This is a genomic window from Cohnella yongneupensis (assembly GCF_042655785.1).
Taxonomy (GTDB): Bacteria; Bacillota; Bacilli; order Paenibacillales; family Paenibacillaceae; genus Cohnella; species Cohnella yongneupensis.
In genome coordinates, this window is sequence record NZ_JBHSNC010000055.1 from 57,672 (window position 1) to 114,945 (window position 57,274).

Consider the following 57,274-nt stretch of genomic DNA (forward strand, 5'->3'; position numbering starts at 1 on the left):
TCTCTTCCGCGGGATAAAGTGATTTCAAATAAGTAACGACTTCCTTCGCTTGTGCTCCGCCCATTAGCGCGTGTTGCAGAAGCGGAATGCCATGAGGGCCTTTCGCATGCAGCAACGACGGATATCGAGAGAGCGCCGAACGGACGATTCCAAGCTCGCCTAACATGGCCGCGGCGAATAGATCAAGCCTAGCGCCCTGGCTCAGCAGCCACTCCGCGATATCGCGCCGCCCGACGTGAGCGGCCGCGCCTAGCGCCGTCTCCCAATCCCCGCCGTTCCAATTCATAGTCGCATGAAGCAACTCGGGCTCTTGCGCCAACATAGTCTGAACTTTGTCCAAGTCCGCATGGGCTGCCCCGACGAACGCTCTTACTAACTCTTGCGGAAGTGCCGCCATAGCCTATTCCTCCCCTGATTGAGACGGTAATGCCGATACGCCGCAAGGCAGGCACACCGGTATGCCATCGTCTACATATACTTTCGCTTCGATGCCGAACACTTCGCGGAAGAAGTCCGCTTTGAATAATTCGGCCGGTTGGCCTTGCCGGACGATTTTGCCTTGCTTCATCGCGACGATCCGGTCGCAATAACGCGCGGCTTGATTCAGGTCGTGAAGCACCATAATAACCGTAATCCCTTGTTGCCGATTCAAAGTACGGACGAGCTCCATCAATTCCAATTGGTGCGCGATATCCAAATACGTCGTAGGCTCGTCGAGCAATAACGTACTGGGAGTTTGGGCCATACACATCGCGAGCCAAGCGCGCTGGCGTTCGCCGCCGGACAACGCCAGCAACGATCGTTCCTGTAGCTTGGTCATGCTCGTCACCTGCAACGCCCAATCGACGATAGTCTCGTGTTCGCCTCGGCATTCTTCGTACCAGCGCAAGTGCGGGTTGCGTCCACGGCGGACAAGATCGCGCACCGTGATGTCGAGCCCCGGCTCTTGGATCTGCATAAGCATCGTCAATTGCCGGGCGATCGCTTTGCGGCTCATATCGGCCATGTCGCGATCGTTCATGGTAACGGTGCCTTGCTGCGGCTTCGCCAGCTTGGCAAGCAAGCGTAGCACGGTCGACTTGCCGGAGCCGTTCGGTCCGACGATCCCGAGCCATTCGCCCGCGTTAACCTTGAGGTCGAATCCGTTCACGATCGGTTCGGTCGGCCGGTAGCCGTACTTCAGTCCTGTAGCGACAATCGCGGAGCTCAACGGGCTAACCCCCTTCGCAGCAAGTAGAGGAAGAACGGCGCGCCGATTAACGCGAGCAAGATGCCTACCGGGAATTCGATCGGATCGAACCAACTGCGGGCTGCCGTATCCGCCGCGATGACGAGCGTAGCTCCTCCGATCGCGGACAAAGGCAATAGGATGCGATAATCGCTCCCGGAAACCATCCGGATGATGTGCGGCATGACTAAGCCGACGAATCCGACCATCCCGACGATGCTGATCGCGGCGCCCGCCAAGAAGGCGGATACCGCGACGATAAGCAACCTACCGATCTCCACGCGGCTGCCGAGGAGCTTAGCCGCATCGTCGCCGAACACGAGCAGATTGGCTTGCTTGATCAGCAGGAGTGAAGCGATGCCGCCGACGATCGCGTAAGGAAGCAACGTCTCGAAGTGCGGCCAGCTTCGGCCGTTCAGGCTACCGGAAATCCAGGGCAACACGGATTGCACTTTCTCGCTGTTAACAATCATCAAGGCGGTCATTGCCGCCCCGAGCAAAGAGTTAACCGCGACGCCGGCGAGCACGAGTCGAAGCGGAGAAGCGCCGCCTCGCCACGCTAATAGATAGACGACCGCCGACGCGACGATCGCTCCTCCGAATGCGGAGATCGGCAGAAAAGCGATCTGCGCGGGATACAAGATCATGATGACGACCGCCGCCAGCCCTCCGCCGGCCGAGACGCCGATAATGCCCGGATCGGCTAGCGGATTGCGGAATATGCCTTGCAGGAACGCGCCGGAGATCGCAAGACAACCGCCGGCGAGCATTCCCGTCAATATGCGGGGAAGCCGCAAATTCCATACGATTTGTCTAGCTTCCGAATCGTCCGCATGGAAGAGCGCGGTCCATACGTCATGCGCAGGTATCGAGATCGCGCCTGTCATGAGCGAGAGGAGCGCAACGAGCAACAGTAAGGCGACGGCCGCGATTAACAGCGAAGTGTTACGGGCGAGCTTCGACGAACGCGTCTTTCGTTGCGCGGGCGACCGAGAAGCAACTGTGGTAGTGGCTTCCATTCGTTATTTCGCCTGAAGCAGCAGCTTATTCATCGCCTCGATCGCTTGAGGGGCTCTGATGCCGGGATTCACGGTGAACAGCTCCGACGGCAAAACTTCGAAATTGTCGTTTTTCACGGCGGTTAAGTTTTTCCATGCATCATTGGTTTCGAATTCCTTTTTGAAGCTGCTTTTAACTTCAGCGGCATCGCCGTGAGCGATGAACAGAATAATATCCGGGTTTGCCGCGACGATGCGCTCAAGGCTGAGCTCCGCGTATTGCGGCATCGTATCCATCTTAGGGAAGTTGGAGGCAACGTTCGTGCCGCCGGCCAGTTCCAAGAAGTTGCCTGGGTAGCTGGTCGGCAGCGCGACGACAAAGCTGCCCGGCGCGCCATAGACGATTAAAGCTTTCGGAGCGACTTTCGGTTTGACGAGCGAAGCAACGGACGCGTCCATGAACTTGATCAATTGCGCGGCTTTCGCTTCTTGGCCGAGCACGCGGCCGTAGAGTTGGATGGACGCTTGAATTTCCGTGAACGTATTGTGCGAATTGAACAACACTTGCGCTCCGAGCTTCTCGATCGTCGCTTTTTGCGTGGCAAGCGCCGGGCTTGCAATGACGAGCTCCGGTTTCGTCGCGGCGAGATTTTCGAACAGGATGCCGTGCGTGCTGCCGATTTCCGGCACGTTTGCCGCCTCGGCAGGCAGGACCGGTCCGAGCGCAGTCGGGCGTCCGACGACCGTGCCGCCGAGCGCATAGATGATTTCCGTGTCGGAGGAGGACAACGTCGCAATCCGCTTAGGTTTAGCTTTCAAAGTGAAAGGACCGGTGCTCGTATTGACGGTTAGCGTGCTGGTGATCGCGACAGTCGAGCTAGATTGAGTATATGAGACCCATTTGCCGAACGATTCCGATAGGAGGCGAAGCGGGACGTACGCTTTGTTGTCGACGAGCAGGGGAGCGGCGTTCAGCGTCGTGCTCGCTCCGTTTATGTATGCGGTTTTCGATCCGATCGTCACCTTGACGGTCGTGTCGCCGCGAACCGCGGTAACCGTCTTTGTTTTGCTATCCCATGAAGCCGTACCGCCAAGCGCTTTCACGATTCCTGCATAAGGGACGAGAGTTGTGCCTTTGACGATGCGAGGCGCGTTGTCCAGCGATACTGCTTTGCCGTCCAACGTCACTTTTATTTCGGGGCTTGCGGCTTTTGCGGGTTGGCTAGTGCCGATCGCAAGCGGAGCTATTAGAGCTGCAGCGAGTAATAGACGGATGATTCCTTTGTGAAACACGATACCACTCTCCTAAATAATAATGAAAATCAATCTCAATTACACAAACCGATTATATTGAGAATGATTTTCATTGTCAATAATAATTTTGGAGAAAGATGGGTTTGAGAACGCCGCGCCAATGCGCTACACTGAGACAAGATTATTTTTCAACGATACTTCGCACGGAAGGGAACGAACGATCAGATGAACGGAAACTTATCGCTCTTGGACGCTTTTTACAACACGAAATATCAAGTTTCCGGGAATAGCAGACGGAATATACAAGTATTGAAAGACGCTATTATGGACGTAGACGGTAACATGGAAAGCGATATTTATGGCGGGGGCAAGCTGATCGAAGATTTCGAAGCCAAAATCGCGAGGCTTCTTGGCAAACCATCGGCGGTGTTTTTCCCGAGCGGGACGATGGCGCAGCAAATCGCATTAAGAATATGGTGCGACCGGCAAGGTATTCATAAGGTGGCATACCATCCGCTCAGCCACTTGGAAATCCACGAACAGGGCGGTCTCAAAGAGCTTCACCGCATCGAATCCGTGCTGATCGCGGACAAAGACAGGACGATCCGGTTGGAAGACGTATTGCGGATGAAAGACGATGTCGCTTGCTTGCTGCTCGAACTGCCGCAACGCGAAATCGGAGGCCAGCTGCCGCCCTACGAGGAGCTTGAAGCCATCTCCGCGCATTGCCGAAGCAAAGGGATTAAGTTGCATCTGGACGGCGCCCGGTTGTTCGAAGTTTTACCGTATTACGGCAAGTCGGCATCCGAAATATGCAGTTTGTTCGACAGCGTCTACGTTTCTTTCTACAAAGGCTTAGGCGGAATCGCCGGGGCGATTTTGGCCGGCGAACAAGATTTCACGACGCTATCGAAAGTGTGGAAAAGAAGGCACGGCGGAGATCTGATCAGCTTGTACCCGTATATCTTGAGCGCGGATCAAGCCTTCGATCTGCGACTGGCGAGGATGGAGCAATATTACCGAGACGCGGTCGAACTGGCCGAACTGTTCAACGCCTGCCATTCTATTGCGACTAAACCGCTCGTTCCGGTATCCAATATGTTTCACGTGCATGCGGAGGCGCCGAAAGAAAAGCTCGAAGCAGCTCTAAGCGCCTTATGCGAGGAGACGGGAATCGGATTGACCGCCTGGGTGTCGGCCGTAGGCGATACGGCAAGCTACTTCGAAGTGAGTATCGGGGATCGATATGCGGCCATTCCGAAAGAAGAGCTTAAACGAGCGTTTCTGGCATTGGATGCGAAAATGAAAAGCATTAGCTAAACTAGCGAAAACAGCCATGCACCCTGCCCAAATCGGCGAGGGTGTTTTTTTAGAGCTACTAACCTATTTTCTTTGATTATTTCGCGTATTATGTCGAATAAAAGTGCTATATTTGTATCAAGAGTTATTGAAATTATCTTCGATGTCAGGCTGAAGAGGCGAGGCATTCATGCAGCACATACATGGTACCTATAATTATTCGCTCGTTCTTGTATCCTATTTGATCGCGGTGGTAGCTTCGTATGCCGCGTTGGACTTCGCGGGAAGGGTCAGCGCGGCGAAAGCGGGCGTAAGCCGCTTTTTTTGGCATGTCGGCGGGGCGACCTTCATGGGCATCGGAATTTGGTCGATGCACTTCGTCGGCATGCTGGCGTTCACCTTGTCCGAACCGGTATCGTACGACATCGCTTGGGTCGTCATTTCCGTCGCCGTCGCGATACTGGCTTCCATCGTCGCGTTGGAAGTCGTCGGGACGAAAAATCTCTCGGTAAGACGGCTTTTGATCGGCGGGTTACTGATGGCCGCGGGCATCGTTGCGATGCATTATTCCGGGATGGCCGCGATGAACGTACATATTCATTACGACGCGGGTTGGTTCGCCTTGTCCGTCGTTATAGCCATTATCGCGTCGATCGCGGCGCTGGCACTGGCTTTCAGATTTCGCAGCGCGCATTCGTGGAAGGCGGTTCTCTATAAAATAGGCAGCGGATTGATCATGGGCGCCGCGATCACGGGCATGCATTATACCGGCATGGCTGCCGCTCATTTCCAGAGGGAAAGCGGAGGTGTACCTTCCGCCGTCGCCGCTATGAATCAAGAAGTGCTGGCGTACGTCACTGCCACGGGGACGTTCTTGGCGTTGGCAATCGCGATACTCGGGGTATTTCTCGATAAACGGCTATCCAGCAAGGACGATGCGCTATACGAGCACGGCAAATGGTATAAATCGTTATACGAGAACCATACGGACAGTATCGTCACGATCGATATCCAAGGCATCATCATCGACGTAAACCCCGCGTTCCAATCGATTACTGGACAACTCCCGGGACAGTTCTTGGGCCATCCGATCATGGACTTAGCGGATGTATTCGCGGAAGAGAAGCGCGAGAAAGCCCGCTTATGGCTCATTCAGGCGATGCGCGATACGCAAGTGAAAAGGCTGGATACGGTCGTAAGTCATCTGTCCGGCCAGCAAGTGCATCTGAACGCGATGAGCGTTCCCGTTACGATCGACGACGAAGTAAAAGGCACTTATTTGATCTTTAGGGATGTTACCGAGGAGAAACGCTCCAAGGAACAAATCAAGCATCTGGCTTATCACGACGAGCTAACGCGCTTGCCGAACAGGCGGATGGTCAATCTTACGCTCGAAAAAACGATCAAGCACAGCGAGGCGTCGGCTTCGCGCTTCGCCGTCATGGTCATCGATATCGACAGGTTTAAGCTGATTAACGATTTGCTTGGCCATGCTTACGGGGATCTCTTCCTCCAGCAAGTGACCGACCGGCTCCATCATGCGGCTTCCGGGATGAATTTGATGATCGGACGGATGGGCGGAGACGAGTTCACGGTCATTTGCCACGGCGATCCTATCGAGTCCGTTGCCGTTCGGGCCGCCGAGCGGATCATCGACGTCATTCAAATTCCGTACCGGCTTAAGGATAACGACTTTTACGTGTCGGCAAGCGTCGGCATCGCGCTCTATCCGGCGCACGGCGCTAACGTGCAGGATCTGCTAAAAAAGGCGGACGCCGCGATGTACGACGTAAAGCGCAAAGGGAAGAACGGTTACCGCTTCTACTCCGAGCAGCTTGACGAGCACCACCTAAGCAAGATAGAGCTGGAGAGCGATCTGCGCAAAGCGATCGAGCGCAACGAGCTCGTCCTCCATTACCAGCCGCAAATAAATGCGCGCCAAGACCGCATTATCGGTGTCGAAGCGCTGTTAAGGTGGAAGCACGCGGAGAAGGGACTCGTCCCTCCGGGCCAATTCATTCCGGTAGCCGAAGAGGCCGGCATTATCGGGGAGATCGGCGAATGGACGATGCGGGAAGCTTGCCGGCAAATGAAGCAATGGCAATCGCAATACGGCTGGCGAATTCCGGTATCCGTGAATTTATCCTCGCAGCAATTTTTGGATGACGGACTAGTCGAACAGGTCGCGGAAATTTTGCGGGAGACGGAGCTCGATCCTTCGTATTTGGAGCTGGAAATCACGGAAAGCGTCATGATGGACGCCTCGCGTTCAAGCCCGATTTTGAACGAGTTGACGGAGATGGGCATTCACCTCAGCCTGGACGACTTCGGAACCGGATACAGCTCGCTTAGTTACTTGCGCATGTTCCCGATCGAACGGCTTAAGATCGATCGTACGTTCATTCAAGAGATTACGGAGAGCGAGGACGACCGCGCGATCGTCGAGACGATTATTTCCATGGCTCGCCATCTCAAGATGAACGTAATTGCGGAAGGCGTGGAGACGAAGGAACAGCTCAAGCTGCTTCTGGAGAACGGATGCGAGGATATACAAGGGTATTACTTCAGCAAGCCGTTGCCCGCGGAAGAACTGGAAACCTTCGTTCAGGCGATGAGATCGAGCGGGGGAGACGTTTAAGTTTGTGACCAAGCCGGAACTCGTCTGCATAATCGTCCAAGTCCCCTCATATGCATGAACCATGGATTAACCAATGTGCAGAGGGGTGGATCGCATGCGTCGCCGGATTACATGGATCACCGCTCTTGCCCTACTCATGACCGTCGTGTTAGCGGGTTGCGGGGGCAAGAATGCGGATTCGATCGTCAAGGACCTGGACAAAGTAGTCAGCAAGATGGAAAGCTATCAAGGCAGCGGCACAATGACCTTACATACGGGACAGCAGCCGCAGACGTACAAAGTGGAAGTATGGTACCAGAAGCCGGACTACTATCGGATTTCGCTAACTAACGAGAAGCGCGACATTACGCAAATCGTCCTTCGCAACAACGAAGGAGTGTTCGTCCTCACGCCTCAACTGAACAAGAGCTACCGGTTCCAAAGCGACTGGCCGAAAAACCAAGGCCAAGTGTACTTGTACCAGACGCTCATCCAAAGCATCGTGATGGATAACTCCAGGCAGTTCACGACCGATAAGGACGCGTACGTGTTCGACGTTATGGCCGCCAATTATCAGAACGGTTCGTTCGCTAGGCAGAAAATTTGGCTCGATCAGGATACGTACAAACCGAGACACGTAGAAGTAACCGACACGAACGCGCAAAAAATGGTCGAAGTTACGTTCGACACGTTCGAATTCGGCACGAAGTTCGAAAACTCGGCGTTCGATATGAATCAGAACATGGACGGACCGAAGGCTAAGCCATCCGATTCCGCCGGACAAAGCCCAAGCCCCGACAGCAACGGTCAGCCGGATGCTTCCAACGCGCCGGATGCTTCTCCGGACAACCAAACGACGGGACAACAAGACGACCCTACGACCGCGACGCCTCAAGAGAGCGTAACGATCGTCGAACCGGATCAAGAAGCGTTGCCGGTCGGCGTGCAATTGCTCGAACAACCTTCGGACATTCAGCTTGGCGAGAACATGGGCGTCATGCTGCGGTACTCCGGCGCTTACGACTTCACGATTCTCGAGATGGTATCCAGAGACGAAGCCGTATCGCTCATGAAAGGGTTGTCCGTCGATCTCGGATTCACGATGGGCCTCCTCGTCCAAGGCGAGACGAATTCACTGACCTGGACCTATAACGGTACCGAATACAGGCTGATCAGCGCCGATCTCGAGCCAGCGGATATGGTGAAGATCGCGCAATCTATGGATGAGACGTCTGGTAAATAAATCATGCCGAATGGAGGCCGATCGCAAGCAGATCGGCCTCTTTGCGTACCGGGGCTCCCAGGATAGGAAACGGTTGCCTGCGCCGCGAGCGTTGACAGGTGCGCCGCCTCCCGTTAACATTACTTTATTGTAGCATCAGCAGCAGGGAAGGTGAGCGGTCCGTGGACAGCTATTACCGGCCGACAGTGGCCGAGATTTCCCTCGATGCCCTAGAGAGCAATATCGGAGCGTTCCGCGATCATATGCCGCACGGGACGCGCTTGCTTGCGTCCGTTAAAGCAAACGCATACGGACACGGGGCAGTAGAGGTGGCACGCTCAGCCGTGCAAGCCGGCATCGATTATTTGGGCGTAGCGTTCCTCGACGAGGCGTTGCAGCTTCGCGCGGCCGGCATAGAAGCGCCGATCTTGGTGCTCGGATTTACGCCAGCGGAAGGGCTTCGCATCGCGCGAGATCAAGGGATCACGGTAACATTGTACAGGGATGACATACTCGAAGCGGCAGCCGCGCTTCCGTCGTCGGATAGAAAGCTTAAAGCACACGTTAAAGTAGATTCTGGCATGGGGCGCTTGGGCGTTCTTCCCGGGGAGCAAGCCGAACGATTTTTGGATCGGGCATTCGCCGCTCCCGGATTGGAGATCGAGGGACTTTACACGCATTACGCGCGCGCGGACGAGACCGATAAGCAGTATACGTTAATGCAGGCGGAACGCTTCGCCAGCGTCGTTAAGTACGTGGAGCGCAGCGGCAAACAAATTTCGATCGTCCATTCGGGCAATAGCGCGGCGGGCATCGATCTTCCGGAGCATGTCGGTAGTATGCTTAGGCTTGGCATCAGTATGTACGGCTATTATCCTAGCACGGAAGTGAACGGCGAACGAATCTCGTTGGAACCGGTGCTAACTTTGAAGACGTCGATCGTGCACGTCAAGCGATTGACCGCGGGCGAAGGTATCAGCTACGGTACGAGATACTTCACGCAGGGCGAGGAGACGATCGGCACGCTGCCGATCGGCTACGCAGACGGCTTCAGTCGCATGCTGACAGGCAAAGCGGAGGCGCTCGTACGAGGCAACCGGGTACCGGTGCTGGGCTCGATCTGCATGGACCAGTGCATGATCCGGCTGGACGATGCGGTTAAGTCTGGCGATACTGCCGTAGAGCCGGGCGAAGAAGCGGTATTGATCGGGCGTCAAGGCGATGCGAGCATCTCCGTGGAGGAGATCGCAGACAAACTCGGAACGATCAATTACGAAGTAACCTGCATGTTAGCCGCGAGAGTTCCGCGCGTCTATAAGCAAGACGGCCGGACAGTTGCCGTCACGAATCCGTTACTGGTATCATTTGGGTGACTAAAATTATCGTCATCGGGCAGGAAAGTAAGTTATATATCTAGAATGGTTACGAGAGGATTCGTATATTTCGCATCCGTCTCATGCATACTGGGAATTAGGTTGCGTGCTGGAAAACCTTTGGGGGTGTCTGTTCGGTGGCCAATCTTCACAATACGAAACGGATTATGATCAGTCTTCCTGATCATTTGCTGCGCGAAGTCGATTTTGTCGTGGCGAAAGAAAACACGAATCGCAGCGAAATCATTCGCCAGGCGATGAAAGTTTACCTGGTGGACCGCAAGAAACGCTTGATTCGAGACGCCATGCAACGCGGCTATCTAGAAATGGCCAAGATTAACCTCCATATGGCTTCTGAAGCGTTCCAAGCCGAAGAAGACGCCGAAAGATCACTCGGTCGCCTCGTAAGCGGGGTGTAACGATTGATCGTTAAACGCGGGGATGTATACTATGCGGATTTGTCTCCGGTCGTCGGCTCGGAACAAGGCGGCGTACGCCCCGTGCTGGTGATCCAGAACGATATTGGCAACAGGTTCAGTCCTACGGTGATCGTGGCCGCCATCACGGCGCAAATCCAGAAGGCGAAGCTGCCCACCCACGTGGAGATCGAAGCGAAATCTCACGGGATGGAGCGCGATTCGGTCATCTTGCTAGAGCAGATTCGAACCATCGATAAGCAGCGGCTAACCGATAAAATCACGCATCTGGAAGACGACACGATGCGCAAAGTCGATGAGGCATTGCAAATTAGCGTCGGCTTAATTGATTTTTAAATTAGGAAAAGACAGGAGCCGCGGAAAGTGCGGAGGCCTGTCTTTATTTGTGATCACGAGGAGAGCGATTCGACATGTCGACTACATTGGATTTGAATGTGCAATTGGAGAAGTACGCGGAACTGATCGTGAAAGTAGGCGTTAACGTTCAGCCGGGGCAGCCCGTATTCGTTACGGGATCGGTGGAGATGGCACAGCTCGTGCGTCTAGTCGCGAAGCAAGCCTACGCGGCGGGGGCGAGCAACGTTCACGCGGAATGGATCGACGAGTCGCTGTCCCGCATGAAATACGAGAACGCGGCGGACGAAGTGTTTACTCGTTATCCGGAATGGGAGACGGCGAAGCGCGACGAGTTCGTGAAGAACAACGGCGTATTCATCTCGATCATCTCGCCGAACCCGGATTTGCTGAAGGGTATTCCTTCGGAGCGCATCTCGAACTTCCAGAAAGCCCAAGGCAACGGCTTGAAGGAATTCAGACGGGCGACGCAGGCGGATAAAGTCAGCTGGTCGGTCGTAGCCGCCTCGACGAAAGGCTGGGCAACGAAAGTGTTCCCGGACGTGGACGAAGAGCAAGCGGTTACTAAGCTTTGGGAAGCGATTTTCCAAGCCGTGCGGTTGAACACGCCGGATCCGGTCAAAGCGTGGGAGGAGCACAACAAGACGTTGCACGCGAAGAGCGATTGGATGAACGACAAGCATTTTGCCAAGCTGGTCTATCGCGCGCCGGGTACCGAGCTTTCGGTAGAGCTGCCGGAGAAGCATCTGTGGGTGGCGGCGAGCAGCACGAACGTGCACGGGACGCCTTTCATGGCGAACATGCCGACCGAAGAGGTGTTCAGCGTGCCGAATAAGACGGGCGTTAACGGATACGTGTCCAGCACGAAGCCGCTTAGCTACGGAGGCAACATCATCGACAGCTTCAAGCTGACGTTCGAAGAAGGGCGCATCGTGAAGGTCGAGGCGGAGCAAGGGCAAGACATTCTCCAGAAGCTCGTGGATACGGACGAAGGCTCGCATTACTTGGGAGAAGTCGCGCTCGTGCCGCATCATTCGCCGATTTCGGAGTCGAATGTCCTGTTCTTGAATACGCTGTTCGACGAGAACGCATCGAACCATTTTGCCATCGGCAGCGGGTATGCCTTCAATGTCGTAGGCGGCAAAGAGATGTCCCCGGAAGAGCTTGCGGCATGCGGTGTTAACGCGAGCATTACGCACGTCGACTTCATGATCGGCTCCGGAGAGATGGACATCGACGGCGTGCAGGCGGACGGCACGGTTATTCCGGTGTTCCGCAAAGGAAACTGGGCGTTCTAACAATAGTCGCGAGCAGGAGGTTTCATTCATGGGCGCAGTACAGGAAACGGCAGGCGCGGATATTCAGGAACGGATGACTATACAGATCTCGGCAGAGCTTGGTATTAAAGTCGGGCAAGTACGCACGGTAGCGACGCTTTTGGACGACGGCAATACGATCCCTTTCATTGCCCGATACCGCAAGGAAATGACCGGAGAATTGGACGAGAACCAGCTAAGGGCGATCGACGAGCGCCGTACGTATTTGAAAGGGCTCGAGGATCGTAAGCGCGAGGTCATCCGTCTGATCGAGGAGCAAGGCAAGCTTACGCCGGAGCTTCAATCGGCGATCGAGAAAGCGGTTAAGCTGCAAGAGGTAGAAGACCTTTATCGGCCCTACCGCCAGAAACGCAAGACGCGGGCGAGCGTCGCGAAGGAGCGCGGACTCGAGCCGCTGTCGCAGTGGTTAATGTCGCAGCCGCGCCAAGGAAACCTGTTGGCGGAGGCCGCTAAGTGCGTTAACGCTCAGCTCGGCGTGAATACGGCCGAGGAAGCGGTACAAGGCGCATGCGATATTATCGCCGAGAACGTAGCCGATGAAGCGGATATCCGCAAATGGATTCGCCGGTTTACGTGGGAGCAAGGCGTATTACATAGCAAGGCAAAGAATGCCGACGCGGAGTCGGTATATGAAATGTATTACCAGTATTCGGAGCCGGTGAAACGGCTTCCGCCGCATCGCGTGCTGGCGATTAACCGAGCCGAACGCGAGGAAGTGCTTGGCGTCTCCATTGACGTCCAAGTCGATCGGATTCATGGCGAGCTGAACCGTCGTTATATCCGCGGGACTTCCATCGTGCACGATACGCTCGTCGCGACGATGGAGGACTCGTATAAGCGGCTGATCGCGCCTTCGATCGAGCGCGAGCTGCGCAACGAATTAACGGAAAAGGCGGAGGAGCATGCGATCAGCATCTTCTCCGAGAACTTGCGCAATCTATTGCTGCAGCCTCCGGTCAAAGGACGCGTCGTGCTCGGCGTAGATCCGGCGTTCCGTACGGGGTGCAAGCTCGCCGTCGTCGACGATACGGGCAAACTGATGGAAGTAGCGGTCAGCTACCCGACGCCTCCGCATAACAAGAAGGCGGAAGCGGAAGCGTTGTTCCGGCGTCTCATTACGCAATACGGCGTGCAGCTTATCGTTGTAGGCAACGGCACGGCTTCCCGGGAAACGGAGCAGTTCGTCGTCGGCGTTATCCATGCGATGCCGGAATGCAAGCTGCAATATTTGATCGTGAACGAAGCGGGAGCGAGCGTCTACTCCGCTTCCAAGCTCGCGCAAGAGGAGTTCCCGGATCTCGACGTGGCGGAGCGCAGCGCGGTCTCGATCGCCCGTCGTCTCCAAGACCCGCTCGCGGAGCTCGTCAAGATCGAGCCGAAGGCGATCGGCGTCGGTCAATACCAGCACGACGTCACGCAGAAGAGGCTCGACGAGAGTCTTTCGGGCGTCGTGGAGTCGGCGGTAAACCATGTCGGCGTTGACGTGAACACCGCTTCCCCGTCGCTCTTGTCGTACGTGTCGGGCATCAATGCGACGCTTGCGAAGAACATCGTGAAGCAGCGCGAGGACATCGGTAAGTTTACGAATCGCTTGCAATTGCAGAAGGTGCCTAGGCTCGGCGCCAAAGCATTCGAGCAATGCGCCGGCTTCCTGCGTATTTCAGACGGGGCGAACCCGCTCGACCGGACGCCGATCCATCCGGAATCGTACGACGTCGTCGGCAAGCTATTCAAGGCGCTCGGCTTGAACGTCGCCGATATCGGCTCAGACCCGCTGAAGGAGAAGCTGAGGACGGTCGCGTTGGACGATCTGTCCGTTACGCTTGGCGTAGGCGTTCCGACGCTTAGGGACATCGTGGACAGCTTGCAGCGTCCCGGACGCGATCCGCGCGACGAGCTCCCGCCGCCGATTTTCCATACCGACGTGCTCGACATCGACGATTTGAAGCCCGGTATGGAGCTGAAGGGAACGGTACGCAACGTCGTAGACTTCGGCGCGTTCGTCGACATCGGCATCAAGAACGACGGCCTAGTCCATATTTCGCAGATCAGCAACAAGTTCGTGAAGCATCCTACGGAAGTTGTTGCCGTAGGGGACACCGTCACCGTATGGGTCATCGGCGTCGATCAGAAAAAAGGCCGCGTCAGCTTGACGATGCGCCAGCCCTAATCTCATTTAACGGACCGCTGGAGGGATTTTCCGGCGGTTTTCTGCGGTTGGGAACCGATTGCACCTTGTGCAATCGGTTGAGATTGGATACAATTCAAGCAACAGTAAGTATGAGCTGATGCTTACGAAGTGCGTTCCTGACGGAACGTTAAGCTCATGCTTACGAAGTACGTTCCTTACGGAACGTTAAGCTGATGCTTACGAAGTACGTTCCTTACGGAACGTTTAGGGAGGCGATAAAATGAACCCAGACAAATGCATCGGATCCCATCATCCCAGATGGTTCGGATTAGCGTTACAAGCGCTGGTCATTTTGTCGCGCGATAATGTTCAGAATTGCCCTAGCGCCGAGCTCGCCGCTTATTTGCAGTCGGAGGCGACGCTGCTGCGCCGGATCATGGCCGCGCTCGTAAAGGGCGGCTTACTGGAAACGCGCGAAGGACGCGACGGGGGATATCGACTGCGGCGCGATCCGTCGAGGATAACGCTTGAGGAAGTCTATACGGTTCTACAAGTAAGCGACCCGCTCTGTTTCGGCATTAAGGAAACGACGGGTTCCCATCCGTTCGGCCTGGAGATGAAGTCAATCTTCTGCGAGCTGACGACGGAGATGGATCGTTCGATGCGCGAGGTGCTTGGCCGTTATACGATCGGACAACTGGCGAACCGAGCGCTGTATTGCGCGAACAAACCCGATAATAACGTGCAGGCTTTCGGGAGTTGACAGCTCTCTTTTTACGGCGTATACTGTGCAATAAATACAACAGTTATACGCGTTTTTTATTTCGCCGATACTGTGCATTAATAATCACAGATCATCCGAGGAAAACTAATCGTTGGCGATCGTTCGTCCTCATCCGTACTTTCGGGTTAACTGTGCTATTTTTTACTCAGATTAACAAATCAGTCAACAAAGACCACTAGGAGGCAACAATAATGGCTACAACTACGCTTACGAAGACGGAGAGCTTCTCCGATGTGATCCGGGCGCGCCGTTCCGTGCGAACTTTCGATCCGAACTTCAAAATTTCTAAAGAAGAAATGACCGAACTGCTCGGCGAAGCGATCCTCGCGCCGTCGTCCTCGAACCTGCAACCGTGGCGTTTTCTCGTGATCGATGATCAACCGCTTAAAGAAAAGCTGCTGCCGATCGCGTTCAACCAACAGCAAGTCGTAGAAGCTTCCGCAGTCATCGCCGTATTGGGCGATCTAGAAAGCTACAAGCTGGCGGATACCATTTACAACCGCGCGTATGAAGCGGGTTATATGCCTGAAGCGACCAAAAACTCGTTCATCGAGAGCACGGTAGGCATGTACAGCGCGTTGCCTAAGGACGTCGCCATGAAGATCGTAAGCACGGACGGCGGTCTTATCTCCATGCAACTCATGCTTGCAGCCAAAGCGAGAGGCTTAGACACGGTTCCGATGGGCGGCTACAACGCCGCTCAGCTCGTAGAAACGTTCGGCATTAGCGAGCGTTACGTACCGATCATGTTGATCGCGGTCGGCAAAGCGACGAAACCCGGACATCCTTCGGTTCGCCTCACCGTTGACGAAGTAACGAGCTGGAACGAAATGAAAAACTAAATCGTTTTGCATTAGCAAAAGGGATCTTCCGTTTCGCCGTTGCGGCGCGGAAGATCCCTTTGTTTACGCGATCAATGAATGCTCGAATGGTCTTTGGATTTGTCGGGCTTCGCCCGGTAGTAGAACCAGCAATCGTTCAACAGACGAATTTGCCGGCGGTCTTTTTTCTGAAAAGCGGACATGAGCTGATTGCAAAGCCATTGCGGCATCGAAATCGTCCTCCTCCCATCGCATGCTGTCGGTTTAGCATATGGGAATAGGCGAATGTCCGTGCAGGTCCGATTTTATTTGAAAAAAATGGCGTCCGACTACAGCATATCCTCTTCTTCGTACCAATGTTCCAGCTGCGCTTGCAGCGCCCGAATTTCGGTCAGCAGCGAAATAAGCGGATACGCGCCCTCGCGAATGGCGGAAAAAGAGCGTTCGAGTGCGTTGATATAGTCCAGTCCGCCGATTGGAGCGTCCTTCTCGTTCAGTAACTCGAGCTTGGCGCATTCGGCGACAGCCCTTGGAAGCTTGGGCACGTTGTCGGCGGTCAGCTTGGACAGCTCTTTGTGCAAGCGAAGATTAAGCGCGCTCAATTGATACGCATGCGAAGCGGGCATCTCCACGAATTCCAGCTCGCCGTGCTCCTGTTGCAAAATTACATAGGTCATTTCGGGCATGAGATGCCGGTCCCCCTCATCCAATACTACTTGACAGTGTAGCCCAATCGCGGACTACAATTCAAGTAGGCAAGCTGTCTTGCGGAGAGGGGAAACCGTGAAGTGACTACTATGACGAATGAACAACTGCAACAATGGGTCGAGCGCGTGTCGCTCGCTTCGTTCGGCCGTCCTTTCCTGCATAAGGCGACCTTCAATTCGCGCCTAAGAACGACGGGCGGACGCTATTTCATGAAAAGCCATAACATAGAGATCAGCCCGCATCAGCTTGAGGTACACGGCGAAGCCGAGACGGAATCGATCATAAAGCATGAACTATGTCATTATCATCTGCATATTCAGCGCAGAGGATACCAGCATAGAGACGCGGATTTCAAGGCGCTGTTGAAGCAGGTAGGCGCGACGAGGCATTGCCGCGCGTTGCCTGGCGCGTCGAGGACGCTGCCGGTGAAATACTGGTTAGTCTGTCAGGCGTGCGGAATGGAGTATCCTCGCAAGCGTAAGGTCGATCCGCGCAAGTACGCTTGCGGGCGCTGCCGGGGCAAGCTTAAGCTCCTTCAGGCGCGGGAGACGGTGGAGCAGACAATGCCGCGTTAGCGCCGGCTTTGAGCCGGGTGCGAACGAAGAAGGCAACGCCGAGCAAAGCGAAGGCCATCATCAGCGCGCCGGCTTCAAGGCTTGGGACGATATGATCGGCGAATTGCTCAGGATTCGTGACGGTCGCTCCGGATTGGAAAATCAAACCAGTAATCGCGATGCCGAACACGCCGCCAAGCTCTCTTGTCGCGTTACCCATGCCGCTTGCTTCGCCCGCGGCGTCTTCCGGAACGGACGTAAGCGAGCCGTGGGAAAGCGGAGTGAAACTTAAGCCCATTCCGGTACCGGCGAGCATCATCGGCGCGAGCATTTGGACGAACGAGAAGTCTGCGCCTTTGGCTGAGATAAGCCATGCGAACCAAGCGAGAGCGACCGTCTGGAACGCTAGGCCGGCGAGAAGCACGTTTTTGTTGCCGAACCGATTTATGGCTAGGCCGGCTAAGGGAGCGGCGATCATCGTCATCGTCGTCCAAGCCATTTCGCGAACGCCGGCGCCAAGCGGGGAATTTCCTTGCGCTTGTTGCAAGAAGAGCGTCAGGAGGAAGATGGCTCCGAATACGCCGGCATTCATCCAGAAGCCCGCGAAGACGTATGAGGCATAAGCTTTGCGGCGGAACAGATCGAAGCGGATGAATGGGTTTTCCCGTTTTCTTTCCCATAAGTAGAACAGCGCTAACAGCGCGAATCCACCCGCCAATGCGCTGACCACGAGCGTGGAGCCCCAGCCTTCGGAGTTGCCGCGTTCCAATCCGAACACGATGCCTAGCAAGCCCGACGTAAGAAGCACGATGCCGACCGGATCGAACGGCTTGCGAATACCGCGGGAAGGTTGAAGCCACTTGAGGCCGAGCACGAAGGCGATCAGGCCGATCGGTACGTTAACGTAGAAAATCATTTGCCAAGGCGCGCCCTCCATTATTAGACCGCCGACAAGTGGCCCGATGCTAAGGCCAAGCCCGGCGATACCGGACCACATGCCGAGAGCGGCGGCGCGCTTCTCTGGCGGGAATGCGCCGTTGACGAGCGTCAAGCTAAGGGGTACGATGGCGGCGCCTCCTACGCCTTGCAGAGCGCGGGAGAGGATGAGCGAGATGGCGGAGTCGGATACACCGGAGAGCAGGGATCCAAGCGTGAAGACGGCGACGCCGGCGAGGAATACTTGCTTCCTGCCGATCGAGTCTCCGAGCACGCTGAACGGGATGAGAAGGACGGCGAAAGCCAGCGTGTAAGCGTTCATGAACCACTCGAGATCCGATAGGGTCGCGCCAAGGTCTTTTTGGATGGAAGGCAGCGCCACACCGAGCACCAGATTGTCTAACATGGCCATGAATAAGGCGATACAAGTGACGAACAGCAGACGTACGCGATCGGGGGTAAACATAACTAATCACTCCTATTTTTTATTTATTGATAAATAAACAAAGCGGATATAGAGACTTCGCGATGGGCGAAGAGGGCTCTTGAGACGTAACGGATAAACCAGCATTGTTTTCTTGGTGGACAAACTTTATTTATTGATAAATAAACGAATGAGTCGAGGGAATCCGCATTAGCGGATGTCGCCCCATGGAATAAGCTTAGGCAAGGAAAGCACTTCCGCCAGCGTAATAATCATGCCGCAGGAGATGAACATGCTCGTTTCGTGCGCGGGATTAGGAATGCCCGCTTGCTCATAGCGGGCTTTGATCGTGTCGTAGATCAAGGAAAATTTGTCTCTGGAGAACTGTCTGACCTCGGGTTCAGGCGTCGTGAAGCATTGCATGAGCAGGAGCATCTCGCTGCGGTGCGTAGCCATCAAGTCGTTAAAGGCGCTTCCCATGCGATGGCTCAGCTCGGCCGGAGGGGCGTCGACGGTGCTGAAGGCGAGCCGCATTCTTTCGAAGGCGTGCTCGAGCACGGTTAAGTAGAGCTGTTCTTTGGACTTAAAAAAATGGAACACATAAGGCTGCGTCACGCCTGCGGCGCTGGCGACATGCGCGGTCGTCGTTTTGTAGTAACCCTGGTCCGCGAATAGCGCCGCGGCGCACTGCAAGATCTGGTCTTTGCGATTGGCGATCACTTCATCTTTAGGACTCATGCGGGGATGGCTCCTTCTTAGGTGCGAATAGGCTGGCGCGTTCGAATTTGATTTATTAATCAATAAATAACACGTCATGGGTATTGTTGTCAATACTGTATGGAGAAATAAGCGAAATCGGGAATCGAGTCCATGGTAATTTTTTCAACTAAGAAAAATAAACCGCAATGCTTGACTTCAACATTGAACCATGATAAATTACTACTTGTCGCTTTTGAAACATTCCCTGATAGCTCAGTTGGTAGAGCACTCGACTGTTAATCGAGTTGTCACAGGTTCGAGTCCTGTTCGGGGAGCCATGGGGAGATACCCAAGTGGCTATAAGGGGCTCCTCTGCTAAGGGAGTAGACGTGTCATGCGTGCGAGGGTTCGAATCCCTCTCTCCCCGCCATGTAATTTCAAACAGACGACTTGAAGGAGCGCGTCGGCATTATGCCGCGGGCTCTTTTTGATTTTCTGGCGATAACACGACGAGATCGAGTTATTAAAAGGAAATGGGCACGGTGGCACGTAATAGCGCGGCGAGATCGAGTTATTAAGAGGAAATGGGCTCGGTGGCATGAAATAGCGCTGCGAGATCGAGTTATTAAGAGGAAATGGGCTCGGTGGCACGCAATAGCACGACGAGATCGAGTTATTTAGAGGAAATGGGCTCGATGGCACGCAATAGCACGACGAGATCGAGTTATTGTGTGGAAATGAGCTTGCCGGTACGCGATAGTACGAAGAGGTTCCCTGTATGATTTTTCCTCTAAAATAAAAGCAAAAAGAGCTTGCCTTTGCCCTATGATTCAGATATACTCATATTTGTCGTCTGAAACGGGTAGCCCACAAGAACAGCATCGCAGACCAGATTTGGCCCCTTGGTCAAGCGGTTAAGACACCTCCCTTTCACGGAGGTAACAGGGGTTCGAATCCCCTAGGGGTCACCATGCGAGCCATTAGCTCAGTTGGTAGAGCACCTGACTTTTAATCAGGGTGTCGTAGGTTCGAGTCCTACATGGCTCACCATTTTTAGTTCGGATTTGGCGAAAGCCGGATCGGAAGACAATCGAATATGCGGTCGTGGCGGAATGGCAGACGCACCAGCTTGAGGGGCTGGCGGGAGCAATCTCGTGGAGGTTCGAGTCCTCTCGACCGCACCATAATCGATAATGACGAATCCTTGCGGAAGCAAGGGTTCTTTAATTTTACACAATGGAACGGGCCCCGGCATATTTGCCGAGGCTTTGTTGTTTAGCTTCATCTTATTCTATAGCAACCAGACGAGGGCCATGGCTAAAAGCCATGGCCCATTAACTTTCCGTCGGCGTACTAATAAAGGTGCGGGTCTTAAGCCTACAGAAAATCGCGTTCCCGATTCTCGTCCGACTCCGTATGCACGGAGATGAGAACGATGCTGCTTCCGTCGCTTATATTGGTTACCTTATGGGGAGTACATGCATTCCAACTGAAAGAGTCTCCTTCTTCCAGCACGGCGGAGTCCTCTCCCTGCTCGGCTAATATTTTCCCCTGGATAACCAGATGGGTCTCCTCGCCCTTATGGGCATGAGGTGCTTCGCCTGTAGAAGAGTTGGGCGGAAACTCGACGAGCATCATTGTTATGCCTTTGGCAGAGCTGAGGTGCTCGACCTTCAGCTTATCGCCCCCGCTTGTCGTCACCTTGCGGTCGGCTTTGCGGACAATGGCCATGCGTTCGTCTTTTTGCATGAGAAGATAAGTCAATGGAACCTTCAATGCCTTGGCGATGCTATTCAACGTCGAGATCGAAGGAGAAGTTTTATTCGTCTCTACTTGACTCATGAAGCCTTGCGACAATCCAGTTTCTTCGCATATTTGAACGATCGTGATGTTTTTGCGTTTGCGTATGGCTCGGATCGTGGAGCCGATGTCCATCGGGATCACCCTCCAGAGAATATTAGTAATACAAAACATAATTCTATATTAACAATAAATCGATTGACAAGCTATAGGCAACGGAGGTATATTACCAATACGAACAATAAATTTTTATTAGTAATATAATTAATAGATTTAGAGGAGGATTGCCATGATACCGACTTATGAATACGACATCCATCTCCCTGCCCGGAGGGACCCGGGCAAAGCCTATCCGACGATCTTCACGCTTCATGGAAAAGGCTCGAATGAGCGTAACATGCAGGGTTTGGTAGCTCCGTTGTCCGGCGAATTTATCATCGTGAACATTCGGGGGGATCTTCTGTTAGGCACGGGATATCAATATTACGAGCTGAGGGGATTGGGTAATCCGATTCGCGAAAGCTTTGACAGGGCCGTTCGGCAGCTAGAGGCGTTCATTCAATACGCGACCGAGAAATATCCGATCGACGCAAACAAGCGCTACTTGCTCGGCTTCAGCCAGGGCGCCATCTTATCCATGACCCTTGCGCTTACGATGGGGGAGCAGTTAAAAGGAATCGTGGCTTTGAACGGCTACGTTCCGGATTTCGTCAAGGCCGAGTATCCGCTGCAAAGCGTGGACAAGGTGTCGGTGTTCATCTCGCACGGCGAGTTTGACTCCGTATTCCCGGTTCAAATCGGAAAAGACAACGCCGAGTATTTTAATAAGCTAACGCCGCGCTTCGCTTTCAAGATCTACCCGTCCGATCACGGAGTCACGGTGGACAACCAAAGAGATTTCATCGCTTGGCTTCTGCAAGATGCGCAATTACCTACGAATAAGGAGTGAACAAACCTCATGATCCCATCTTACTTTGTTGCTCATGGAGCGCCGTCGCTTGTGCTCGATCAACATGATTATACGGATTTCTTGAAGACATTCGCCGCTTCAATGCCTAAGCCGCCTAGAGCGATCGTGCTTTTCTCCGCGCATTGGGAGAGCGGAGCGCAATCGATCAGCACCGTGGATAAGTACTCCACCATCTATGATTTTTCCGGTTTTCAAGATGAACTATACCAGATGACTTATCCTGCCCGCGGAGACCTGGCCATTAGCGATGAGATTCAACAACTATTCGAGAAGAACGGTATCCCTAGCATCATGAATCCGGAGAGAGGACTGGATCATGGGGCATGGGCCGTACTTAAGCTGATGTATCCCGACGCGGATATTCCGGTCGTCGCATTGTCCGTCAACCGGTTTTTAACGAACGAGGAGCAGTACCGAATCGGGAAAGCTTTGTCGTCTCTAAGGGAGCAGGACATTCTGATCATCGGAAGCGGCGGCATCGTTCACAATTTGCGGATGTTGAATTGGCAGGGAGGGAATACTCCCGACGAATGGGCGGTCGCCTTTGACGATTGGATTCGCGAAAAGCTCGAGAATTGGGACCTAGAAGCATTGTTCGAATATGAGAAGTCGGCTCCTTATGCTAAAGAGGCCGTTCCGACGAATGAACATTTCATCCCTTTGCTGCTTGCGATGGGGACCGGAGACGGCAATCGGCAGGCGAAGTTGTTGCACCGCAGCTATCAGTTGGGTACGTTAAGTTTAAGCTGCTGGGAGTTCAACTAATATGAACCTGGGACTGGCAGGTAAATCCGTATTCGTAGCCGCTTCTAGTAAAGGTCTGGGGAAAGCCGCCGCGCTCGAATTCGCGCGGGAAGGCGCGCGTCTAACGATCGCAAGCCGCAGCCTGGAGCAGCTAGAGCAAACCCGAGACGAGATCCGGGCGGCGACCGGGCACGAAGCCGCGATCGTGCGGATGGACGTGTTGAACGAAGAGGAGATCCGCCGAGCCATCCAGACCGCTTCCGCGGGCGGGGGGCTGGATATCCTCGTCACCAATGCTGGAGGACCTCCAAGCGGTACCTTCTCGGATATGGAGGACGAGGATTGGCTAGGCGGGTTCGAGCTTAGCCTTCTGAGCACGATCCGGATGATTCGAGAAGCGCTACCCCATATGCGGTCTGCGGGCGGCGGCAGAATCGTGAATCTAGCCTCCACCTCCATTAAGCAGCCGATCGAAGGCCTTATTCTGTCCAACGTGTTCCGGGCGGGCGTTCAAGCGTTGACCAAAAGTTTGGCTTCGGAGCTGGCGAGCGAGGGTATTCTCATAAATACGATCGCCCCGGGAAGAATCGCGACGGACCGCGTGAACGAGTTGGACGGGAAGAGGGCGCTGGACCGGAACATCCCGATCGAGGAATTTCAAGCGCAGTCGGCATCGCTTATCCCGCTTGGCCGGATGGGCACGCCGGAGGAATTCGCACGTTACGTCGTATTTTATGGCTCGTTCGCTAATACCTACGTAACCGGGCAAACCCTGGTCGTCGATGGCGGAATGCTGAAGGGGATTTAATCGCCGTCCGACATAATTAGCCAGCCTCATGAGGCTGGCTTTTTGGCATGGGTGAAGGGGGACAACCGCACATTTCGCGAATCATCCAAACTCAGGGCTTATCCTACACATACCCTATATCAGCTAGACGATATGAAGTTGGGAGGATAACCATCCAAATGGGTGAAATGTATGAACTGTGCAAAAGGCATATGAATCGTCACGTACGCATTGATACGCGCTGCGGCTGCTTCGAAGGAGTTATCGTACACGTCGATTCGGACAACGTTTACCTGCGCAGAACAGGCGGCGGATTGACGCTGGCAGGCAAACCAAGCAAAGCTAGCAAAGCTAAAGTCTCTGCTTGGGGATTCGGCGGATATCCAGGCTACGGATACGGCTACGGATATGGCTTCGATATTCTGGCCTTGTCGCTGTTCACGCTGCTGGCTATTGCATTGATCTAATAGCAGAAAGTCATTGAATATTTAAACTTTTTAACGGATGCTTTACTTTTCGGTAGAGAGATACTATACTCGGAGAGTGTTCGAAGTAAATAACACAATGCGGTCGTGGCGGAATGGCAGACGCACCAGCTTGAGGGGCTGGCGGGAGCAATCTCGTGGAGGTTCGAGTCCTCTCGACCGCACCATAATCTACAATGAGGAACCCTTGCGGAAGCAAGGGTTTTTTTGATTTTTGGGGATATTGCTTCCATGCAACTACAATCCAATAATCCGCTCCCGATGCGTATATACGTTCATGGAATCCGCGCGAATAAAGCCGACGCAAGTAATGCCCAGATCCTCGGCCAGGCGTAGCGCCAGGTCCGTCGGCGCGGATTTGGACAATAAGATCGGACAACCGATCTTGGCCGCCTTAAGCACGACCTCCGAGGACAGCCGCCCGCTGAAGGTGATAACGCATGGTTTCGTAGGGATACGCTGGCGTAGGCAATAGCCGAATAACTTATCGAGAGCGTTGTGGCGGCCGATGTCGGTACGAATCTCCATTAAACCGTCTTCGGTGCACAGTGCCGCATTATGGAAACCGCCGGTGAGATGAAAATCAACGGAGCTCGCCTGCATGCGCTTCATAAGTTCGAAGCACCGTTCCGCCGAAATTACGTTCCCTCCGGCCAGGGTTTTCGCCGTTCTCGCATCGTTATGAAAGTAGAATTGCCTGCTCTTGCCGCAACAGGAGCCGATAATCCGCTTGGAGTGGAATTCCTTTGCGGTCGATTGCGGCCGATGGAGGTCGACGTATGCGAAGCCGCCGTCTTCGTCTATCGAGAGATGCTTGATCTCTTCTGCAGAGCGTATGATACCTTCCGATGCCAGAAAGCCGATAACTAGGTCCGTCAGATGGCTAGGGGAACAGACGAGCGTCGCGAATTCCTCGCCGTCAAGCCGGATCGTCAGAGGAAACTCCGCCGCGATATCGTCTTCTATTTCAACGGAATGTTCGCCGTTAACTTTGGTCGTACTCCAAGTGACGCGGGATGGATGATCCGTCATACGCCGACTCCCTCTCCTCGATTATCCAGGCAACTCCAGCTCCAACTGTTCGATTCGGCGTTCTACATAACGCGTGTCCTTCAACGCGTGATACGTTTCCGCCTTTTCTACGACTACGGCTGCGTTATACTCCGGGATCCCGGCATACGGTTCGTAGCTACCCTGGGGCAGAAGCACGTTACTTTCCGGCCAATAGAGCTCGATATTCCCCGTGGCGATGTCGGCCGGCTTGGCGCGGCCATGCATAACGCCATACCGATTGTATGCGACGATGGCATCTCCTTCGCGAATACCGAGCGTTGTCGCGTCGCCTTCGTTCATGAGGACGTCGTAACGATCGGCTCCGTTAAACGAATCGGTCTCGTCGTAAACCATCGAGTTGAACTGCTTGCCGCGACGCGTAGTCGCGTAAAATGTCCCCTCTGGCTTGCGTAGCTCGGGCTGCTCGATCGCAAGCAATCGACCTTTGCCGTCTTCCGTCGGACACTTGCCGCCCTCGCACAGCCATGCTCCGCCCCATTGGAATACGTCTCCCTGTACGGACAGATGCTGAACGCCTTCGTAATAGGGCACCGCTCGGGCAATCTCCTCCCGGATATGCGCGGCATCCCTGAACGTAATAGCGTGGCGTCGTTCCGGGTTAACCCGCGCGGCCAGCTCGCAATAGATGGACCATTCCGGCCGTGCTTCGCCGATGCGCGGCCCATTGATCTCCGGCGAATAATAGACCATGCGCTCGGTGGAGGTGGACGTTCCGCCGCCGGGCTGCTCGTAGCGGGTCATAGCGGGCAGCACCCACACTTCTTCCTTGGCGTCCGCAAGCGTCGATGTGTTCAGCACGATGTCCTGATGCACGCGGAGCTCCACGTTCTCCAAGCAGCGCCCGACGAACTCCGGATCAGGCATCGTCTCAAGGAAGTTTCCGCCCGACGTATAGAACAGCTTGAGCTTGCGTTCATGATCTTCCGGCAGCAAGGCGTTCTCGAGGGATACGCCAACGATATCGCCTTGCCATCTAGGCAACCCGAACCCCCATAACCGCTCGATCCGATCGATGTCCGGGCCGTAAAATTCTCCGCCCGGCAAGCTGAACGGATCGGCGCCCATTTCGCCGGAGCCTTGCACGCCGCTATGCCCCCGGATGGGCATGACGCCGCAATGCTCGCGTCCGAGGAAGCCTCTAAGCAAAGCCAAATTGGCTACTTGAGAGATGTTGTCCGTACCGAACCGATGCTGCGTCAATCCCATGCTCCAGACGAATACGCCCGAGCGGGATCCCGCAAGCAACTCGGCGAACTCCCTTATACGCTCGCGCGACAAGCCCGACGATCGCTCGATCGGTTCCCAGTGCTGGTTCTCGACGTGCGATTTCAAAGTCTCGTAGCCGTTAACGTGCTCGCTAACGAACGCGCGGTCGATCGCGGAACCCGGCGTATCGCGTTCCATCTCGAACCAGATTTTCATGACGCCGTTCATGAAGGCGATATCCCCGCCGATGTTGACCTGGTAAAAATCGTCCGCAAGCTTCGTGCCGAACAGGGCGGATTCCGGGATGGACGGAATCCAGTAGCCTTCCATCGCAGGCTCGCGATAGGGATTGATAACAATGATTTTCGTTCCTTTGCGCTTGGCCGCGTACATGTACTTCGTGGATACCGGTTGATTGTTGGCGGCCACGCTGCCCCAGAAGACGAGGACGTCGGTGCCGATCCAATCCTTGTAGTTGCAGCTGGAAGCCCCGATTCCGAGCGATCTCTTCAACGCCGTCTTCGAAGGGGAATGGCAAATCCGCGAGGCGTTGTCGATATTGTTCGTGCCGATGAACCGAGCAGCCTTGGCTGCCGCGTAATAAGACTCGTTCGTAATCCCGCGCGCCGTCAAATAAAACGCGAGCTGCTTCGGATCGATGCCGCGTATTTTAGCGGAGATGCGATCCATTGCTTCGTCCCAAGTCGCGCGCTTGAACGAGCGATCGCCCATGCGACGAACCATAGGGTAAGGAATTCTGCCGAGATCCCGCAGCTGAGCGCTGTTCATACGGCGAAGCTCTTCGATGTCCGCATGCAGCGCCTGCGGTTTAATCGCCGGCATCGTGTTCAGGCGAAGCAAGTTCAGCCTAGTCGTGCAAATATGGGGGCCGGTCAGCGTCTGATCGCGCAAGCCGGATACGCCGAGCGCGCATCCGTCGCAGACGCCCTGCGTGAGTATGCGGTAGGCATAAGGCAGATTGTCTCGGTTTTCCCATGCGACTTTCAACGTTTCGCGGATGTGCTTCGGTTTTATTTTACCGAGTCCGAAAGGCACTTTGCTCACCCACAGCTTCGGACTTGGCCGCATCGGCAGCTTCGTTCTGCCGGAATGCTTCGTTGTCCCCAAGGCGTTCCCTCCCGATCTAACTCTGACGACGAATAATAAAAAAAACCGCAAAGCCTCTTAGTCTTCGGGTAGAAGAATTCAAGTCTCGCGGTTACTCTAAGCTGGGTAAGTCTAGGGAATAAGTCAGGTCGTGCAACGTTAGCTTCATCTTAACAACAAACGCTTACATGGGCAATCGTTAGTTCGCGCATACGTTTTATTCGCATAAGGAGGCTTGGAAGGTGTATTATAAAAGCTAGAACAACCTATGGGGATACGGAGTGGGGAAGATCAGATGGAGACAGAATGGTTGCTTGGATTGCTCGAAATTATATTGGTCAACATCGTATTAAGCGGCGACAACGCCGTCGTTATCGCGATGGCTTGCCGGAAGCTGGAGCCGGAGCAACAGAAGAAGGCGATTTTCTGGGGGACGTTCGGCGCGGTGTTCCTTCGGTTAGTATTGACGTTCGTAGCCGTATGGCTGCTAAAAATTCCGATGGTGGAAGCGATCGGCGGATTGCTGTTGCTTTATATCGCGGTTAAGCTTCTTATGGGCGAAGAGGAAGACGACGTGGAAAAAGGCGGCCTGTCGGTCGGACAAGCCATCAAGACGATCGTCATCGCCGACGTGATCATGAGCTTGGACAACGTGGTCGCGGTAGCCGGCGTCGCGGAGGGCGACTGGGTATTGATCGGAATCGGACTTGCCGTCAGCATTCCGCTTATCGTGTGGTGCAGCCAACTTTTAACCTCTCTAATGAAGAGATTCCCGATCATCGTTTTGCTCGGCGCCGCATTGCTTGCTTACACATCGGGAGAGATGCTAGTCAAAGATGAGATGATCGAACGTTGGTTCGAGCCATGGATGTCGGGCTTGCGTTACGTCGTTCCGATCGTGTTTACGGTAGGCGTGTTCTTGATGGGCCTCGTGCGGATGAGAAAAAGCCTCAAAAAACGAACGGTTATAAAAGAGCATTAATGCGATCGATAAGGAAGAACCCTTGCCCCTGCAAGGGTTCTTTTTGCGTCCAGAAACCTAAAAAATTCCTAAAAGATAAAGGGATTGCTCGAATAATGGAGAATCTTGTAGGACTGTGGCACTCTTGTTGCGGTTATGTAACCAGATCGAAAATGACGCGAAGGGCGAGATTACGAACATGAAAAGATGGCTCATAGCCATGCTGGCGATTACCGCACTATTCACGGTAATAACAGAACCGGCGATGGCGGCAGGCAAGGCTACGCAAACCGCATATACCGCATTCCGGCAGACGCTTAAGCTTCCGGCGAACGCGCCCCTTAAGTCGTTGAATGCGGATATGAACAACGACGGAGTATCCGACATCGTGCTTTTAAACACGAGCGGGAGAGTGTATCTCGGCGTGTATCGCCCGGATAACGGAAAGCTGATTTCGCTGGCGAAAGTGGGCGAGGGCGGAGATGAGGCGATCGATTATCACGAGGAATACACGTTGCGCACGATCAAAAACCCGCTTTTTAAGATCGGTGCAGCGGTCGTTATCAATGTCTATACCGGCAATTCGGCGTTCGTAACCGTCAAGCTCTACGCCCTCAAGAGCGGAAAGCTCGTTCAAGCCGGAACGGCAGACGGGGCAGGTCAGAACGTAGAGATCGCGGATACGAACAAAGACGGCTATCAGGAGATAACGACTTGGGAGGAGTACTCCTATAATCCGGATACGGACAATCTTAGCCGGGCGGATAGCATTTACGATAGAGTCGTAACGCAATGGGACACGAAACAGGGCAAGTACGTGTCGGTCGTATACGGCCAAGACGGCAAGCGGGACGATCAGCGTCCGAAAGTCGGTACGCTAACGGCGCCGCAAGCGCTGACGATTCTCGCTAACGCGTACAAGCTCCAGACGAGCTTCGAAAAGGCGAGATCGGACGAAAGCTATACACTCGCGATGGCTTCACTATTCACGTTTAACTATATTTTCGAGTTTAAGCAGAGCCTGCTTTATGATTCGGACGGCGGCTTTGGCAAGAAAGGCGGATATATACCGGCGTATTCCATCAGCGACGATTATTCCGATCTGATGCCGCGCTTTAATCTGAAGCAATCGGCGACGTTCAAGTTATCGGCGGACAAACAATTCGCCGCCTTATCGCAGAAAGTGACGCTAAGCGGGGAAGAAGGCACTTACACGATAAATGCCTATGCTGAGTTTTGCAAGACGAAATACGGTTGGAAAGTGAACGCGGCGTACGCGAATTGATCGATCAAGCAAGTGAAATGACCTCAGACATCATGGGCTTGAGGGACACAATCGGAGGGTGAAAGGTTTGAAAAAGGTTAATTGTATCGTACTGTTGTTCGTTGCCGTTCTGCTGGCTTCCTGTTCGAAAGGAAACTCCGTCAATAACGGAAATAACGGGAAAGACGAGTCTGCGTTCCAAGGCGAAATTTCCGTTCGCAACGCGGGCTGGGGAATGAGCGCGAAGCAAGTTAAGCAGTCGGAGAGCGCGGAGCTGGTGGATACGCAAACTTTTGAAGAAGAACAAGTCACCCTTTTGGAGTACAAGGATACGTTCCAAGAAATACCGATCGAAATCAAATATGTGTTAAACAAGGACGATAAGCTCTATGAAGTCGACATTAGCACGGATGTAAAATCTACCGAAGATTACCCTTCGGTATATGGGTCCTTTAAAGATACTTTACTGAATAAATTCGGAGAGCCAATCCAAGATCAGACGGACGATGACGGACTGAATTGGTTCACCCTGTGGAAGAACGACGAGTCTACGGTTACGCTGCAAATTTTGGGACCGGTAACGATCGGCTATGTTTCCAATCGGATAGTGGAGGAGCAAGATAAGCTGTAACGTTTTGACTAAGGGACGGCTACGGCCTTCTCTTTCTTGTTTCATACATACCCGACCCGCTAATCTCATAATATTGAAGGAACGGTTTTGCTTCGCGGCAAAGAAATGCCTTGAAATTAATATATTCGTAGACTCGGCTTATCTGGTAGAATTATGTCAAGAGTTACTTATGTGAAAACGGGAAGCGGGCGAAGAAAGATGAAGACGGCGGACTTAGTTCGGCAGATCAAAGCGGGGGACCCCGAATCCACCGCGTTCACGGAACTGATGAATCTGTATTACAACAGCTTGTTTTCGCTCGCGCACAGAATGCTGAAGAACAGGCAGGAATGCGAGGACATGATCCAAGAGACGTTCATTCGCGTACTGCTTCATATCGACAAGTACGACCCGAGCAAGAAGTTCACGACGTGGATTCATCAGATCACCAAAAATCTATGTCTGGACCTCATGAGACGGAAAAAGGCGCGGCCGCAGCAGCTTACGACCGACGCGGAGTACCCGCATCCGCAAGCCGCCATCCGGAGCCCGGAAGAGGAATGCCTGGAGAGAGAGCAAGCGGACGAATTCAGGGAATTGTTGTCCGGCCTTCGCGCCAAAGACCGGGAGATTCTATACAACCGATACATGGACGACCTCAGCTTAACCGAGATCAGCCAACTGACGAAGCTCCCGGAGGGGACGATCAAGTCGAGGCTGTCCCGCGCAAGGCAACAATTGAAGAAGAAGTGGGTCATCGCTTTATTGACCGCTCCGGGCATGCTTCTTGTCTGAATTCGACTACCTGGGGGTGACGAACTATGGATTGGTGGGCAATTTGGCTCATCGTAGGCGGAGTACTGATTATTCTAGAGATGCTTACGCTTACGTTTTACTTGCTATGGCTCGGCATTGGAGCCGTCGTGGCGGCTGTCGTTGCCTTATTGCCGGCGGCACCGGATAACTTCGTCTTGCAGGCGCTCTCCGGAGGCCTCGTTGCTCTCTTGCTGACGGTCTACACGAAGCCGCTTACGCGCAAATTCAGACAATCGCAAGGGTTCAAGGACGCGATCGACGATATGGTCGGCAAACCTGGCATAGTCTTGGAGGATATCGTGGACGGCGCGCCGGGCATCGTGAAAGTCGGAAGCGAAACATGGAGCGCAATATCGAAGCATATGTTGCATAAGGAAGAGAAAGTAAGAGTCATCAGCAGAGGCACGACGGTGCTTGAAGTTCAGAAATGGGAGGATTAGCAAATGGGTCTCATTATCGTCTTGGTCATTCTCGCGGTTATCGTCATTTTCATTTCTTTAACGGTTAAGATCGTGCCGCAGCAACGCGTAGGGGTCGTAGAACGACTCGGAAAATTCCATCGGCTGCTCACGCCGGGCATCAACATCCTAATCCCGATCATCGATCACGTGCGGGTCAATCTCGATCTGCGCATCCAACAATCGAACGTTCCGCCGCAGACGGTCATTACGAAGGACAATGTGCAAGTTCACATCGATACGATAATTTTTTACCAGATCGTCTCGCCCGAGCAAGCGACGTATGGCATTTCCGACTACGTCTACGGCGTGCGGAATATTACGACGGCGACGTTGCGTCAAATCATCGGCAATATGGAGTTAGACGAGACTTTGTCCGGCCGAGAGAGAATTTCGTCCAACATCCGAATCGCGCTCGACGAGGCGACGGAGAAGTGGGGCGTGCGTATCGAACGCGTCGAAGTGCTCGACATTAAGCCGCCGACCGATATTCAAGAGGCGATGGATAAGCAGATGAAAGCGGAGCGGAGCAAGCGCGCGATCGTGCTCGAGGCTGAAGCCGCCAAGCAAGACGTTATCCTGCGGGCCGAAGGCGACAAGCAGAGCAAGATTCTGAAAGCGGAAGGCGACAAGGAAGCGCGCATCCGCCAAGCCGAAGGCTTGCGTCAAGCGCAAGAGCTGGAGGCGCTCGGCCAAGCGAAGGCGATTCAAGCGGTCGCCGAAGCGGAGAAAACGCGGATCGAGCTGTTGAGGAACGCGGGACTCGACGAGAACGTACTTGCTTACCGTTCCTTCGAGGCGCTCGAGGAAGTCGCGAAAGGCGCATCCAACAAAGTGTTCCTGCCCATCAGCGCCGTCGATACGCTAGGTAGCGTAGGCGCGATAGCCGAACTGTTCAAATCGAATAAGAAAGCCTAACGGAAAAAAGTCAGCCCTGCCATCGGATCGAGGCAGGGCTGTTATCGCTTTAGCTTACTCTTCTCGCGGTGATGTAACGTTTCGTGTACGCGCTTAGGTTGCTGACCGTGACGCCGTTCACGCTGCCGGTCGTATTGTGAATGAACTTCCCGCCGCCGATGTAGATGCCGACGTGATTGATTTTGCCCGGCGTGCTGACGCTGAAGAAGATGAGATCGCCGACTTGCAGATTTTTTTTGGCTACGTAGACGCCTTGCTTGCTTTGCGATGCCGTTCCCCATTTCAGGCTGATGCCCTGCGACGCGAAGACGTACTTCGTGAACGATGAGCAGTCGAACCACAGCTTGCTTGGGTTGTTTACGCCGAACTTATATTTGACTTTGCCTTTAAGCGATTGCGCGAACGCAACGATGGCTGCTTTTTTCTGAGCTTTGGTCGAGCTGGCTTGAGCCGTCGTCGTAGCGGCATGAGCCGCGGGCTGGGAGACGATGGAGCTGCCCGTGAGCAAGATGGCGCAGCAGATTGCCGCGATCAGCGTTCTTTTCCATATCGGTTGATTCGGTTTAGTGTTGGTCATATTGCCCTCCTATTGTGCTTGATTTCTTAATGTTGTTCGAGGGCAGTATATCACGGGGCTTGTCTGCAAATAGGCTATTTAAGGGACTTCTCATAATCCAACATCTGGGCGTGCGAAGAAATTCGTCGATCGGCGGAGCATTCGCGCGTAATTCGCACTTATCATTCGTCTCAATTGACGATAACGGTTTATTTCCGCTATAATTGATAATTAACAGATAATTCTGCATTTGGCACCTGGCATCTTGTTTCATAGATAAGGGAGATGACGCGAATGTACGAATTCAATGACCGCGAGAAGATTATCGTATTCACGGGACCGGACGGATCGGGTCGGAAGTCGGTGGCCGAAGCCGTCGGACAGACGTTCGGAATGGCTAAAGTCGTATCCTACGCGACCCGTTCGCAGCGACCGGGCGAAGTGAACGGACAGGACTATCATTTCGTTACGCACGCGACGTATGAAGAGATGGAGATGCAGGGAGAATTTCTCGAGAGCGTCACTATCGACGGACATTATTACGGCATACGCGGACTCGACGTCGAAGAACACCTGGATCTGCGAGGCTGCGTCTACCTGATTCTGAACCGCGAAGGCGCGGAAATATTGAAGAAGGTGTACGGTGAAAAGGTGGTACGGTTGTTCGTCTACGCGGATCGCCGGACGGTGGAGGAACGTCAACGCCGGCTCGGTATAGATCCGGATACGATAACCGCTCGCCTCGGTCATTACGATAGCGAGATGGCTTACCGCGCATCCTGCGAGCATGCATTCGAGAACTACGATCTCGGACAGACGACGTACGAAATTACGAATACGCTCGAAGCGTACTTGCAACGTAATCTTGTTGATAAGGACTAATAACTAGGGAATACTACCTAACAAATTATACTTGCAAGCGTGAACCGTTAGTTCGGAGCCTAAAGTGTCCGGATTTACGGTTTTTTTTGTAGTTTTGCGGGGTTGTTTTTGTTAGCTATACTGATATAATTTTATGATAACATTAACGCTAACATGAGAGCGATGGAGGATTCACGCGTGAACGAATGGAGAGAGTTGCTTACGGATTGGCAATTCAAAGCAATAGACGAACAATCTTGGTTGCCCGCGCGAGTACCGGGCTGTGTCCATACGGATCTGCTGCAGAACGGCAAGATCGACGCTCCGTTCGTAGGGACGAACGAGAAGTCGCTGCAATGGATCGACAAGAAAGATTGGGAATACTGTACGGAGTTCGACGTCGCGACGGAGCAACTGACTTCCGGCAAGCTTGAGCTCGTGTGCGAAGGATTGGATACTTATGCGGACGTGTACTTGAACGATCGCCTCGTCCTGTCCGCGGATAACATGTTCCGGGTTTGGACGGCGGACGTGAAGCCTTATGTGCAAGCGCGCGGCAATAAGCTTAGAATTATATTCCGTTCGGCTATTCAAGAAGGCTTGCGCAAGCTGGAGGAGAACGGATACGGTCTGCCGGCTACGAACGACGACTCCGCGACGGGCGGCGTCGGCGATAAGAAACTAAGCGTGTTTTCCCGCAAAGCCCCTTATCATTTCGGTTGGGACTGGGGTCCTCGCTTCGTGACGAGCGGGATTTGGCAGAACATCTATCTTCGCGGCTGGAGCGAATTGCGTCTGAAGGACGTATTCATTCGTCAGGACGAAATTACCGCCGAGACGGCGAAATTGACGGCGGTTATCGAAATCGAATCCGAAGCTCCTCGGGAGATCGTATTGAATATAGGTACAGACGGCGCGAGCTGGAGCGGCGGCTTCAGCCTCCAAGCGGGCGTGCAGACGATCGAGCTTCCGCTCTCCATCGCGTCGCCGAAGTTATGGTGGTCCCGCGGATTGGGCGAGCAGCATCTGTATACGTTCGAAGCTTCCGTCGTCGAGGGCGATGCCGAGCTGGCTCGCCGTTCGGTTCGTACCGGACTTCGCTCCGTGAAGCTCATTCGCAAGCCCGATGAGCGCGGTTCCTCGTTTTATTTTGAAGTGAACGGCATTCCCGTATTCGCCAAAGGGGCGAATCATATTCCGAACGACAGCTTCGTGAACGAAGTGACGGTCGAGCGTTACCGCCATGAGATCGCGAGCGCGGCGGAGTCGAACTTCAACATGCTGCGCGTATGGGGCGGCGGCATTTACGAGCAGGATATTTTCTACGAATTGTGCGACGAATATGGCATATTGGTGTGGCAGGACTTCATGTTCGCTTGCAGCATGTATCCGGGAGACCAAGCGTTCCTCGATAACGTGCGCGCCGAAGCGGAGGACAACGTCCGCAGACTGCGCAACCATCCGAGCATCGCGCTCTGGTGCGGCAACAACGAGATCGACGGCGCTTGGTCGCATTACATCGAAGAAGGCGGCTGGGGCTGGAAGAAGCTATACACGGCGGAACAAAGGGTCAAAATATGGGCGGATTACGAAGCGGTGTTCCATCGCATCCTGCCTGATGTAGTGGAAGCGATGTCGTCCGATATTGCTTACTGGCCGTCGTCGCCGATGCAAGGCCTTACGAACGATGCTTCTCAGCATGCGGGCAATAGCACTCCGAACGGGGACATTCACTTCTGGGCGGTATGGCACGCGCAAGAACCGTTCGAGAACTATAAGGGTAACATCGGTCGGTTCATGAGCGAATACGGCTTCCAATCGTTCCCGGAATATAAGACGGTGCGCACGTTCGCGGGCGAAGCCGACATGGCTCTCGATTCCGAGGTTATGCTCCATCACCAGAAGAACGGCCGCGGCAATTTTCTGATCAAGGACTATTCCGACAAATACATGAAAGACTCGAAAGACTTCACCTCGTTCCTCTACATGAGCTCCGTGCTTCAAGCGGAAGGCATGAAGATGGCGATCGAGGCGCATCGCCGCGCGATGGATTATTGCATGGGCACGCTATACTGGCAAATTAACGATTGTTGGCCGGTTGCGTCGTGGTCTAGCATAGATTACTACGGCCGCTGGAAAGCGACGCAGTATTACGCGAAGCGCAGCTTCCGCGACGTGCTCGTGTCGATCGACCAAGCGGAAGACGCGGTATCGTTCCATATCGTATCCGATTTGACGACGACGCTGGACGGCACCCTCGCGTGGACGCTGTACGATTTTGCCGGCAAGGCGTTGAAGGCGGGCGTCGTGCCAGCGCGAATCGAAGCGAATTCGGCAGCAGTCGTGCTTACTCTATCTGCAGGCGAACTGCTCGCGGGTCGAGATCCTAACCGGACGATGCTCGTAGCGGAGCTGAAGAGCGACGGACAAACGCTGGAAGCGAAGGAGCATTATTTCGCTTACTCCAAGTTCCTCGAACTGTCTAATCCGGACATCACGGTGCGAGAAATCGCGGGCAGCAACGGCACGAAGTTCGAGCTGTCGTCCGCTAGCTTGGCTAAGCAAGTATGGCTGCAATCGGACGAAGAGGGCATCTTCACCGACAATTTCTTCGATCTGGTGCCGGGGCTTCCACGTACGGTTCAATTCCTCAAGCGGGGCGCGGCGGAGCAAGCATTCGCTCCGGCATCGCCGGGCGAGCTCGTCGTCACGTCGATGTTCGATTATGCGCTTTAAAAGCAAGCTGACGGAAAATGAGTATTGTCAGATTTTATGTAATATGGTAAAGTGTCCGTACATTCAAAAGTAAGCGGAAGCACCGCAAATTCCGGCGTATCGTCGCCGGGGTTTGCGGTTTTTTTGCGTCTTTCGCGAAGGAGGGATCGCATCGCATGGGCAAAAGAGTCGTATTGGCTTCGGCGCAGCGGGAATATGTCGCTAAGCTTGCCGAGTACGTGAGAGAGCAGGAACCGGAGTGGGATGTCGCGGCGTTCACTTATGCTAGCGCGCTCAGAATGGAGCTTCAGGAAGGCAACCGGAGCGTCGATCTGCTGATCGGAGAGGCGGATTTGCTGCGCGAAGCCGGCGCGGCTATCGACCGGGCTCGCAAAGTGCTTGCGCTAGCCGACGGTACCATGGCCGCAGAAGAATGGGCGTCGATCGATCAGTATCAACCGCTGCCGGTACTGATGACCGCTATTCGGACCGCGATCGCGGGGGATCGGGTAGCGTCAGCTAACGAATGCCGGATCATTACCGTATTTTCCGCTTCCGGAGGAACTGGCAAAACTACGCTCGCATTGAACATGCTCCGTCAAGCGGGAGAACGCGGATTGCGGACGTTTTATTTTAATTTGGAGGCGCTCAATGCCACTTCGTTGCTGTTCGGGCACGGCGAACCGGACAGCTTGTCGAGACTGCTGTACGGATTGCAGGCGCATCCGGAGCAGTGGGACGAATTGTTCGCCGCAACTTGTCGCCATCAGCCTTATCTGAGAACCGATTACATAGATGCGCCGGATCATCCCGGAGAGCGATTGGCTCTTCCGTCGGAGCTGCTAGCGGAAGTACTGGGCAGAGTTCGCGCTTCCGGACGATATGACCTAATCGTCGTTGATCCGGATGCAGGAGCAGGCGAGTGGCATCGTAGTCTGCTTGGCGGTAGTGATCAAGTCGTCTGGTTGACGACCGACGACGTTCAATGTTTGACGAAGACGGACAAGCTGCTTCGCTATTGGAATGCCTCCGCTGAAGGTTTGTCGGACAAGCTTGTGTTCGTGATGAATAAGTCGCAAGGTCAACGTTCGCTGAATCGTTGGAGCTTGCCGGGGGACGGACCGGCAATGAGTCTGCCCTACGTACCGCAGTGGAAGACGGTCGAACAGCCGGGGAGATTGCTCGGCGCGCCGGCCTTTTGCGGGGCGGTAGACGAATTGTTGGAGGCGCTGGGCATTCGAAGTCGAACGCCATCCGCCAAGCGACGGAAGGAGGCGGACGTCCGTGGACCACACCGGGCTTTCGTCCGAGGAGCTGGCTGAGCTGAAGGAAGCGGTACGGTCTTTGCTGGCTTGGGACCGCGACGTGACGGACGAGGAGCTGCGGCAATTGATCGAGGGAGAGCTCTTCCGAAGGGAGAGATCGCGCCGCATGACGGCAACGGAGCGCAAAGCCGCGGTCAGTCGATTGTTCCACTCCTTTCGCGGGCTAGATGCGCTGCAGCCGCTGCTGGACGATGAAGACATTAGCGAAATCATGATCAACGCCCATAACGAGATTTATATCGAACGGAGGGGCGAACTGCAGACGGTGCCAATCGGCTTCGAGAGCGCGGAACGGTTGGAGGATCTCATTCATAGCATCGTGGGCAAAGTGAACCGGATGGTGAACGAATCGTCGCCGATCGTCGATGCAAGATTGCCGGACGGGTCGCGGGTGCACGTCGTGCTTCCGCCAATCGCGCTCAAAGGTCCGACCGTTACGATTCGCCGATTCCCGCGCAACCCTCTCGGTATTCGCGAGTTGATCGCGACCGGCGCTTTAACGGAGGAGGCGGCGGATTTTCTGCGAGGCATGGTCATGGCGAAATACAATTTGTTCGTTAGCGGAGGGACCGGCTCGGGCAAGACGACGTTCCTTAACGCGCTCTCTCAATGGATCGGAGCCGACGAACGCATCATTACGATTGAGGATTCGGCGGAGCTGCAAATTCGCGGCGTCGCGAATCTTGTGTCGCTAGAGACGCGCAATGCCAACAGCGAAGGGAAAGGAGCGATCGGGATACGCGAGCTCATTCGCGCTTCGCTGCGGATGCGGCCGAACCGGATTATCGTCGGCGAGGTACGGGGCGCCGAGGCGCTCGACATGCTGCAGGCGATGAACACCGGTCATGAAGGCTCGTTGTCGACGGGACATGCGAATAGCGCGAGGGACATGATGTCGCGATTGGAGACGATGGTGCTTAGCGGAGCGGATTTGCCAATGCCGGTCATACGGCAGCAAATTTCTTCCGCGCTTGATATCGTCGTTCAGTTAAGCCGATTCCGCGACGCCTCCCGCCGCGTGGCGGAAATTTGCGAAGTGGTCGGAGTACGGGATGGCGAAGTAGAGCTGCGCACTTTGTTCCGATTCGAGGAAGAGGGCGAGGCGAACGGTCGCATTGCAGGACGGCTTAATCGCGTGGCAGAGTTGAGCGATTGTAGGAAACTGCAGCATGCAGGGCTTTTGAAGGGAGCGGCGAGCTAAGTGACGGAGTACGGCACCTATGAGCTAAGCAAGCTTGAGCGCATATGGGCGATCGCGATCGGCTCTCTAACGTGTGCCGCTGCCGTCTGGGTCATCTACGGCAATTGGGTGTTGGCGTTGTTGGCCGCGCCGGTCGGTTTGTTCTATCCGAAGCGGTATGCGCAAGCGTTATGCCGCAAACGCAAAGATAAGCTTAGGCAGCAGTTCAAGGAGGCGCTTCATGCGTTGTCCTCTCTTTTATCGGCAGGCAGGTCGGTGGAGAACGCTTTTGCATCGTTAGAGCAAGATCTTGCGCTGTTGCTAGGGCATACGAAATCCGATCTTATGACGGAGCTGGGGATCATCGCTAATCGGCTTCGCAACGGCGAGCCGCTCGAGCTACCGCTTCAGGATTTCGCGAGGCGCTCTGATTTGGCGGAGGCGAGAAGCTTCGCGGACGTCATTACGATTTGCAAAAAAGCGGGGGGAGACATGGTCGAGGTCGTGCGCAATACGTCCCAATTCATCGGAGAGAAGCTGGACGTCGAGCTGGAAGTAACGGTGCTGGTCGCGCAAAAGAGATTCGAATCCCGCATTATGATGGCGATGCCTTTTCTATTCGTCGGCATGCTGGGCTTCGTCGCCGGCGATTACATGAGGCCGCTCCATCAAGGCTTTGGATGGTTGCTGCTGACTGTGGTTTTCGCCGCGTTGCTCTGCTGTATTAGATGGATGAGCCGCATTATGGACATTAAGTTATGACGATCGGTTGGACAGCCATTGTCGTTGCGCTGTTGGCCGTGATTTACGTAGTGCTAGTTTTCAAAGTCCTCAGTCTGGCGCGAGGCAGTTGGAGTGGGGTAAATTGGCTTGCCGATCCGATGGTTCTCGTTTTGCGGATACGCGTCGTTACAGAACGATCGCAGTCGTTTCTGCTGCGGCAGAGGCTCGCGCTGGCGCAGCTAAACGGAGGAACGTGTAGCCGAGAGAGATTGCTGCGTTTCGCGGGCGAGAGCTTAGGGATCGCTTATGTCGTACTTCTGGCTTCCGGATTGCTTGCGATCGCGGCCGGTAACGGATCGCTTGTCGTTCTGGGAGGAATCGTCGCCTGCTGCGTTCCGTTCCTACGAGCGCGAGAGCTGCGTCATCGCGTGGCAATGCGCAGGCAACGCATCGTCATGGAATTGCCGGAGCTGCTAGGCAAGCTGCTGCTGATCGTAAACGCAGGGGACAATGTACTGCGTGCTCTGACTAGGTGCGCGGAGCAGCAACCGACGGGGGTCAATCCGCTTTACGATGAACTGAAGTCGGCTTTAGCGGCGATGAAGCGCGGGGAAAGCATGGCCACCGCGCTTGAGGAGATGGGGCGCAGATGCGCGGTCCCTGAAGTGAAGCTGTTTGCTTCCACGCTGTTGATCAATGCGAGGAGAGGCGGAGAGGCGTTCGTGCCTGCGCTCAAGGAGCTGACGAGGCAGATGTGGGACAAGCGCAAAGCCGCCGTCCGAACGATGGGGGAACAGGCGTCTTCCAAACTCGTTTTTCCGCTGTCGTTCATTTTTCTATGCATCATGGTTCTGGTAGGGGCACCGACCGTGCTTATGTTCTGATTAGATAATCTGAGAGGATGGATAGATATGAAAGCTTCGATGGTTTTGGCAAAGAAGGCGGCCGGTACGTTATGGCGCAACGATCGAGGGATGGGAACGCTGGAAATCGTGTTGATCATAGCCGTGCTCATTGCGGTCGTTTTGGTATTCAAGTCCGAAATAACCACTTTCCTTGGCGACCTCATGGAGAAAGTGACCGGCAAGTCGGATGAACTATTCGATTAGTACCCGCATGCGCCTGATTTCCTTGTGGCGGCAGACGTCCGGAAGCTTAACCTTGGAGGCGTCGATGGTGTTGCCCTGGGTAATGATTATCGTGTTTTTGGTGCTGTTATTTGCACTATACGTTTCACAGCAAGCCCAGCTCTATTATAGCGCTTCGATTACGGCTGAACGCGCGGCGTTCGATTGGTCGAATTCGGCTAAGGATCCGAGAACCGGAGCGTACCGGCCCGGCCAGTACGACGGATTATATTGGCGGCTAAAAGACGATGCGCTGTTGCTTGGCTGGTTTGGCTTGGCGACCGGCGATAGCAGCAGCGTTAGCGTACCGATCGATTCAGACGCTTCGGAGGCGCAAGGCGGGTCGGCGTCCGAGAAGCTTGCTCGCATGGGGGCTTCAATGCCCGATTCGATGTTCGGAGAGATTCGCTTCCGGAATATCGGAATTAAGAGAACCGTATCGGTTCAAGCTCGCGCCGCTTGGCTTCCCGCTGGACTGGTCGAGTTCAGGGGTCAGCGGCAAGCTTCAGCAAACGTTTCGGCATTAGTCGTCGAGCCGACCGAACTCATTCGAACCTTTGATCTCATCCGTTACTACTCCGCGAAAATGAAAGATTCGCCGCAAGGGGCTACCGCCTTACGCGACAAAGCGGCAAGTGTATTGCTCAAGCGGCAACCTCGATAGAGGATCCCATGGAGAGGAGCGCAAAGATGGCCAAAAAAGGATCCTCGGGCTCGGTATCGATTTATTTCATCGCGGCTACCGCGGCTCTCGTCCTTGTCACGGCGGTACTTATCGACTTTGCCCGCGTGGCGGCATTCCGCAAGCAATCCGAGCTGGCGGTCAAATCCGGCGTCCGATCGGTGTTGTCCTCTTTCGATCCGGTTCTTTACTCACGTTACGGTCTATTCGTTAGAGGGGGCGAACCGGCCGACAGGATATTTACAGATACGGTGAACGGGAATGTTCCGCAAGCGGATAGCGCCGTGTTTCCCTACTTGGATCCGCAATGGGAGCAGACGGGAGTGACGGAAAGCAGGCCGATCGCCGACCATGTCGTATTTCGCAGGCAGGTGCTCGAAGAGATGAAATATAAAGCGCCGATCGATCTGACGATCGAACTTGCGGAGCGGTTGCGGGGCATGTCCGGCATGATGGAAGAGACGGCGATGACGGTAGATGCGCTCGAGCGGATGCAGCAAGCTTATGACCGGAGGGAAGAAGCGCTAGATCGGGCGCTAGAGGAACAGCGCATCTACGGCGATGCCGTTCGCGCGTCGTTGGCGGAGGAAATTCCTAATCCGCCCGTGCAGGTTTCGCCTGTCGCGGCCACCGGCAACGTCTCGCGCGTAGAAGAAGTCGCTAACCAGTATGACGATTACGTAACCAAGCGCTTGGATGACGAAGCAAGGCGGCAGGCGATACTCGCCCGGGAAGAAGAACGAAGGAAGCGGGAAGAGGAACGAAAGAGTCAGGCTAAAGAGGGAGGAGGCGATTCAGGCGATGATCAACCGACGGAGGAGCAACCCAAGGAAGAGAGTGCGATCGAAGAAGCGGACAAGCCGCGCTATGAAGCTATCGTCTCTGGATACGAGACGGGCGCCTCTCGCCTAGCTTCGGCGCTAGCCGTGGATGCCGAAGCGGCGAGAAGCGAATCGGAAGCGGCTTTTAACGATGCTCGCGAGGCGTGGCTCGAAGCGAAGGAAGCGAACGAGGAGATGAGTCGCATAGCCTCCGAGGCGGCCTCGATCAAGAGGGGCGCGCCTAAGGGTGAAGTGGTTACGGCTGATTCTGCATCGTCTGCGGAGCAGGTGCAGGCGATGGCTGATTTGCGTCGTAAAGCAGCGGAGATGGTGCTCGTACCGCAGTTTTTTACGCAATATGAAGCGGAGATCGACCGACAGTATGAGCACGGTACGGCGCTGCTAGGTCAGGCGGGCGCATTTTCCGCGCTTGCGGCATCCGTTGCCGGGTCGACCGGAAAGGGAGAAAGCTTGAGAAGCGGTGCCGACCGGCTGCAGCGCGAATATGCCGATTTCATTGGGGCGTATGGCTCTGCCGGTTCGATCCTATCGGAGCGAGCCGCGGTCTTTCAAGCGCACAGGTCGCAAGACGAAGAGCGCAAGCAGGAAGAAGAGAAGGCCAATAGCGAGTGGGCGGGAGCGAAGCAACTACTCGGAATGTTGACGGGGCGATCCGGTACGCCGGAGGAACGCGCGGTATTCGATCGTTTGCAGCAGTTGTACGAGGACAACTTGAAGTGGAATGAAGCGGAGGAGGAATACGCCGACAGCAAGCAAGCGAATGATCCCGACCAGGGTCGGGACGAGGCGGTTTCCTTGTCGGGAAATTTGCTGTCGATCGTAGAGGACAGCTTGATCGGCACGCGGGATCAGCTCTACTTCTCGGAATACGCGATTTCCAGAATGTCGCGTTATGACCCTGCCTACGTCAAGGAGCTGCTTCGTGGAGAAGAAGCTCCGCTCTCGATCGATTCGCAGCAAACGGAATATATTTTATACGGATTCCATAACCCTTCAGGAAATATCGCAGCCGCGTATGGCGAAATCTTCGCGTTCAGGCTTGCCGTAAGAACGATGGAGGGCTTCGTGGAATGCAGCAAACTGGGTCATCCGCTGCTTGTCTTAGTCGCCGCGCTCGTATACGGCATTCGCAATGCGATTGCCGATCTGAACGCGCTAGTCGACAAAGGGACGATCCAGCTTTCCAAGTACGCGAAGGTCGCGACGAACTATACCGACTACCTTCGGTTATTCATGCTTCTGCATGGAGGCTCCGGTAACCAGATGGCTAGAATGATCGCCATTATGGAGCTTGAGACAGGGGTGTCGTTCCAAGAGGCTTACACGTACGCGAGCGGTGAAGGTACTGCGTCGGTGAAGCTATGGTTTTTCCCGGGATTGGTACGGATGCTTGGAGGGAGCGGGGATTTAGGCGGGACGGTGCGGGGAGGACGATATGAAGCTACGTATAGCGCGGACTATTCTTACCAATAGAAGCCGACGGGCTAGCGATCGGGGAAGCGTCACGTTAGAGGCCGCGATGATGATGCCGGCGTTCCTGCTGCTCGTCCTATTCCTAATCTTCATGGTGCAGACCGCCGTAATTTCCATGGCGATGCATGGCGTCCTCTCCCAGACGGTGCGTCAAGCCGCTGGCTCTTGGTATCCCGTATCGCTTGCGATCGAAGAAGCGAAGGGTACGCAGCTCTATGAACAAGCGGATAAATGGAGCGGCAAGCTCGGCAAGGTTGGCGAAACGCTCGATAAAGTCAGCTCCTGGCTACCGTCCCCGATTAAGGAATGGGCGGGACAAGCCGCTGACGGGGAATGGTCCGTAGATCAACAAGCCGCGAAGCTGGCGTTCGGTCAACTCATGCAACCGTTTATAGATGAATCGGTACTGGACGGCTCGCGTTTGCATTTGTCGGCTATCGAGTTACCGGATGACCGTGATCGAAGCAAAACCTTTTTGACACTGCGGGCGGAGTATTCGCTGCCGATGAAGGTTCCGTTCATCGGCAAGAAGCTCGTCATTTCGCAATCGGCGACGGAGCGGGTTTGGGTCGGAGGAAGTCCGACGAATGCTCGGCTCGTTGCGGATGATGCCGACGCTTTGCAGGTCACGTTCGTATCGCTGGAACCAAACCCGGTGCGGCCTGGCCGCAAAGCTACGTTAGTCGTTCGCACGAAGCCGGGGGTATCGGTCGATCTATCCGTCCTATACAAAAGCGGTCGGAGCCAGGCAAAGCATTTGGGTACGGCCACCGCCGATGCTTCCGGCATGGTTAGCTGGACTTGGCTCGTGTCGGGGAGAACGACGCCTGGAGAATGGAGCTTGAAGGTCACCGGTGCAGGACAGGCCGGCGCTTGGGAACATGCTTTCGAAGTAAGGAGCGCTTCCGCGCCGTAGGAGGGTACTCATTGAACACCGGGGCTGTTATCGCCGTAAGCGTATTGCTAGTCGCGGCTTGTTGGACAGATCTTAGAACCATGCGAATTCCGAACGCGCTGAACGTCGGTTTCGCTTGCTGCGGCTTGCTCTATCAGTTGATCTATCATGGTTATAGCGGTCTTGTTTTCGCCGTCGTAGGCGCAATTGCAGGGATATTGCCATTATACGCTCTGTTTCTAATGCGGGGGATGGGCGGCGGAGACGTCAAATGGTTCGGCGCTTTCGGGATTTGGATGGGGGCGTTGCCGACGCTTCGGCTAATGTTGTACTCCATCGTATTCGCCGGCGCTATCGCCGCGATCCTCGTGCTGCTCCGACTTCCCGTGTTGAGAAAGCTAGGCGAAAGAATAAGGTGGCCATGGGGTTTGCACCCCGTCTCGCAAGGAAAAGGCGCGCGATTTCCGTTCATGCTGGCGGTGGCGCCAAGCTTTATTATGCTGCTTGGACAAGGGTAGGTGAGGATGATGGGGAATTTACAAGTAAGCTTTGAGCAACATAGAGGCTTATGTATGACGATAAAAGAAGAAAGCGGCTTCGATCGCTCATCCATTAATTGGACTCAGCTTCAGATGCTCAAGCGTTGCGAAGTGCCCGGGCTGCTGCCGATAGAGATGGAAGAGCTGGACGGCATCATTAAATTTAAATACGATCTTGGCGGTTATCGTATGCTGGGCGAAGCGTTGCGCATTGCGAAATGGACGATGACCGACTTAATGAATGCGCTTGGCCGGCTCTCGGAAGTGTTGGAGGATTGCCGATTGTATTTGCTGGAGGCGGATCGGATTATGCTCGCCGATGATTTCATCTACGTTGGCGGCGACTGGCAAAATATGCAGTTTACTTATTTACCGTTGAACAAAGCGGTAAACGGCAACGAAGACGCGTTGGAAAGGCTAGTCGTAAGGTGGATGATGAAGGTAGACGATCTTGACGGACGGGCAATGCAACAGGTGCTTGGGATCGTGGGAGCTCCGGGTTTCGTGCCGCATGCGTTGCGCAGCTTCGTTAGACAATATTTATCCGCGGGACGGGGAGACAACGTTAGATATTCGCCGCCGTTATCCGCGATGTTAAACGAACGGATAGCCGCTGCACCGGTGTCGATGGTGGGAAGTGCGAAGGATGAACCGGAAGTGCCGGAGCGCGCCGCTAAAGCTCGCGGGCTATCCTGGCGGTTACTGCAGCCTCCGTCGGGAGATCCTCATACGTTATCCGAGATGCTAGGAGACGAGCAACCGACCTGGCATGACGCGGCGGTTAAGCTGAGCGCCAATAAACCGCGCGAACCCGGCGCTTCCGTTCGTCCGGCTATGGACCCGCATAGACGGCGGACGTTGACCGGTGCCGCAGCAACGCTCGTTGTGGCTATGGCATGGTGGTTCGGATATATGGCAAGTCCGGGAAAGCCGGCGATGTTGGCGTGCTTGGGGCTCACGATCTTGGCAGTCGCGTGCGTCTTGTCGCTATGGAGCGGAATGCCGAAGTGGCTCGGTCTTCGGTCTCAAGCGAAGCCCGCACAGTCGAAAACGCGCCGAAGCGAAGCGGCGCTCGATGAACGGAATAACGATGTTAAGGGCATGCTCGATTGGGAGGACGTCGACGAAGAGGCGGATATTCGTCCGAGAAGATTCCAGATTCAAGTATCGGACAATGGGGAAGGGCGGAGCGTGCCGGCTTCGGCTAACGCAAGTGCTAGGCAGGAAATTTGGCCTCGCGAAATGCCTGCCGAGACGACTTGGCTGCGGGCCGATCAGGAGGATCGGACGGAAATGCTGGGACGACCGCATAACGACGCGAAACCTTCATGTTATTTGATTTGGGAGTCTAAAGGAGAAGGCTCCCGTATTAACCTGTCCGACGAGTCGCTAGTGATCGGACGATCCGCGGAGGCGGCGAAGCACGTCGACGAGACGTTCGGCGTATCTCGCGCCCATGCGGAAGTCATCCGTTCTTCCGCGCAATGGAAAGTCAAAGACTTGGGCTCGCGCAACGGAAGCCGATTGAACGACGTGCCGATGACGCCATACGAGCTCTATCCATTGGAGCCTGGCGACTGCCTTGCGCTGGCGGGTTCCAAATATCGGTTCGTACAAGAGGGCTTGTAGCGTATTTCTTTCGCATTTCGCTCGAAGCCAATAAAAAAGAAGCCCTAGCGGGTAATATCCCGCAGGGCTTCTTCTAATTGAGGAAATGCGAATTCGAAACCATGATCGAGCGCGACTTTCGGCATCGCCCTTTGCCCCGTAAGCACGAGCGTGCTCATCTCACCTAGCACGAGCTTAAGCAATGCGCCGGGAACGGGGAACCAATGCGGGCGCCGAGTCACTTTGCCCAGCATTCGTCCGAATTCATCGTTGGATACCGGGTCAGGAGCGACCGCGTTGACTGGTCCAGCTATCGAGTCGTTGTCCAGACAGAACAAGATAAGCGCCACCATGTCTTGCAGATGAATCCAAGGCAAACCTTGTTCGCCGTTTCCGATCCGGCCGCCTCCGAATAAACGATAAGGTAGTCGAATGAGTCCGAAAGCTCCGCCTATCCGGGACAGTACAAGGCCGATCCTCAATTTGACGAGTCGTTTGGCCGGAATGCGATCGATAGCCGCTTCCCAAGTGACGACCGTCGCGCCAAGGAAGTCAGCGGGCATCGCGGGACTGAGTTCGTCGTACACTTGATCGCCGGAATGCCCGTACAGCGAAATGCCCGAAGCGTTAACGACGACCGGTGGCGGCGAGCTCATTCGGCCGACAATGTCGGCAAGCCGATAGGCGGCTTCCGTTCGCGAAGAGACGATACGCTGCTTGGACTTGGCGGTCCAGCGTTGGTTTATCGACTCGCCGGTCAAGTTCACGATGCCGTCCATTCCGCCTAGCCGATCCGGAAGCGCGCTCCATTCTTCCCAGGTCACGTAGCGAGGATGCGGCATTGCCGTATCGTATGGCACCGACGCAGGGTGCTTTCTCGTTACGATCCATACTTCGTCTCCACGGGAAAGGAGCGCTTGCGTCAAAGCGGTCCCGATGTACCCCGTACCCCCGCACACGATTAGACGCATCGCGCTCCTCCTTATCGTCTACTGCTTATCGATCGACTGAATCGTATACTGCGTGACTTGCTCGCCGTTAACGTCGAGCGTATCTTCCGTATACTCGAATTTTACGGACGTGCCTTCCGCCCAAGGATCGACCTTATCGGAAATTTCCGGGCTGATCTGGAAAGCGGTAGAGCCGTCCGCGGTTTTGATTTCAATGGAATGGCCATCGATCAGGCCGACGTATTCGCCCGTAACGGATTTGACTTCCGGTGCTTCGGAAGGCTCTGCGCTAGCTTCGACGCTTGGTTCCGGACTAGCCGCGCTCTCATCGGGAGCGGCACTGGCCGTCACCGAAGGCGTGGCGGATGGTGTAGGCTTTGCATTGCCGTCATTGTTGCTGCAGGCCGTCGCCACAAGCATTAACGCGAGTACCGCGGCGCTCAAGGCAATCGTCGTGCTGTTCTTTTTGTTCATGTTGTCGTGCACCTCCTACGAGGTTAGACGAAAGGAGAGCGCAAAGGTTTCGTTTTTTTTCCACGAAGGCCCGTCTTTCGTCATTAACCGAGCAAGTGACGGTACGCGGAGTAGTCGATTTGGTTCTTTTCCAGGAAGTCTTTCAGGCTCCGGTGGTCGCGCTTCGGTGTAGCGAGAATATAGCCTTGGATGCAATGCTCCTCGGTTACGTTGGAAGCTCCGCTTTCTACCGCAAGCTGGCCGATCTTCGCAGCGATCGAGTGCTTGGCGATATCGCGGAACGGTCCCGGTACCGGAGAGACTAGCTTGTCGAGCATCGCTTTGGAATCGTCCGTCCATAGCGGGCGACTGCGTTCGACCCAATAGTTTTGCCAATCCAGCTTGGACTTGCCGTCGTTCTGAGGCATTACCTTCAGAAACTTGCGGAACATGAAGTAGCCGCCGATCGCCATGAATCCGACCATCACGAAAGTCCAAAACCAGATGAAATAGATGAACCAAGTTGGAGAACCTTCCATCATTATCACCTCATTTTGAAATTATAGCTCATTTCTAGATTTATTTCGACGTTCGCGATACAATAAAAGGTGATTGCTTGGACAGGCCCTGCGACCTTTGCAGGGTACGGAGCGGTAGACGAGAGGAGCATATTCGCGAATGGTAAAGATCGGATCGCACGTATCTTTTTCGGACAAAGGGCTGCTTAACGCGGCGAACGAAGCGGAATCTTACGGTTCCGGCACGTTCATGATCTACACGGGCGCACCTCAGAATACGCGGAGGAAGCCTATCGAAGATTTATACATCCCAGAGGGGATTCAAGCGATGGCTGCAAGCGGCATCGACGTCAACGACATCGTCGTGCACGCGCCGTACATCGTGAATCTCGGTTCTTATAAGGAAGATACGTTTAAGCTCGCCGTCGATTTTTTGCAGGAAGAAATCCGGAGAACCCACAAGATCGGCGTGAAAAATATCGTTCTGCATCCGGGCGCGTACACCGAGAAAGATCCAGAATACGGCATCGCTCGCATCGCCGAAGGCTTGAACGAGGTGCTTGAGGGAACGAAGGAAACCGACGTCAACATCGCGCTCGAGACGATGGCCGGCAAAGGCACGGAAATCGGCCGCAGCTTCGAAGAGCTCGCCCAAATCATCGAACGCGTGCGCGATAACGACAGATTGACCGTATGTATGGATACTTGCCATATTCACGACGCGGGATACGACGTCGTCGGCGATATCGATGGCGTACTGCGCAAGTTCGACGAAATCGTAGGGTTGAACCGGATTGCCGTCGTTCACGTTAACGATAGCAAAAACCCGCAAGGCGCAGGCAAAGACCGCCATGCTCCGATCGGTTCAGGCTGGATCGGTTATCAGGGAATCGCCGGCGTCGTCGGCCACGAACTTTTGAAGGACAAGCCTTTTATACTCGAGACGCCTTGGATCGGCAAAGACGAAGCCAAGGAGCGCCCGATGTACGAAGCGGAAATCGCGATGCTGCGCGGCGACACGTCGAAGCGGTTCGGCGGACAGTTCCTTGAGGACGTCGAGCGTTTGCATTTCCATTTTGATAAAGAAGACATTCATCACCGGATATACGTGCTGCAGACGTGGGAATTGCTTAAGTCGGACGCCAAGGCTAGAAAGGCAGACCCGCGCGAGCCGATGGAACGCTTGTACGACATGCTGATCGAGCAACGGATTTTGTCCGGCGAATTGAGCGAGGAAGCGATCAACCACCGGTTGCTGGGCTGGCTCGCGGGTAAGGAATGGCTGAAAGCACTGTAAAGCGGGTCGACCCGACCCGCCGCTTCGGCCAATAGGAGAGAGGAAGAGACCTTAAGATGAGTCAACAACCAGTATATCAGCCGCAAGAAGTGAAGCGGCGGGAAGACAAGAGCAATCGGGCGCGCATGCTGATTTCTTGCCCGGATCGGGCGGGAATCGTAGCAGCCGTATCGCAGTTTCTATATGAGCAAGGCGCGAATATCGTGCAATCGGACCAGTATACGATGGATCCGGAAGGCGGCATGTTCTTCATGCGGATCGAATTCGATTTGCAAGACTTGGAGCTGCGCCTATCTACGTTGCAGGAAGATTTCGGGCGCGTTGCGGACCGGTTCTCGATGCGCTGGAGTATTTTCCGCGCGGCGCGCCGCAAACGGGTAGCGATATTCGTATCCAAGGAAGATCATGCGCTGCTCGAACTGCTGTGGCAATGGCAAGCAGGCGATCTCGATGCCGAGATCAGTATGGTTATTAGCAACCACCAGGATATGCGAGAGCTAGTCGAATCGTTCGGCATTACGTACCATTACATACCGGTTACGCCGGATACGAAGGCCGAGGCGGAGCGCCAACAGCGCGAGCTGACGTCCGGCAAAGTCGATCTGATCGTGCTCGCGCGCTACATGCAGATCATTCCGCCGAAGTTCATCGAGCAGTTCCATAACCGGATCATTAACATTCATCATTCGTTCTTGCCTGCGTTCGTCGGCGGCAAGCCGTACCAACAAGCGTATGATCGCGGCGTTAAGCTGATCGGGGCAACCGCGCATTACGTGACGGAAGAGTTGGATGGCGGACCGATCATCGAGCAGGATATTCAACGCGTCAGCCATCGGGATAACGTGAACGAGCTGAAGCGTATGGGTCGCCATATCGAACGGATCGTGCTCGCGCGCGCCGTGAAATGGCATATCGAAGACCGGTTGCTCGTGTTCCAGAACAAGACGGTAGCGTTCGTATAAGCCTGAAAATCAGCGAATCCGAAGTGCAAACTTGTACGGACATTTATAGCAATCCGATGGGGACCATGGTACAATAGGCAAAATGATTGATAGCTTATATCTGTACGATCCTAGGCGATAACGCCGAGAACGTACGGGAATAGACACGAGGAGGGTTTTACAGCAATGACAGCTAGCACGAAGACGATTGACCAATTATCCGTAACGACGATCCGCACGCTTTCCATCGATGCGATCGAGAAGGCCAAATCCGGACATCCCGGCATGCCGATGGGCGCAGCGCCGATGGGTTACCAATTGTTCGCCAAAACGATGAAGCACAATCCATCCCAACCGACGTGGATCGACCGCGATCGTTTCGTTCTCTCCGCGGGTCATGGCTCCATGCTTCTGTATTCCCTTCTCCATCTTAGCGGATATGATCTGCCTATCGAAGAGCTGAAGAACTTCCGTCAATGGGGTTCCTTGACGCCGGGTCACCCCGAGTTCGGTCACACCGCCGGCGTTGACGCAACGACGGGACCGCTCGGCCAAGGTATCGCAATGGCTGTCGGAATGGCTATGGCGGAAGCGCAACTCGGCGCAACGTACAACCGCGACGGCTTTAACGTTATCAACCACTTTACGTACGCGATTTGCGGCGACGGCGATTTGATGGAAGGGATTTCTCACGAAGCCGCTTCTATGGCCGGTCATATGCAACTCGGTAAATTGGTCGTACTTTATGATTCCAACGATATCTCGCTCGACGGCGAGCTGAACTTGTCGATGTCCGAGAGCGCGCAAAAGCGTTTCGAAGGCTACGGCTGGCAATATCTCCGCGTAGAGGACGGCAACGATCTCGACGCGTTGGCTAAGGCTATCGCGGCGGCCCAATCCGATACGAGCAAACCGACCTTGATCGAAGTGAAAACGGTCATCGGTTACGGCTCTCCTAACAAAGGCGGCAAAGGCGGACATGCGGGCCCTCACGGTTCCCCGCTCGGCGGCGACGAGTCGAAATTGACCAAAGCGTTCTACGAATGGCCGCATGAAGATTTCCACGTGCCGGCAGAAGTTCGCGCTCATTTCGACGAAGTGAAGAAATCCGGCGAGCAAGCGAACGCAGCCTGGGATGCGCAATTCGCGAAATACAAAGCTGCTCATCCGGCTTTGGCAGCGCAATTCGAAGCGGCAATCGCAGGCGAATTGCCAAGCGGTTGGGACGCGGATCTTCCGAAGTACACGACGGAAGACAAACCGTTGTCCACGCGCGTGGCTTCGGGTAACGCTCTGAACGGTCTTGCTAAGAACGTTCCGCAACTCGTGGGCGGTTCCGCGGACCTTGAAAGCTCAACGATGACGCACCTGAAGGGCTTGTCGGTATACAAACCGGGCAACTATGACGGACGCAACATCTACTTCGGCGTACGCGAATTCGCTATGGCTGCAGCGATGAACGGCATTATGCTGCATGGCGGTCTGAAAGTATTCGGCGGTACGTTCTTCGTATTCACGGACTATCTCCGTCCAGCGGTACGTCTGGCTGCGATCATGGGTCTTCCGGTCGTATACGTCTTGACGCATGACAGCATCGCGGTCGGGGAAGACGGCCCTACGCACGAACCGATCGAGCAGCTCGCTTCGATCCGCATCATCCCTAACCTGACGGTGCTTCGTCCTGCCGACGGCAACGAAACTTCCGCAGCATGGGCTTACGCGCTTCAAAACAAAGAAAAGCCGGTCGCGCTCGTATTGACTCGTCAAAACTTGCCGATTCTCGAAGGCACGTCGAACGCTCGCGCGGACATCGCCAAAGGCGCATACGTCGTATCCGAAGCGGCCAACGGCAATCCGCAAGGCATCCTGATCGCGACGGGCTCCGAAGTTCAACTCGCTGTCGCTTCGCAGAAGGCGCTTGCCGAGCAAGGCGTCCACGTCCGCGTCGTCAGCATGCCGAGCTGGGATCTATTCGAAGCTCAAGACGCGGCTTACAAAGCAAGCGTATTGCCTAAGAGCGTTAAAGCTCGCCTGGCGATCGAGATGGCTCATCCGTTCGGATGGGAGCGTTACGTCGGCGACGGCGGCGCGGTACTGGGCATCAACACGTTCGGCGCATCCGCACCGGGCGATCGCGTAATCAAAGAATACGGCTTCACGGTGGAGAACGTCGTGGCGCAATTCAATAAATTGCTGTAATACGCACAGGGGAGCGGGAGAGAAACCATGTCGCAATACAACAACGTATCGGTAGTTAAACAAGCGAACGTCTACTTTGAAGGCAAAGTAACGAGCCGCGCGGTCATTTTCGAAGATGGAACGAAAGTAACGCTGGGAATCATGTTGCCGGGCGAATACGAATTCGGAACGTCGCAGAAGGAAATCATGGACATCCAATCCGGCGAGCTTTCCGTATTGCTTCCGGGTAAATCCGACTGGCTTGAAATTACCGAGCCGCAAGCTTTCGAAGTGCCGGCTAACGCCAGCTTCAAGCTGAAAGTAAGAACGGTAACCGACTATATTTGCTCGTACTTGGATTAATCGGAGTACGCATAAAGAAACGGCTGAGCAGGAAGCTTCCTGTTCAGCCGTTTTGTCGTTTCAGGGTTAAAAACGCTCTTATTCCACGTGCCCTTCGATATATTGCTTCAACTGCAGTCTTTGGAATAACGGTAAGCCCGCGAGCAAGCAACCGTATTGGAATTGGCCGTTTTTCCGCTCGATGCGGATGACCTTGGCGGTCATAGGAGGCAGCTCGGACTCCTTCTGGAAGTGGATGACGACGAACATGTCCTGTTCGAGCGGGAATGGCGAGCCGACCTGGATGCCATCTTCGGATAAGTCGAGCAACGTACCTTCGACGGACTGCCCGCTGAAGCCGCCGGCTTCTTGCCATTGATAGATCGACATCATGATCGGGACGCTAAGCGGAAGACGAGTCTTCTTGCGGCGGTCCGCTCCGGTGGTTTCATCAGATTTAGCGGCAACTGGTGGCGCCGGAGGTTCCCCGATCTGCTTGCCGATCCAGCTCTCGTACACTTGCGCGAGAGCAGCTACGTCCGACTCTCCGAGCCCAGCCGCTTGTCCGATCTGGAACAAGCTCTTAGCGGCTTCGAGCATCGGCGTCGATACGCCGATGCCGTCCGTAAGGACGGAAGAGAGGCGCAGATCCTTAAGCATAAGACCTAGCGAGAATTGCACGCCATAGTCCCGGTCGATGATTTTGCGGCCCTTCAGGTCGGCTTGCTTGCTCGCCGCGCCTCCGGACTGAACGATTCGCAGGAACGCGTTCGCGTCGAGACCGCTCTTGGCGGCGATCGCCATGCCTTCGATCAAGCCCGCCGCGTTAATGCCGACGATCGTGTTATGCGCCAACTTGGCTGTCGCGCCGCTGCCGTTAGCACCTACGTACACGACGTCGCGCCCCATCGTGAGCAACAGCTCGCGATGCGCATCAACGACATGCTCGTCTCCTCCGGCCATGAACAGCAGGGAGCCGTCGATCGCCGCCGGCTTGCTGCCGGTGACCGGCGCGTCGATGAAATCGCTGAATTTTTCGTTGACGCTCGCCGCGATTCTCTTAGATAAATCCGGGGAAACCGTGCTGCTATCGATGACGGTCGTACCCGGTCTAAGCGCTTCGATGATTCCACCCGCGCCATAATAAATCTCTTCAACCGCCGAATCGTTACTGACCATCGTAATGACGATGTCCGCCGTTCGTGCAGCCGCAGCTGGCGACGCCGCAGCGTCCGCCCCTTGCTTGAGCAATTGCTCGTCTTTGCCTGCGGAGCGGTTAAATACGGTTACGGGGTATCCTTTGCGTAACAGATTCGCCGCCATAGGCTCGCCCATGACGCCAAGTCCGATAAATCCGATGGACTTCATTCGATCGTCTCCTTATTCAACAATATTTGCTAAGTTTCATTATATCTCACTTTCACCCGAGTGCCTATTCGGACAGAGGGTGGCAATAGAAAGTGTTTATGACATACGATATATTTATTTATGACGTAATTATTGCAGTTTCACTTGTGCCGACACCTATTTTTAAGTATTCTATATCTAATGTTCAAAGACCGTGGGGTCGCGAAAGGGAGAAGAATATCGTGAGCAAAAGCGTAAAGTTCGACTATTCCAAAGCACTTCAGTTTGTAGGACAGCATGAGATGGACAACTTGGCACCGGCGGTGAAGCTGGCGCATGAGCAATTACATAACGGAACGGGTGCAGGCTCGGATTACTTGGGCTGGATCAATCTTCCGTCCGACTATGATAAAGAAGAGTTCGCTCGGATCCAGAAGTCCGCAGGCAAAATCCAATCCGATTCCGACGCGCTCGTCGTCATCGGCATCGGCGGCTCTTACCTCGGCGCCCGCGCGGCGATCGAAATGCTTCAACACTCGTTCTATAATACGTTGTCCAAAGACCAACGCAAAACGCCACAAATTTTCTACGCGGGCAACAACATCAGCTCGACTTACGTAACGCACCTGCTCCAAGCGCTCGAAGGCAAAGACTGGTCGATCAACGTTATCTCCAAATCGGGAACGACAACCGAGCCGGCGATCGCGTTCCGCATTTTCCGCGAAGCGCTCGAGAGCCAATACGGCAAAGAAGAAGCCCGCAAACGTATTTACGCGACGACCGATAAGGCTCGCGGAGCGCTTAAGGTGCTTGCTACCGAAGAAGGATATGAAACGTTCGTCATTCCGGACGACGTCGGCGGACGCTATTCCGTGTTGACGGCCGTAGGTTTGCTGCCGATTGCAGCCGCTGGTATCGATATCGAAGCGATGATGGAGGGCGCGCAAGATGCGGCTAAGGAACTCAACAACCCGAACCTGAGCGAGAACGGAGCGTACCAATACGCTGCCGTGCGTAACGCGCTTTACCGCAAAGGCAAGACGGTCGAAATTCTCGTCAACTACGAGCCAGGTCTGCATTTCGTATCCGAATGGTGGAAACAACTCTACGGCGAGAGCGAAGGCAAAGACTACAAAGGCATTTACCCGGCATCCGTCGATTTCTCCACCGATCTGCACTCGATGGGACAGTTCATCCAAGAGGGCAACCGGATTATATTCGAAACGGTGCTTCAAGTGGGCAGTGTAGCGGACCAAATCACGATCCAGCGCAACGACGACGATCTGGACGGCCTCAACTTCCTGGCTGGCAAGACGCTCGACTTCGTTAACAAGAAAGCGTTCGAAGGAACGTTGCTCGCGCATACCGACGGTCAAGTGCCTAACTTGATCGTGAACTTGCCGGACATGACTCCTTACACGTTCGGTTACATGGTGTATTTCTTCGAGATCGCGTGCGGCGTGAGCGGTTACTTGCTCGGCGTTAACCCTTTCAACCAAGAAGGCGTCGAAGCGTACAAGAAGAACATGTTCGCGTTACTCGGCAAGCCGGGCTTCGAAGAGCAGAAGAAGGCGCTTGAAGCGCGACTGTAAGCTAAATCGAATGCTGTCAAACAACAGAGCTTTCCCGTTAGGTCTTCGGACCAAGGGAAGGCTCTTTTTTTGCGTTTGAACGACGGCGATGGGTAAATTATGCCAAAAATAACGATACAATGTGTATACAAATCGAAAAAGTCATGTTACTATCTGTATAGCGTTACAATACGTATCTTAATGATACTATTCGTTCGACATGGAAGGGTGATCGAAAAGTAGGGCTCGGACCGAGCGGAGCAGGTGCAGTTGGTAGGCAATTCGTCTTATTTACCTAAAATGGAGGAAAGAAAATGACCAGCATAAGGACAAGCAGGGTTTTGATTAGTTTGTTGTTTGCGGTAGGATTGGCGATCGTGGGCTTCGCGGGGATTGCTAGCGCGGCGCCGCCGGTTCCAAGCGCAACGCCTGGCAGCGGCAACGTAACGGTCGGGAGTTCGATCGTCCTAGATAATAATAGCAATGGGACGGTCTGTTATACGACGGGAAGCAATACGTCGATTGTGGCACCTTCGCGAAACGGGACCACACCAATAGCTCCTACGCAATGCGGTTCCAGCAATCAAGGGAATGCGACGGTAACGGTGAGCGGTACAGTAGGCTCGCAATTCGTAATCAAAGCCGGCGCGTTTAGCATTATTGATGGCAACAGCGCCATACAGACTTTTACTTATACGATTGTCGCACCGACCGCTGCACCAACGGCATACCCAGGCAATAATGCGATTCTGAACGACGCCGCCAATACGATCAA

General features: G+C 54.6%; 54 protein-coding genes, 6 tRNA genes and 1 pseudogene (1 of these 61 running past the window's edge). 45 read left to right on the forward strand and 16 right to left on the reverse strand.

All coding sequences use genetic code 11. From position 1 onward, the window contains the following. Positions 1–16 precede the first annotated feature (16 nt). The 4 genes and pseudogenes from ACFPQ4_RS19375 to ACFPQ4_RS19390 all read right to left on the reverse strand — a co-directional run. A pseudogene (locus tag ACFPQ4_RS19375) lies at positions 17–397 on the reverse strand (ankyrin repeat domain-containing protein); the annotation flags it as partial. Between the two features lie 3 nt (positions 398–400). Continuing rightward, positions 401–1,210 carry an ABC transporter ATP-binding protein gene (locus tag ACFPQ4_RS19380; protein WP_378113546.1) on the reverse strand — a complete coding sequence of 270 codons (810 nt, stop codon included), beginning with the start codon at positions 1,208–1,210 and terminating at the stop codon, positions 401–403. After that, positions 1,207–2,247 carry a FecCD family ABC transporter permease gene (locus ACFPQ4_RS19385; RefSeq protein WP_378113547.1) on the reverse strand — a complete coding sequence of 347 codons (1,041 nt, stop codon included), beginning with the start codon at positions 2,245–2,247 and terminating at the stop codon, positions 1,207–1,209. The genes ACFPQ4_RS19380 and ACFPQ4_RS19385 overlap by 4 nt, the downstream gene beginning before the upstream one ends. A gap of 3 nt (positions 2,248–2,250) precedes the next feature. Then, positions 2,251–3,519 (reverse strand): ABC transporter substrate-binding protein, encoded by a 1,269-nt coding sequence (locus ACFPQ4_RS19390; protein ID WP_378113548.1) that lies wholly within the window; start codon positions 3,517–3,519, stop codon positions 2,251–2,253. Between the two features lie 186 nt (positions 3,520–3,705). Between ACFPQ4_RS19390 and ACFPQ4_RS19395 the strand changes: the two genes are divergently transcribed. The 10 genes from ACFPQ4_RS19395 to ACFPQ4_RS19440 all read left to right on the forward strand — a co-directional run bounded on the left by ACFPQ4_RS19395 (position 3,706) and on the right by ACFPQ4_RS19440 (position 15,876). Further along, positions 3,706–4,800, forward strand: coding sequence for a threonine aldolase family protein (locus ACFPQ4_RS19395; RefSeq protein ID WP_378113549.1), 1,095 nt, complete (start codon positions 3,706–3,708; stop codon positions 4,798–4,800). A 169-nt stretch (positions 4,801–4,969) separates the two neighbouring features. Further along, entirely contained in the window at positions 4,970–7,417 is a 2,448-nt protein-coding gene (locus tag ACFPQ4_RS19400) for an EAL domain-containing protein (protein ID WP_378113550.1), read from the forward strand. A gap of 94 nt (positions 7,418–7,511) precedes the next feature. Further along, positions 7,512–8,639, forward strand: a complete 1,128-nt coding sequence (locus ACFPQ4_RS19405) for a LolA family protein (protein ID WP_378113551.1) — start codon at positions 7,512–7,514, stop codon at positions 8,637–8,639. A gap of 161 nt (positions 8,640–8,800) precedes the next feature. Further along, positions 8,801–9,991, forward strand: coding sequence for an alanine racemase (alr, locus tag ACFPQ4_RS19410; RefSeq protein WP_378113552.1), 1,191 nt, complete (start codon positions 8,801–8,803; stop codon positions 9,989–9,991). A gap of 137 nt (positions 9,992–10,128) precedes the next feature. After that, positions 10,129–10,410: a CopG family ribbon-helix-helix protein gene (locus tag ACFPQ4_RS19415; RefSeq protein ID WP_378113553.1), complete on the forward strand. Its 282-nt coding sequence runs from the start codon at positions 10,129–10,131 to the stop codon at positions 10,408–10,410. Positions 10,411–10,413: 3 nt separating this feature from the next. After that, positions 10,414–10,764, forward strand: a complete 351-nt coding sequence (locus ACFPQ4_RS19420; protein WP_378113554.1) for a type II toxin-antitoxin system PemK/MazF family toxin — start codon at positions 10,414–10,416, stop codon at positions 10,762–10,764. A gap of 74 nt (positions 10,765–10,838) precedes the next feature. Continuing rightward, positions 10,839–12,080 (forward strand): aminopeptidase, encoded by a 1,242-nt coding sequence (locus ACFPQ4_RS19425; protein WP_378113555.1) that lies wholly within the window; start codon positions 10,839–10,841, stop codon positions 12,078–12,080. Positions 12,081–12,108: 28 nt separating this feature from the next. Beyond that, a complete protein-coding gene (locus ACFPQ4_RS19430; RefSeq protein WP_378113556.1) occupies positions 12,109–14,289 on the forward strand; it encodes a Tex family protein in 2,181 nt (726 codons plus the stop codon). Positions 14,290–14,530: 241 nt separating this feature from the next. Next, a complete protein-coding gene (locus ACFPQ4_RS19435) occupies positions 14,531–15,013 on the forward strand; it encodes an Rrf2 family transcriptional regulator (protein ID WP_378113557.1) in 483 nt (160 codons plus the stop codon). A 212-nt stretch (positions 15,014–15,225) separates the two neighbouring features. Next, positions 15,226–15,876: a nitroreductase family protein gene (locus ACFPQ4_RS19440; protein WP_378113558.1), complete on the forward strand. Its 651-nt coding sequence runs from the start codon at positions 15,226–15,228 to the stop codon at positions 15,874–15,876. Positions 15,877–15,947: 71 nt separating this feature from the next. On the opposite strand, the gene cmpA is transcribed toward ACFPQ4_RS19440, so the two are convergent. Together cmpA and ACFPQ4_RS19450 are read right to left on the reverse strand one after the other, a co-directional pair. After that, positions 15,948–16,085: a cortex morphogenetic protein CmpA gene (cmpA, locus tag ACFPQ4_RS19445; RefSeq protein WP_378113559.1), complete on the reverse strand. Its 138-nt coding sequence runs from the start codon at positions 16,083–16,085 to the stop codon at positions 15,948–15,950. A 99-nt stretch (positions 16,086–16,184) separates the two neighbouring features. Then, positions 16,185–16,541 (reverse strand): hydrolase/acyltransferase, encoded by a 357-nt coding sequence (locus ACFPQ4_RS19450; RefSeq protein WP_378113560.1) that lies wholly within the window; start codon positions 16,539–16,541, stop codon positions 16,185–16,187. Positions 16,542–16,652: 111 nt separating this feature from the next. Between ACFPQ4_RS19450 and ACFPQ4_RS19455 the strand changes: the two genes are divergently transcribed. Next, a complete protein-coding gene (locus tag ACFPQ4_RS19455) occupies positions 16,653–17,138 on the forward strand; it encodes a SprT family protein (RefSeq protein WP_378113609.1) in 486 nt (161 codons plus the stop codon). Here ACFPQ4_RS19455 and ACFPQ4_RS19460 read toward each other — a convergent pair. Beyond that, a complete protein-coding gene (locus ACFPQ4_RS19460; protein ID WP_378113561.1) occupies positions 17,089–18,519 on the reverse strand; it encodes an MFS transporter in 1,431 nt (476 codons plus the stop codon). The genes ACFPQ4_RS19455 and ACFPQ4_RS19460 overlap by 50 nt on opposite strands. A 168-nt stretch (positions 18,520–18,687) precedes the next feature. Then, complete coding sequence (locus ACFPQ4_RS19465) at positions 18,688–19,215, reverse strand: TetR/AcrR family transcriptional regulator (RefSeq protein ID WP_378113562.1); 528 nt, start codon at positions 19,213–19,215, stop codon at positions 18,688–18,690. 223 nt (positions 19,216–19,438) lie between these two features. Between ACFPQ4_RS19465 and ACFPQ4_RS19470 the strand changes: the two genes are divergently transcribed. The 5 genes from ACFPQ4_RS19470 to ACFPQ4_RS19490 all read left to right on the forward strand — a co-directional run bounded on the left by ACFPQ4_RS19470 (position 19,439) and on the right by ACFPQ4_RS19490 (position 20,360). Continuing rightward, a tRNA-Asn gene (locus tag ACFPQ4_RS19470) sits at positions 19,439–19,514 on the forward strand. A 1-nt stretch (position 19,515) separates the two neighbouring features. After that, a tRNA-Ser gene (locus ACFPQ4_RS19475) sits at positions 19,516–19,606 on the forward strand. Between the two features lie 466 nt (positions 19,607–20,072). Then, positions 20,073–20,147: transfer RNA gene (locus tag ACFPQ4_RS19480), tRNA-Glu, on the forward strand. A 3-nt stretch (positions 20,148–20,150) separates the two neighbouring features. Beyond that, positions 20,151–20,226, forward strand: a tRNA-Lys gene (locus ACFPQ4_RS19485). Between the two features lie 48 nt (positions 20,227–20,274). Next, positions 20,275–20,360: transfer RNA gene (locus tag ACFPQ4_RS19490), tRNA-Leu, on the forward strand. Positions 20,361–20,553: 193 nt separating this feature from the next. Here ACFPQ4_RS19490 and ACFPQ4_RS19495 read toward each other — a convergent pair. Continuing rightward, a complete protein-coding gene (locus ACFPQ4_RS19495) occupies positions 20,554–21,111 on the reverse strand; it encodes a helix-turn-helix domain-containing protein (RefSeq protein WP_378113563.1) in 558 nt (185 codons plus the stop codon). Between the two features lie 154 nt (positions 21,112–21,265). On the opposite strand from ACFPQ4_RS19495, the gene ACFPQ4_RS19500 reads away from it, so the two are divergent. The 5 genes from ACFPQ4_RS19500 to ACFPQ4_RS19520 all read left to right on the forward strand — a co-directional run bounded on the left by ACFPQ4_RS19500 (position 21,266) and on the right by ACFPQ4_RS19520 (position 24,129). Further along, positions 21,266–21,925 carry an alpha/beta hydrolase gene (locus ACFPQ4_RS19500; RefSeq protein WP_378113564.1) on the forward strand — a complete coding sequence of 220 codons (660 nt, stop codon included), beginning with the start codon at positions 21,266–21,268 and terminating at the stop codon, positions 21,923–21,925. Positions 21,926–21,976: 51 nt separating this feature from the next. Further along, complete coding sequence (locus ACFPQ4_RS19505; RefSeq protein ID WP_378113565.1) at positions 21,977–22,711, forward strand: DODA-type extradiol aromatic ring-opening family dioxygenase; 735 nt, start codon at positions 21,977–21,979, stop codon at positions 22,709–22,711. A 1-nt stretch (position 22,712) separates the two neighbouring features. Further along, the gene (locus ACFPQ4_RS19510) at positions 22,713–23,498 is read left to right on the forward strand and encodes an SDR family oxidoreductase (RefSeq protein ID WP_378113567.1); all 786 of its coding nucleotides are present in this window, start codon (positions 22,713–22,715) and stop codon (positions 23,496–23,498) included. A gap of 158 nt (positions 23,499–23,656) precedes the next feature. Beyond that, positions 23,657–23,944: a hypothetical protein gene (locus tag ACFPQ4_RS19515; protein WP_378113568.1), complete on the forward strand. Its 288-nt coding sequence runs from the start codon at positions 23,657–23,659 to the stop codon at positions 23,942–23,944. Positions 23,945–24,043: 99 nt separating this feature from the next. Further along, positions 24,044–24,129 (forward strand) — tRNA-Leu (locus ACFPQ4_RS19520). A 70-nt stretch (positions 24,130–24,199) separates the two neighbouring features. Here ACFPQ4_RS19520 and fdhD read toward each other — a convergent pair. After that, positions 24,200–24,994: a formate dehydrogenase accessory sulfurtransferase FdhD gene (gene fdhD, locus ACFPQ4_RS19525; RefSeq protein ID WP_378113569.1), complete on the reverse strand. Its 795-nt coding sequence runs from the start codon at positions 24,992–24,994 to the stop codon at positions 24,200–24,202. A 21-nt stretch (positions 24,995–25,015) separates the two neighbouring features. Then, positions 25,016–27,370: an FdhF/YdeP family oxidoreductase gene (locus ACFPQ4_RS19530; protein ID WP_378113570.1), complete on the reverse strand. Its 2,355-nt coding sequence runs from the start codon at positions 27,368–27,370 to the stop codon at positions 25,016–25,018. Positions 27,371–27,644: 274 nt separating this feature from the next. On the opposite strand from ACFPQ4_RS19530, the gene ACFPQ4_RS19535 reads away from it, so the two are divergent. The 6 genes from ACFPQ4_RS19535 to ACFPQ4_RS19560 all read left to right on the forward strand — a co-directional run bounded on the left by ACFPQ4_RS19535 (position 27,645) and on the right by ACFPQ4_RS19560 (position 32,376). Continuing rightward, positions 27,645–28,331: a TerC family protein gene (locus tag ACFPQ4_RS19535; protein ID WP_378113571.1), complete on the forward strand. Its 687-nt coding sequence runs from the start codon at positions 27,645–27,647 to the stop codon at positions 28,329–28,331. A 178-nt stretch (positions 28,332–28,509) separates the two neighbouring features. Next, positions 28,510–29,595, forward strand: a complete 1,086-nt coding sequence (locus ACFPQ4_RS19540) for a hypothetical protein (RefSeq protein ID WP_378113572.1) — start codon at positions 28,510–28,512, stop codon at positions 29,593–29,595. A gap of 67 nt (positions 29,596–29,662) precedes the next feature. Beyond that, a complete protein-coding gene (locus tag ACFPQ4_RS19545; protein WP_378113573.1) occupies positions 29,663–30,205 on the forward strand; it encodes a hypothetical protein in 543 nt (180 codons plus the stop codon). 171 nt (positions 30,206–30,376) lie between these two features. After that, positions 30,377–30,979, forward strand: a complete 603-nt coding sequence (locus tag ACFPQ4_RS19550; protein ID WP_378113574.1) for an RNA polymerase sigma factor — start codon at positions 30,377–30,379, stop codon at positions 30,977–30,979. A gap of 26 nt (positions 30,980–31,005) precedes the next feature. Continuing rightward, entirely contained in the window at positions 31,006–31,440 is a 435-nt protein-coding gene (locus ACFPQ4_RS19555; RefSeq protein ID WP_378113575.1) for an NfeD family protein, read from the forward strand. 3 nt (positions 31,441–31,443) lie between these two features. Beyond that, positions 31,444–32,376 carry an SPFH domain-containing protein gene (locus ACFPQ4_RS19560; RefSeq protein WP_378113576.1) on the forward strand — a complete coding sequence of 311 codons (933 nt, stop codon included), beginning with the start codon at positions 31,444–31,446 and terminating at the stop codon, positions 32,374–32,376. Positions 32,377–32,425: 49 nt separating this feature from the next. Here ACFPQ4_RS19560 and ACFPQ4_RS19565 read toward each other — a convergent pair whose 3' ends face one another. After that, the gene (locus ACFPQ4_RS19565) at positions 32,426–32,953 is read right to left on the reverse strand and encodes a C40 family peptidase (protein WP_378113577.1); all 528 of its coding nucleotides are present in this window, start codon (positions 32,951–32,953) and stop codon (positions 32,426–32,428) included. Between the two features lie 273 nt (positions 32,954–33,226). Between ACFPQ4_RS19565 and ACFPQ4_RS19570 the strand changes: the two genes are divergently transcribed. The 12 genes from ACFPQ4_RS19570 (at position 33,227) to ACFPQ4_RS19625 (ending at position 46,923) form a co-directional block, all read left to right on the forward strand. Then, positions 33,227–33,814 carry a guanylate kinase gene (locus tag ACFPQ4_RS19570; RefSeq protein ID WP_378113578.1) on the forward strand — a complete coding sequence of 196 codons (588 nt, stop codon included), beginning with the start codon at positions 33,227–33,229 and terminating at the stop codon, positions 33,812–33,814. Between the two features lie 177 nt (positions 33,815–33,991). Next, positions 33,992–36,529, forward strand: a complete 2,538-nt coding sequence (locus ACFPQ4_RS19575) for a beta-mannosidase (protein ID WP_378113579.1) — start codon at positions 33,992–33,994, stop codon at positions 36,527–36,529. A gap of 155 nt (positions 36,530–36,684) precedes the next feature. Next, the gene (locus ACFPQ4_RS19580; protein WP_378113580.1) at positions 36,685–37,830 is read left to right on the forward strand and encodes a nucleotide-binding protein; all 1,146 of its coding nucleotides are present in this window, start codon (positions 36,685–36,687) and stop codon (positions 37,828–37,830) included. Next, positions 37,793–39,034, forward strand: a complete 1,242-nt coding sequence (locus tag ACFPQ4_RS19585; RefSeq protein WP_378113581.1) for a CpaF family protein — start codon at positions 37,793–37,795, stop codon at positions 39,032–39,034. The genes ACFPQ4_RS19580 and ACFPQ4_RS19585 overlap by 38 nt, the downstream gene beginning before the upstream one ends. After that, positions 39,035–39,775 carry a type II secretion system F family protein gene (locus ACFPQ4_RS19590; RefSeq protein WP_378113582.1) on the forward strand — a complete coding sequence of 247 codons (741 nt, stop codon included), beginning with the start codon at positions 39,035–39,037 and terminating at the stop codon, positions 39,773–39,775. It abuts the gene before it with no gap. Beyond that, positions 39,772–40,620, forward strand: coding sequence for a type II secretion system F family protein (locus ACFPQ4_RS19595; RefSeq protein WP_378113583.1), 849 nt, complete (start codon positions 39,772–39,774; stop codon positions 40,618–40,620). Before ACFPQ4_RS19590 ends, ACFPQ4_RS19595 begins: the two co-directional genes overlap by 4 nt. A 27-nt stretch (positions 40,621–40,647) precedes the next feature. After that, positions 40,648–40,845 carry a Flp1 family type IVb pilin gene (locus ACFPQ4_RS19600; protein ID WP_378113584.1) on the forward strand — a complete coding sequence of 66 codons (198 nt, stop codon included), beginning with the start codon at positions 40,648–40,650 and terminating at the stop codon, positions 40,843–40,845. Continuing rightward, a complete protein-coding gene (locus ACFPQ4_RS19605) occupies positions 40,829–41,527 on the forward strand; it encodes a pilus assembly protein (RefSeq protein WP_378113585.1) in 699 nt (232 codons plus the stop codon). Before ACFPQ4_RS19600 ends, ACFPQ4_RS19605 begins: the two co-directional genes overlap by 17 nt. 26 nt (positions 41,528–41,553) lie before the next feature. Beyond that, entirely contained in the window at positions 41,554–43,860 is a 2,307-nt protein-coding gene (locus ACFPQ4_RS19610; protein WP_378113586.1) for a hypothetical protein, read from the forward strand. Then, positions 43,823–44,776 (forward strand): hypothetical protein, encoded by a 954-nt coding sequence (locus ACFPQ4_RS19615; protein ID WP_378113587.1) that lies wholly within the window; start codon positions 43,823–43,825, stop codon positions 44,774–44,776. Before ACFPQ4_RS19610 ends, ACFPQ4_RS19615 begins: the two co-directional genes overlap by 38 nt. An 11-nt stretch (positions 44,777–44,787) precedes the next feature. Then, positions 44,788–45,273 (forward strand): A24 family peptidase, encoded by a 486-nt coding sequence (locus ACFPQ4_RS19620; protein WP_378113588.1) that lies wholly within the window; start codon positions 44,788–44,790, stop codon positions 45,271–45,273. A gap of 54 nt (positions 45,274–45,327) precedes the next feature. Further along, positions 45,328–46,923: a DUF6382 domain-containing protein gene (locus tag ACFPQ4_RS19625; protein ID WP_378113589.1), complete on the forward strand. Its 1,596-nt coding sequence runs from the start codon at positions 45,328–45,330 to the stop codon at positions 46,921–46,923. Between the two features lie 44 nt (positions 46,924–46,967). On the opposite strand, the gene ACFPQ4_RS19630 is transcribed toward ACFPQ4_RS19625, so the two are convergent. The 3 genes from ACFPQ4_RS19630 to ACFPQ4_RS19640 all read right to left on the reverse strand — a co-directional run bounded on the left by ACFPQ4_RS19630 (position 46,968) and on the right by ACFPQ4_RS19640 (position 48,844). After that, positions 46,968–47,873 (reverse strand): TIGR01777 family oxidoreductase, encoded by a 906-nt coding sequence (locus ACFPQ4_RS19630; RefSeq protein WP_378113590.1) that lies wholly within the window; start codon positions 47,871–47,873, stop codon positions 46,968–46,970. 18 nt (positions 47,874–47,891) lie between these two features. Then, positions 47,892–48,326, reverse strand: coding sequence for a hypothetical protein (locus ACFPQ4_RS19635; protein WP_378113591.1), 435 nt, complete (start codon positions 48,324–48,326; stop codon positions 47,892–47,894). An 83-nt stretch (positions 48,327–48,409) separates the two neighbouring features. After that, positions 48,410–48,844: a DUF2621 domain-containing protein gene (locus ACFPQ4_RS19640; protein WP_378113610.1), complete on the reverse strand. Its 435-nt coding sequence runs from the start codon at positions 48,842–48,844 to the stop codon at positions 48,410–48,412. Between the two features lie 139 nt (positions 48,845–48,983). Here ACFPQ4_RS19640 and ACFPQ4_RS19645 point away from each other — a divergent pair, with 139 nt between their 5' ends. The 4 genes from ACFPQ4_RS19645 (at position 48,984) to ppnP (ending at position 53,602) form a co-directional block, all read left to right on the forward strand. Then, positions 48,984–50,120: a deoxyribonuclease IV gene (locus ACFPQ4_RS19645; protein ID WP_378113592.1), complete on the forward strand. Its 1,137-nt coding sequence runs from the start codon at positions 48,984–48,986 to the stop codon at positions 50,118–50,120. A 56-nt stretch (positions 50,121–50,176) separates the two neighbouring features. Further along, positions 50,177–51,082 carry a formyltetrahydrofolate deformylase gene (gene purU, locus ACFPQ4_RS19650; protein ID WP_378113593.1) on the forward strand — a complete coding sequence of 302 codons (906 nt, stop codon included), beginning with the start codon at positions 50,177–50,179 and terminating at the stop codon, positions 51,080–51,082. A gap of 165 nt (positions 51,083–51,247) precedes the next feature. Then, positions 51,248–53,260 carry a transketolase gene (gene tkt / locus ACFPQ4_RS19655; RefSeq protein WP_378113594.1) on the forward strand — a complete coding sequence of 671 codons (2,013 nt, stop codon included), beginning with the start codon at positions 51,248–51,250 and terminating at the stop codon, positions 53,258–53,260. A gap of 27 nt (positions 53,261–53,287) precedes the next feature. After that, positions 53,288–53,602, forward strand: a complete 315-nt coding sequence (gene ppnP / locus ACFPQ4_RS19660; protein ID WP_378113595.1) for a pyrimidine/purine nucleoside phosphorylase — start codon at positions 53,288–53,290, stop codon at positions 53,600–53,602. Between the two features lie 78 nt (positions 53,603–53,680). Here ppnP and ACFPQ4_RS19665 read toward each other — a convergent pair whose 3' ends face one another. Further along, complete coding sequence (locus ACFPQ4_RS19665) at positions 53,681–54,949, reverse strand: NAD(P)-binding domain-containing protein (RefSeq protein ID WP_378113596.1); 1,269 nt, start codon at positions 54,947–54,949, stop codon at positions 53,681–53,683. A gap of 221 nt (positions 54,950–55,170) precedes the next feature. Between ACFPQ4_RS19665 and ACFPQ4_RS19670 the strand changes: the two genes are divergently transcribed. Together ACFPQ4_RS19670 and ACFPQ4_RS19675 are read left to right on the forward strand one after the other, a co-directional pair. Next, a complete protein-coding gene (locus tag ACFPQ4_RS19670; protein WP_378113597.1) occupies positions 55,171–56,520 on the forward strand; it encodes a glucose-6-phosphate isomerase in 1,350 nt (449 codons plus the stop codon). Positions 56,521–56,813: 293 nt separating this feature from the next. Then, a protein-coding gene (locus ACFPQ4_RS19675; RefSeq protein ID WP_378113598.1) for a beta strand repeat-containing protein crosses the window boundary here: on the forward strand, positions 56,814–57,274 show its beginning. Its footprint extends 6,031 nt past the window's final position; the window shows 461 of its 6,492 coding nt (coding positions 1–461); it begins with the start codon at positions 56,814–56,816; its stop codon lies off the right edge, out of view.

Excerpts from the sequence above, each read along its gene's own strand:
- fdhD (WP_378113569.1), bottom strand. The coding sequence starts at position 24,994 with ATGACGGATCATCCATCCCGCGTCACTTGGAGTACGACCAAAGTTAAC.
- ACFPQ4_RS19440 (WP_378113558.1), top strand. The coding sequence starts at position 15,226 with ATGGCTACAACTACGCTTACGAAGACGGAGAGCTTCTCCGATGTGATC.
- ACFPQ4_RS19570 (WP_378113578.1), top strand. The coding sequence starts at position 33,227 with ATGTACGAATTCAATGACCGCGAGAAGATTATCGTATTCACGGGACCG.
- ACFPQ4_RS19385 (WP_378113547.1), bottom strand. The coding sequence starts at position 2,247 with ATGGAAGCCACTACCACAGTTGCTTCTCGGTCGCCCGCGCAACGAAAG.
- ACFPQ4_RS19560 (WP_378113576.1), top strand. The coding sequence starts at position 31,444 with ATGGGTCTCATTATCGTCTTGGTCATTCTCGCGGTTATCGTCATTTTC.
- ACFPQ4_RS19405 (WP_378113551.1), top strand. The coding sequence starts at position 7,512 with ATGCGTCGCCGGATTACATGGATCACCGCTCTTGCCCTACTCATGACC.
- ppnP (WP_378113595.1), top strand. The coding sequence starts at position 53,288 with ATGTCGCAATACAACAACGTATCGGTAGTTAAACAAGCGAACGTCTAC.
- ACFPQ4_RS19460 (WP_378113561.1), bottom strand. The coding sequence starts at position 18,519 with ATGTTTACCCCCGATCGCGTACGTCTGCTGTTCGTCACTTGTATCGCC.
- ACFPQ4_RS19565 (WP_378113577.1), bottom strand. The coding sequence starts at position 32,953 with ATGACCAACACTAAACCGAATCAACCGATATGGAAAAGAACGCTGATC.
- ACFPQ4_RS19430 (WP_378113556.1), top strand. The coding sequence starts at position 12,109 with ATGGGCGCAGTACAGGAAACGGCAGGCGCGGATATTCAGGAACGGATG.
- ACFPQ4_RS19580 (WP_378113580.1), top strand. The coding sequence starts at position 36,685 with ATGGGCAAAAGAGTCGTATTGGCTTCGGCGCAGCGGGAATATGTCGCT.
- ACFPQ4_RS19635 (WP_378113591.1), bottom strand. The coding sequence starts at position 48,326 with ATGAACAAAAAGAACAGCACGACGATTGCCTTGAGCGCCGCGGTACTC.
- ACFPQ4_RS19540 (WP_378113572.1), top strand. The coding sequence starts at position 28,510 with ATGAAAAGATGGCTCATAGCCATGCTGGCGATTACCGCACTATTCACG.
- ACFPQ4_RS19595 (WP_378113583.1), top strand. The coding sequence starts at position 39,772 with ATGACGATCGGTTGGACAGCCATTGTCGTTGCGCTGTTGGCCGTGATT.
- ACFPQ4_RS19465 (WP_378113562.1), bottom strand. The coding sequence starts at position 19,215 with ATGAGTCCTAAAGATGAAGTGATCGCCAATCGCAAAGACCAGATCTTG.
- ACFPQ4_RS19450 (WP_378113560.1), bottom strand. The coding sequence starts at position 16,541 with ATGCCCGAAATGACCTATGTAATTTTGCAACAGGAGCACGGCGAGCTG.
- purU (WP_378113593.1), top strand. The coding sequence starts at position 50,177 with ATGAGTCAACAACCAGTATATCAGCCGCAAGAAGTGAAGCGGCGGGAA.
- ACFPQ4_RS19535 (WP_378113571.1), top strand. The coding sequence starts at position 27,645 with ATGGAGACAGAATGGTTGCTTGGATTGCTCGAAATTATATTGGTCAAC.
- ACFPQ4_RS19425 (WP_378113555.1), top strand. The coding sequence starts at position 10,839 with ATGTCGACTACATTGGATTTGAATGTGCAATTGGAGAAGTACGCGGAA.
- ACFPQ4_RS19645 (WP_378113592.1), top strand. The coding sequence starts at position 48,984 with ATGGTAAAGATCGGATCGCACGTATCTTTTTCGGACAAAGGGCTGCTT.
- ACFPQ4_RS19500 (WP_378113564.1), top strand. The coding sequence starts at position 21,266 with ATGATACCGACTTATGAATACGACATCCATCTCCCTGCCCGGAGGGAC.
- ACFPQ4_RS19555 (WP_378113575.1), top strand. The coding sequence starts at position 31,006 with ATGGATTGGTGGGCAATTTGGCTCATCGTAGGCGGAGTACTGATTATT.
- tkt (WP_378113594.1), top strand. The coding sequence starts at position 51,248 with ATGACAGCTAGCACGAAGACGATTGACCAATTATCCGTAACGACGATC.
- ACFPQ4_RS19610 (WP_378113586.1), top strand. The coding sequence starts at position 41,554 with ATGGCCAAAAAAGGATCCTCGGGCTCGGTATCGATTTATTTCATCGCG.
- ACFPQ4_RS19640 (WP_378113610.1), bottom strand. The coding sequence starts at position 48,844 with ATGGAAGGTTCTCCAACTTGGTTCATCTATTTCATCTGGTTTTGGACT.
- ACFPQ4_RS19605 (WP_378113585.1), top strand. The coding sequence starts at position 40,829 with ATGAACTATTCGATTAGTACCCGCATGCGCCTGATTTCCTTGTGGCGG.
- ACFPQ4_RS19400 (WP_378113550.1), top strand. The coding sequence starts at position 4,970 with ATGCAGCACATACATGGTACCTATAATTATTCGCTCGTTCTTGTATCC.
- ACFPQ4_RS19615 (WP_378113587.1), top strand. The coding sequence starts at position 43,823 with ATGAAGCTACGTATAGCGCGGACTATTCTTACCAATAGAAGCCGACGG.
- ACFPQ4_RS19515 (WP_378113568.1), top strand. The coding sequence starts at position 23,657 with ATGGGTGAAATGTATGAACTGTGCAAAAGGCATATGAATCGTCACGTA.
- ACFPQ4_RS19665 (WP_378113596.1), bottom strand. The coding sequence starts at position 54,949 with ATGAAGTCCATCGGATTTATCGGACTTGGCGTCATGGGCGAGCCTATG.
- ACFPQ4_RS19600 (WP_378113584.1), top strand. The coding sequence starts at position 40,648 with ATGAAAGCTTCGATGGTTTTGGCAAAGAAGGCGGCCGGTACGTTATGG.
- ACFPQ4_RS19510 (WP_378113567.1), top strand. The coding sequence starts at position 22,713 with ATGAACCTGGGACTGGCAGGTAAATCCGTATTCGTAGCCGCTTCTAGT.
- ACFPQ4_RS19395 (WP_378113549.1), top strand. The coding sequence starts at position 3,706 with ATGAACGGAAACTTATCGCTCTTGGACGCTTTTTACAACACGAAATAT.
- ACFPQ4_RS19455 (WP_378113609.1), top strand. The coding sequence starts at position 16,653 with ATGACGAATGAACAACTGCAACAATGGGTCGAGCGCGTGTCGCTCGCT.
- ACFPQ4_RS19495 (WP_378113563.1), bottom strand. The coding sequence starts at position 21,111 with ATGGACATCGGCTCCACGATCCGAGCCATACGCAAACGCAAAAACATC.
- ACFPQ4_RS19630 (WP_378113590.1), bottom strand. The coding sequence starts at position 47,873 with ATGCGTCTAATCGTGTGCGGGGGTACGGGGTACATCGGGACCGCTTTG.
- cmpA (WP_378113559.1), bottom strand. The coding sequence starts at position 16,085 with ATGCCGCAATGGCTTTGCAATCAGCTCATGTCCGCTTTTCAGAAAAAA.
- ACFPQ4_RS19625 (WP_378113589.1), top strand. The coding sequence starts at position 45,328 with ATGACGATAAAAGAAGAAAGCGGCTTCGATCGCTCATCCATTAATTGG.
- ACFPQ4_RS19435 (WP_378113557.1), top strand. The coding sequence starts at position 14,531 with ATGAACCCAGACAAATGCATCGGATCCCATCATCCCAGATGGTTCGGA.